The sequence below is a fragment of the Methylobacterium cerastii genome (genome assembly GCF_022179125.1).
Lineage (GTDB): Bacteria > Pseudomonadota > Alphaproteobacteria > Rhizobiales > Beijerinckiaceae > Methylobacterium > Methylobacterium cerastii.
In genome coordinates this window covers 1-44716 of the sequence record NZ_BPQG01000097.1, presented here as the reverse complement: position 1 = coordinate 44716, position 44716 = coordinate 1, and the positions used below count along the sequence as shown (strand labels likewise).

Sequence of the window (44716 nt, the reverse complement as noted above, 5' to 3'; positions counted from 1 at the left end):
CAGGCCACGGTTGACCGTGTCACAGCACATCACCGGGATCACCGACGGGTCCTGCTTGGGCTCGTACTTCCACACGATCTTGGCCTCGTGGTCGAGGTCGAGCGCGTAGACGATGTTCGGGAAGGGGGTGTGGACGTACATCATGTTGCCGACGACGAGCGGCGAGCCCTCGTGGCCGCGCAGCACGCCGGTCGAGAAGGTCCAGGCGACCTGGAGGTTCTTGACGTTTCCGGCATTGATCTGGTCGAGCTTGGAATAGCGCGTGTTGGCGTAGTCGACAGTCTGAAGAACCTGCTCGGCGGGGTTCGCCAGGTGCTTCATCAGGTCTTCGTTCGCGAACGCCGGGCTGGCAACCGCCATGCTGGCGCCCAGGGCGAGAAGATGGACCGCTCTCATGTGTGTTCCTCCGACAAGTCTTGATGCCGACGCGGCGCGACGCAGATCGCGACGTGAAGACCTGACCTGACTCTTTGCGACAGGGATCGATATGCTTCGATAGCGGGCGGGAAATCGACGCCTTTAGGGTCGTCGAGCCAGAGACCGCCATCCCTGAGGCGGCCCCCTCGAAACCGAAGCTTGAACGAACTCTAAGAGATTTTTGAGCGTCGTCAACTCGGTTGTGCCGTCGGCCATAGGGTTGTGCGCAAGTCGCCGCACCCCTCTCGTGAAGTGCTGGGCCGATGATGCAGCGCAAAATATCGTTGTGCATCGCACAATGGCGGATGCTCGTGCGAGGCTTTGCTTCGCTTTCAGAGCGAAACACATGCGCGCACTGCGGCTATCTTTTCTAGCTCCCGGTTTTTCATGCGTCCAGCGCACGGTGCGTTGCCCATTCCATCACCATCCCGTGTTGTCGCCTGCATGAGAGCCGGATGCAGCGCAAAACCCGCATCGGGTTACCGATCGAAGAACCGAGCAGTGTGGTTGACGATTTTCTGCCGTTTCTGCGCGCTCTCGCCGCATCCTCGTCGATCGGTGCGCGATCGAATGCACTTTCATGCTTCCCTCGGCTGCGAGAATCGGGTGCCGGGCTGCACCGACTCCGGCACCACCATCGCGCACCTGGCCACAACACCGGGTTAGACCCTCAAAGAGGCCCGACCGGCCCAGTACTCTCGAACTCCGCGGTGTCGCCGACGAGGTCGGTGATGGAAATCGCCAAAGACCGTCCCGTCTTCAGGCGAAGGGTGGAGTCGGGCGTCAGCCAGATCGGACGCAGGCCCGCATGGCTTCCGTGCAGGCTGCCATGCGCGGTCACCGTCGAGTCTCGCCGCTCCACGACCACTCGGTAGCGAACGCGGACGGTGCCGCAGCCCTCCGCCGAGACGGTGCCCCGCCCTGTCAGCGTCTGGAGGACTTCGTTGGGTTCGTGCATCGGATGCGACGTGCGGCCCTGGGACGTTTCGGCAAAGGCATTGCCGTTTAGTCCCGGCCTCGACCCGTGTCACGGGCTCGCCGATGACGTCGCGCTACGATGTCTCTGGAGGCTGGCCGTAAGGGCCCGGGCGCGACGAAGGTTCAGGTAAGCGTCCGGACGACGATCCGCCCGCCCTCGGCTGAAAGCGCGAGGCGGCCGTGCTTGAGGTCGAGGGCCTTGCTGCCGAACAACTCGCGACGCCAGCCCTGGAGCAGCGGCACGTCGGCGTCGTCGTCGTCGGCCACCGCCTCGAGGTCGTCCACCGTGGCGATGATCTTGGGCGCGACGCCCTCGGTCTCGCACACGGCTTTCAGAAGCACCTTGAGCAATTCGACCAGCGCGCCGTTGCCGCCGCTGCGGCCGCGCCCCCGCTCGGGCAAGGCGATCTCGGCCGTGTCGCGGGCGAAACCGCGCTCGACGGCCGCGAGGATGTCCGTGCCGGTGCGCGAGCGCTCGAAGCCGGCCGGGATCGAGCGCAGGCGGCCGAGCGCCTCGACGCTGCGGGGCGCCGAGGTGGCGACGTCGATGACCGCCTCGTCCTTCAGGATGCGCCCGCGCGGCACGTTGCGCGTCTGCGCCTCGCGCTCGCGCCAGGCGGCGACCTCCATCAGCACCGCGATCTCGCGGGGCTTGCGCATCCGGCCCGACAGGCGGCGCCAGGCCTGGGCCGGGTCGGCGCGGTAGGTGTCGGGCGAGGTCAGCACCGCCATCTCCTCGTCGAGCCACTGCCCGCGGTCGTCGCGGACGAGGTCGGCGACGAGCTTCTCGTACACCGTCACCAGATGGGTTACGTCCGACAGGGCGTAGGAAAGCTGCGCGTCGGAGAGCGGTCGCCGCGACCAGTCCGTGAAGCGCGAGGACTTGTCGATCTTGGCCTTGGCCACGACGTTGACCAGCTGCTCGTAGGACACCGAGTCGCCGTAGCCGCAGACCATCGCCGCGACCTGCGTGTCGAAGAACGGCTGCGGCAGCAGCCCGCCCATCAGCCAGATGATCTCGAGGTCCTGACGGGCGGAGTGGAACACCTTCACCACGCCTTCATCCGCCATCAGGTCGACGAAGGGCTGGAGGTCGATGCCCTCGGCCAGAGGATCGACCAGCACGCCGGTCCCGTCCGGCGCCGCCATCTGGATCAGGCAGAGCTTGGGATAATAGGTCGTCTCACGCATGAACTCCGTGTCCACGGTGACGAAGCTCTGCGCGGCGAGGCGGTCGCAGGCTTCGCGGAGCGCCTGCGTCGTACTGATCAGATCCATGCCTCCGGCTATATCGGAGGTTTTTTGCAAAGGGGAGCCGGGTGCCGGCTTATCCGTTCTCTTGCGCCCACACTCTTGCACCGACTCTCTTGATATCTTCCGCTGCCTTCGCGTGGACGCATCCGTGCCGCGAGTGCTTCGCGTCGTCGAGCCGCAGCGGACCCGCGCCCGACTGCTTGACTTCGCCCCCCTCGCGTGAATGGTGCCGCGCTTCAATCCCAAGGTTTTGCGATGCACCGTTACCGGACCCATACCTGCGGGGCGCTCCGCCCATCCGACGTCGGCGCGTCGGTCCGTCTCTCCGGCTGGTGCCACCGCATCCGCGACCACGGCGGCGTGCTCTTCATCGACCTGCGCGACCATTACGGACTGACGCAGTGCGTGGTCGATTCGGATTCGCCGGCCTTCAAGGCGGCGAACGCCGTGCGCTCGGAATGGGTCGTTCGCCTCGACGGGCGCGTCCGCACCCGGCCGGCCGGCACCGAGAACCCCGAGCTGCCGACCGGCGCGGTCGAGGTCTACATCGACGAGCTCGAGGTGCTGGGTGCGGCCGCCGAGCTGCCGCTGCCGGTCTTCGGCGACCTGGAATACCCGGAGGAGACCCGCCTCCGTTACCGCTTCCTCGACCTGCGCCGGGAGAAGCTGCACGCCAACATCATGAAGCGCGGCGCCATCGTCGATTCGCTCCGCCGGCGCATGCGCGAGGGTGGGTTCTTCGAGTTCCAGACCCCGATCCTGACGGCGTCGTCGCCGGAGGGGGCCCGCGACTACCTCGTGCCGTCGCGCGTGCACCCGGGCAAGTTCTACGCGCTGCCGCAGGCGCCGCAGCAGTTCAAGCAGCTGACGATGATCGCCGGCTTCGACCGCTACTTCCAGATCGCACCCTGTTTCCGCGACGAGGACGCCCGCGCGGACCGCTCGCCGGGCGAGTTCTACCAGCTCGACATCGAGATGAGCTTCGTCACCCAGGAGGACGTGTTCCAGGCGGTGGAGCCGGTGCTGCACGGGGTGTTCAAGGAGTTCGCCGGCGAAAAGCGCGTCACCGACGTGTTCCCGCGCATCACCTACGCCGACGCGATGCTCAAGTACGGCGTCGACAAGCCCGACCTGCGCAATCCGCTGCTGATCGCCGACGTGACGGAGGAGTTCGCCGACGACGCGGTGGAGTTCAAGGCGTTCAAGGGCGTGATCAAGTCCGGCGGCGTGGTCCGCGCGATCCCGGCCACGGGCGCCGCGACGCAGCCGCGCTCGTTCTTCGACAAGCTCAACGACTTCGCCCGCGCTGAGGGCGCGCCCGGCCTCGGCTACGTCGTGTTCGAGGAGGTCGACGGCGCCTTGGCCGGCAAGGGGCCGATCGCCAAGTTCATCCCCGCACCGATCCTGACGCGGATCGCCGAGAAGACCGGGACGAAGGCCGGCGACGCGGTGTTCTTCTCCGCCGGCACCGAGGCCAAGGCGGCGGCGCTCGCCGGCAAGGCCCGCATCCGCATCGGCGACGACCTCGGCCTGTCCGACAAGGACCAGTTCGCGTTCTGCTGGATCACCGACTTCCCGATGTTCGAGTGGAATGAGGACGAGAAGCACATCGATTTCTCCCACAACCCGTTCTCGATGCCGAACTTCGACCACGACGCCTTCCTGGCGCTGGGCGAGGGCGACGACGCCAAGATCCTCGACATCAAGGCGTTCCAGTACGACATCGTCTGCAACGGCATCGAGCTGTCGTCGGGCGCGATCCGGAACCACAAGCCCGAGATCATGGAGAAGGCCTTCGCCATCGCCGGCTACGGCAAGGATGTGCTCGAAGCCAAGTTCGGCGGCATGCTCAACGCGCTTCGCCTCGGCGCCCCGCCGCACGGCGGCATCGCACCGGGTGTCGATCGCATCGTGATGCTGCTCTGCGAGGAGCCGAACATCCGCGAGGTCGTGCTGTTCCCGATGAACCAGCGCGCCGAGGACCTGATGATGGGCGCCCCCTCCGAGGCGACGCCGAAGCAGCTCCGCGAGCTGCATATCCGTCTGAACCTGCCCGAGAAGAAGGCGTGACGCGCCGCGCGTCTTCCTCCCCCCTCCCCCATAGAGGAGGGCGGGAGACGCGCGTCCTGCATGGAGCCCGCTAGGTGGCGAGCCTCGTCGCGGTCGTCGTCGCGCATGACAGCGCCGAGGCCCTGCCGGCCTGCCTCTCGGCGCTTGCGGCCGAGCACGTCCCGGCGATCGTCGTCGACAACGCCAGCCGCGACCGCTCGGTCGAGATCGCCGAGGCTGCCGGCGCACAGGTGGTCCGCAATGGCCGCAACGAGGGCTACGGCCGCGCCAACACCCGCGGGATCCGTGCCGCCGCGCAGGCCCGCTACGTCCTGATCCTCAACCCCGACGTCACCCTGCGGCCGGGCGCGGCCGACGCCCTGCTCGCTGCCGCCGAACGCTGGCCGGAAGCCGGGCTCTTCGCCCCGCGGATCGTCGAGCCGGACGGCCGGTTCTTCTACCAGCCGCGCTCGTTGCTGGCGCCCTACCTCAACAACCCGAGTGGGCGCCGAGACCTGCCCTCGGGCGACGCCTGCGCGCCGTTCCTGTCCGGCGCCTGCCTGATGATCGAGCGCGGGTTCTTCCTGTCGCTCGGCGGCTTCGACGAACGGATCTTCCTGTTCTACGAGGACGACGACCTCTGCCGCCGCGTCGCCGACGCGGGACGAGCACTCGTCCACGTGCATGGTGCCGAGGTCCTGCACGGGCGCGGGCGCTCCTCGGCGCCCGAGCGCGGACGGGTGTTCCGCACCCGCTGGCACCAGGCGTGGTCGCGCGCCTACGTCGCCCGCAAATACGGTCTCGCCGACCCCATCCTCCCTAGCCTCGTCGCCAACGTTCTCAAGGCGTTTCTGTCCGTGCTGATCCTGCGACGCTCAGGCTTCGAGCGCTACGGCGGATCGGCCGCCGGCGCCTGGGCCGCGCTCATGGGGCACACCGCGCTGGCTCGCGAGGGCCTCGAATGAGCCGCGCGCCGACCGTCGCCGAGGCATTGGCGCGCCCGCATAACGGCTTCTCCGGGCTTCGCCTGGTGCTGGCGGTCGCGGTAGTGGTCTCGCACGCCTTCAGCGTCACCAGCGGCAACGCCCTCGACGAGCCGCTTGCGCGCGCGACCGGCTTCACCCTCGGCGAGCATGCCGTGAACGGCTTCTTCGCCGTGTCGGGTTTCCTCGTGGCGATGAGCTTCGACCGGCGCGGCCTCGTCGATTACCTGATCTCGCGGACCCTGCGCATCCTGCCCGGCCTCATCGCGGCGACGCTGGTCGTCTCCCTCGTGCTCGGCGCCGCGATGAGCACGCTGCCCCTCGTCGAGTACCTTCGCGACGGCGGCGTCTGGCGCTTCGTCCGCGGCACGCTGACGACCTTCAAAAGCAACGCGTCGCTGCCGGGCGTCTTCACCGACAACCCGTATCGCAGCCCGCTCGGCACGGTCTGGACCCTGAAATACGAAGTGCTCTGCTATCTCGGCGTCGTCGGCGCCGGGCTGCTCGGGGCGTTGCGTTCACGCTGGATCGCGCCCCTCGTCGTCGCCGGCTTCGCGCTGGCGCTGCTCGTCGCCGACGCGACGCGGCCCGACCTGCCCAAGGGCCTCGAGACGGCCCTGCGCCTGCCGCTGATCTTCGCCGTCGGCGCGGCGCTCTACACCGCGCGGGAGGTCGTTCGCCTGTCGGCGGTGCCCGTGGCGATCCTGGGCCTCGCCTGCCTCCTGGTGCGACACGGGCCGTTCTACCGGGCGCTGCTGTTCGTCGCGGAAGGCTACGGCACGATTTGGCTCGGCCTGTCGCCGTGGCTCGCCCGCAAGGTCTTCGACCCGAAGGCCGACCTGTCCTACGGAATCTACCTTTACGGCTGGCCGGTGCAGCAGAGCCTGCACGCGCTTTGGCCCGGAATCTCCGCGCTGCCGCTGCTGCTGCCGGCGCTGGCGCTCACGTTTCCCGTGGCGGCGGCCTCCTGGTACGCGATCGAGCGCCCGGCGCTGCGGCTGAAGACGCGGACCCTGGGGCGGCGGACGCTCGGCACCATCGAGCCGGCGGGCCCGTGAGCGGGCAGGCCCCGCGTCGCCTCCCGCCGCTCGCAGCGCTCGACCACGCGGCCCGACTGCTCGCCGAGCACGGGTTCCATGTCGTCGCGCGGAACGAGCGCGGCGACAGCCTGTACCTGCAGCGCGAAGGATGCGCCTTCGCCCTGCGACTGTCGAACCACGCCCGGACGGCCAAGCAGCGGCAGCGCCGCACCGACGTGCTCGCGAGCCTCGTGGTCCGCGACGCCTGCAGCCCCGAGCAGGTCGCGGCCCTGGTGGCCGGTACGTTGCGCGACTTCGACCTCGCGCGCGGCCGACGGGAGGCTCAGGCCTCGGGGGCAGCTTCGGATTCGGGCGCGGCATCCCGGAAATAGGGCTCCACCGGGCCCTTTAGCTTCACCGTCATCGGGTTTCCGGCGCGGTCGAGCGTCTTGCCGGCGCTCAGCCGAACCCAGCCCTCGCTGACGCAATATTCCTCGACGTTGGTCTTCTCGACGCCCTTGAAGCGGATGCCGATGCCGCGTTCCAGAACGGTCTCGTCGTAGAACGGGCTGTTCGGGTTCACGGCGAGGCGGTCGGGGGGCGTCTGTGACATCGGGCGGACCTTCGGCGAAGACTTGCAATGGGCGCGCTTGCGAGGACGGCCTCGCGAAGACGATCGGCCCGCGGGTAAGGGATTCAGGCAGGCGGCGCAACGGCGCGGGCGGCTTCGACAAGCTCGGGGATGCGCCCGCTCTGGAGAAGCGGCACCAGGCGCGCCACCGTGGCGTGCGGCAGGTCCCACCAGGCGCAGGCGACGAGGGCCGCGACCGTCGCCTCGTCGAAGCGGGTTCGCACCACCCGCGCCGGGTTGCCGGCGACGACCGCGTAGGGCGGCACGTCGCGGGCGACGACAGCGCGTGCCGCCACCACCGCGCCGTGGCCGACCGTGACCCCCGACAGGATCATGCAGCCTGAGCCGAGCCAGACGTCGTGCCCGATCGACACGTCCCCGCGCGAGGCGTGGTAGTCGGCCGGCGCGTCGGCCCCGGGCCAGAGCCCGCGCATCGCCGCGAATGGATAGGTCGAGGCCCAGTCGAGCCGGTGGTCGCCGCCGAGCAGGATCTCGACCTTGTCGGCGATGGAACAATAGCGGCCGATCGTCAGCCTCCGGCCGGATTCGGCGAAACGCACCTTCGGCAGCCCGTAGGAATAGGCACCGATGGAGAATCCGTAGGCGCGTACCAGCTTTTCCAGGTGGATTCGCGTCTCGTTGTTCGGGTTGCGCCCGCTGCGCAGCCGGTGCAACAGGGCCTTCATGTGGAGGGGGTCGATGCCGGAGGGCGCACCCGCCTGATCGAGGGAGAATGGGCCATGGGCGACAACATGTCCGAGGATCTCAAGTCGGGGGCTCTCGTCTACCACCGCCTTCCGCGGCCCGGAAAGCTCGAGATCCAGGCGACGAAGCCGCTGGGCAACCAGCGCGACCTGGCGCTCGCCTATTCGCCCGGCGTCGCCGCCGCCTGCGAGGCCATCGCCGCCGACCCGCAGGAGGCCGCGACCCTCACGATCCGCCAGAACCTCGTGGCGGTGCTCACCAACGGCACCGCGGTGCTCGGCCTCGGCAACATCGGCCCGCTGGCGTCCAAGCCGGTGATGGAGGGCAAGGCCGTCCTGTTCAAGAAGTTCGCCGGCATCGACGTGTTCGATATCGAGGTCGACCAGCTCGACGTGGCCAAGCTCGTCGATGTCGTGTGTTCGCTCGAGCCGACCTTCGGCGGCATCAACCTCGAGGACATCAAGGCGCCGGAGTGCTTCGAGGTCGAGGAGCAGTGCCGCGCTCGGATGAACATCCCGGTCTTCCACGACGACCAGCACGGTACAGCGATCATCGTCGCGGCCGCCGTCCTCAACGCGCTGGAACTCGCCGGCAAGCAGCTGTCGGACGTCCGCATCGTCACCTCGGGCGCGGGCGCGGCGGCTCTGGCCTGCCTCAACCTGTTGGTCTCGCTCGGCGCGACGCGGGAGAACATCACGGTCACCGACATCAAGGGCGTGGTCTACAAGGGTCGCACCGAGCTGATGGACCGGTGGAAGGACATCTACGCGCAGGAGACCGAGGCGCGGACGCTGGCCGAGGTGATCCCCGGCGCCGACGTTTTCATCGGCCTCTCGGCCGGGGGCGTGCTCAAGCCCGAGTACCTCGAGAAGATGGCCGAGAAGCCGCTGATCATGGCGCTGGCCAACCCCTATCCCGAGATCATGCCCGACCTCGCGCAGGAGAAGCGCCCCGATGCGATGATCTGCACCGGGCGCTCGGATTTCCCGAACCAGGTCAACAACGTCCTGTGCTTCCCCTACATCTTCCGCGGCGCGCTCGACGTCGGCGCGCGCTCGATCAACGAGGAGATGAAGAAGGCCGCCGTGAAGGCGATCGCGGCGCTCGCCCGCGAGACGCCCTCCGACGTGGTCGCCCGCGCCTATGGCGGCGAGGCGCGCCCGTTCGGGCCGCGCTCGCTGATCCCGAGCCCCTTCGACCCGCGGCTGATTCTGCGCATCGCGCCGGCCGTCGCGCAGGCGGCGATGGATTCCGGCGTCGCCGGCCGTCCGGTCGAGGACATCGCAGCCTACGCCGAGTCCCTCGACCGGTTCGTGCACCGCTCGGGCTTCATCATGAAGCCGCTGTTCTCGAAGGCGAAGGAAAACCCGAAGCGGGTCATCTACGCCGAGGGCGAGGACGAGCGCGTTCTGCGCGCGGTCCAGGCCATTGTCGAGGACGGCGTCGCAAAACCGATCCTCGTCGGCCGGCCGCGGGTGGTCGAGACCCGGCTCAAGCGCTTCGGCCTGTCGATCCAGGAGGGCCGCGACTTCGAGCTGATCGATCCGGAGGACGATCCGCGCTACCGCTCCTACGTCCAGACCTACCTCGACATCGCCGGCCGGCGGGGCATCACGCCGGACGCCGCCCGCACGCTGGTGCGCACCAACACCACGATCATCGGCGCCATCGCCGTGCGCCGCGGCGAGGCCGACGCGCTGATCTGCGGGCTGGAAGGCCGGTTCGAGACCCGCCTGCGCATCATCCGCGACGTCATCGGGCTCTTGCCCGGCGTGACGCAATGCGCCGCGATGAGTCTGATCGTTACCAAGAAGGGCGCCTACTTCCTCGCCGACACGCATGTGCGCCAGGACCCGAGCGCCGAGGAGATCGCCGAGCTCGCCGTCGCCTGCGCCGGGCACGTCACGCGCTTCGGCATCACCCCCAAGATCGCGCTGCTGAGCCATTCCGACTTCGGTCAGTCCGACACGCCCTCGGCGATGAAGATGCGGGCCGCCCTCGGTCTGATCCACGAGCGCGCGCCCGACCTCCAGGTCGACGGCGAGATGCAGGCGGATTCCGCCCTCTCGGAGATCGTTCGCGACCGGGTGCTGCCCGGCTCGCCGCTGAAGGGCGCGGCCAACGTGCTGATCTTCCCGAACCTGGATGCGGCCAACATCGCCTACCAGTTCGCCAAGGTGCTGGCCGACGCCCTCCCCGTCGGCCCGCTGCTGATCGGCCCGGCCAAGCCCGCCCACATCCTCACACCGTCGGTGACGGCGCGGGGTATCGTCAACGTCACCACCGCCGCGGTGGTGGAGGCGCAGGCGGGCGACGAGCAGAAGCTCGACTCGGCCGAGCCCGGCGTTGGGATGATCTCGGAGTAACCGGCGCGAGCCTGGCAATCCCCTTGCATCGTCCGGTCCCACTGAAACCGTGTGGGCCGAGACGATGTGCCAGGGTGACGATCCGAACTGCGCGGCGTTCGCCGAGCATCGCCGCCGCTTCCTCGGGGATCTCGCGCCCGAACGCCGCGCCTTCCTAAAGAGCGGGTTCGTCGCGACGGGCGGCGCGGTCGCCCTTGCCGCCGGTGGCCTGTCGCTGGTCACGCCGGCCCTCGCTCAGACCAGTGCGGGCCGCGGGCCGCGGCAGGCGACGCACCAGATGCTGCCGGCCAACGCCGACACGGTGCATTGGGGCTATTTCAGCAAGAACCTGAAACCGCAGGTCGAGATCGCGTCGGGCGATTTCGTTACGATCGAGACGCTGACGCACCAGGCCAGCGACGATTCCGAGCGGATGATCCAGGGCGATCCGGGCGCCGAGAGCGTCTACCTCTAGACCAAGGACAAGAAGGGCGTCGCGCGGCGTGGCGCAGGCCCCGACGATGCCAAGCTCGGTCCCGGCGGCGGCCTCGGCGTCCACATCTGCACCGGCCCGGTGGCGATCCGCGGCGCGGAGCCCGGCGACGTGTTGGAGGTCCGCATCCTCGACGTCACGCCGGGCCCTTGCGCCAACCCGAAGTTCAAGGGCCTCGCCTTCGGAAGCAACGCCGCCGCCTGGTGGGGCTACCACTACAAGGACCTTCTGACGGGCGAAAAGCCGCGCGAGGTCGTGACCATCTACGAGGTCGACGTGACCGGGACGCGCGATTGGGCGAAGGCCGTCTACAGCTTTCGCTGGCCGGGCGTGACCGATCCGAACGGAATCGCGCATCCGACGATCGACTATCCAGGCCTGCTGGTCGATCACACCAAGACCGACCGGAACTTCGATGTTCTGAAGGGCATCCGCGTGCCGATCCGGCCGCATTTCGGCACAATGGGTTTGGCGCCGGCGGAAGCCGACATGGTGAACTCGATTCCACCGAGCTACACCGGCGGCAACATCGACAACTGGCGCATCGGCAAGGGCGCGACGATGTACTATCCGGTCGCCGTGCCGGGTGCGCTGTTCTCAGTCGGCGACCCGCATGCGAGCCAGGGCGATTCCGAACTCTGCGGCACCGCGATCGAGTGCTCGCTGACCGGCACGTTCCAGTTCGTGCTGCACAAGAAGCAGGACCTCGCCGGCACCGCCCTCGAAAGCCTCGACTTTCCGATGATCGAGACCAGGGACGAGTGGGTCCTCTCTGGCTTCAGCTATCCGAACTATCTCAAGGACCTCGGCGCCGGTGCGCAGGAAGCCATCTTCCAGAAATCCTCGATCGACCTCGCCATGCGCGACGCCTTCCGCAAGATGCGGCAGTTCCTGATGCACGCGAAGGGGCTGACGGAGGACGAGGCGATCTCGCTGATGTCGATCGCAGTCGATTTCGGCATCACCCAGGTGGTGGACGGCAACTGGGGCGTCCACGCGATCGTCAAGAAGGCGATCTTCGCCGAGCGAACGGTTTGAACGGCTGCTCGGCGCTCACCCCGCGCATCTACCGGCGCGTCACCCGACGCGGACGCGCCCTTCGAGCCCAACGATGCGGGCGAGGCCGCGGACGCGGTTAGGCAGGCGGTCGCCATTCAAAGCGTCCCACTCGGGCGGCAGACTCAGTATGACGCGGCCGTCCTCGATCGTGAGCGGCATGCGGCGCAGGGCGCCCTCCATCCCGGCGGTCATCGGGAACGCGACCCGCAGCAGGGCGCCGATGAGGCGGGCCCGCTCGAACAGGCGCGGCCCAGCGAGCGCACGCAGCATCGGGTTGGCCTTCTCCGGGGCGACGCCCTCGTGGCGGAAGTAGATCGCCAGGGCAAGGAAGCCGCGGCCGGGATGGTCGATGCCGACGAAGGCCGCGTTCTGGATGATCGCGATGCTCTGCTCGCCGCGGTAGTCGGGATGCGCCCGCCAGCCGATGTCGGACAGGAGGCAGGCGGCATGCCGCAGCCGGCGCTCGTCGGCGGTCTCCGGTCCGTCGAGCGCCGCCACGAACCGGTCGGTCCAGGCGATCAGCTCGTCTGCGTGGCGCGGCGAGCGCGCGCGAAGCTGGTTCAGCTCGGCGCAGGAGGCGAGCAGCGGATCGAGCGCGCGGGTGTCGCGGTCGACTTGCTCGTAGAGCAGGCCCTCGCGCACCCCCGAGGCCGAAATCGCGACCTCGCGCGGCCGGCCGACGCGGATGATCTCCTCCAGCACCACGGCCCCGTAGGCGAGCAGCGGGCGGCGCGCTTCCGAAATCGCCTCGACGTCCTGCAGCGTCGCCGCGTCGGATTGCTCGACCACCTGAAGGAAGCTCAGCTCGTCAGTCGGCTCGACAGTGTAGCCATGCATCACGTGGACGGGATATTGACGCGCGGCCTGATGCAGGCGGGCGAGCGCCCGCCAGGTGCCGCCGACGGCGTAGAAGGTGCGCCCGCGGAGCGTCTCCAGCTGCGGCGCGGCCTTCTTCATGTGCTCGCGCACGATCTTGCCGGCCTTCTTCAGGGAGCCGCCCGAGAGGTCCTGCAGCGCGAGCCCGCCGAGCGGCATCGTCACGCCCTGCCCGACCACCGCGCCGCGCACGTCCACGAGTTCCAGCGAGCCGCCGCCGAGGTCGCCGACCACGCCGTCCGGCGCATGGAAGCCCGACACCACGCCGAGCGCCGACAGCTCGGCCTCGCGCCGGCCGGACAGGAGCTCGATGCGGGTGCCGCAGGCGGCTTCCGCCGCCTCGAGGAAGGCGGGGCCGTTCGAGGCGTCGCGGGCAGCCGCGGTGGCGAGCACGAAGAGGCGCCCGACCCGCATCGTCTCGCAGAGCACGCGGAAGCGCGCGAGTGCGGCCAGCGCCCGGCGCACCGCCTCGTCGTTGAGGCGGCCGGTGGTGAGGACGTTGCGGCCCAGCCCGCACAGGACCTTCTCGTTGTAGAGCGGCGTCGGCGCCCGGCTCAGGCCGTCATAGGCCACGAGGCGGACCGAGTTCGAACCGATGTCGATGATCGCGACGGGCGCGTTGACCAAGGCCGGCTCCCGATCGGCGGAATGGGCGAGCGTGAGGTTGGCGCGATGGGGACCCAAGCAACGACCTCGCTGTATGATACCGACCGGCTGCGTCGAACGCACGTCTGACCGATCCGGCGGCACGATCCGCGCCGCCCGATCCATGTATCCGTCCGGCGGCCGGACGATCAGCCCCGCTGTGCGCGACGGCTGAGGGCCCGCGGACTCGACTTCTTCGACGACTTGCCGCGGCCGGACAGGCTCGGGTTCGTCATGAAGTACTTGTGCGCGTTGAACGGTTCCTCGCCCTCGGCGGGGTGGATACGCTCGGCGCCGCCGGATGCCAGTACACGCCAGCTCTGGCGGTTGTCGAGGAGGTTGGCCAGCATGATCTGGTCGAGAACCTGTTGATGGACCGTCGGGTTGCTGATCGGCAGCAGGGACTCGACGCGGCGGTCGAGGTTGCGGCTCATCAGGTCGGCCGAGGAGATGTAGACCGTCGCTTTCGGGTGGGGCAGCCCGACGCCGTTGCCGAAGGCGTAGATGCGCCCGTGCTCCAGGAAGCGCCCGACGATCGACTTGACGCGGATCGTCTCAGAGAGGCCCGGAACGCCCGGCCGCAGGCAGCAGATGCCGCGGACGACACAGTCGATCTGCACGCCCTCCTGAGAGGCGTCGTAGAGCGCATCGATCACCTGCGCATCGACGAGCGAGTTGCACTTGATCCAGATCGCAGCCGGGCGCCCGGCCTTGGCATGCGCCGCCTCCGCCTCGATGTCGGCGAGCAGCCGCGCCTTGGCGGTGAGCGGCGAGACCGACATCCGCTCCAGCTGCGCCGGCTCGGCGTAGCCGGTGATGAAGTTGAAGATCCGCGACACGTCGCGCGCCACCGCCGGGTCGGCGGTGAAGAACGACAGGTCGGTGTAGATGCGCGCGGTGATCGGGTGATAGTTGCCGGTGCCGACGTGGCAGTAGGTAACGAGCTTGTCGCCCTCGCGCCGCACCACCATCGACAGCTTGGCGTGGGTCTTCAGCTCGACGAAGCCGAACACCACCTGCGCGCCGGCCTTCTCGAGGTTGCGCGCCCAGCGGATGTTGGCCTCTTCGTCGAAGCGCGCCTTCAGCTCGACCAAAGCCGTCACCGACTTGCCGAGCTCGGCCGCCTCCGCCAGCGCCGCGACGATCGGCGAGTTGGAGGAGGTGCGATACAGCGTCTGCTTGATCGCGACGACGTTCGGGTCGCGGGCGGCCTGCGCCAGGAACTGCACCACCGAATCGAACGACTCGTAAGGGTGGTGGACGCAGAAATCCTTCTGGCGGATCGCCGCAAACACGTCGCCGCCGCTCTCGCGGATGCGCTCCGGGAAGCGTGGGTTGTAGGGCTTGAACTTGAGGTCGGGACGGTCGATCCCGACGATCTGCGACAGTTCGTTCAGCGCCAGCATGCCCTCGACGATGAAGATCGCGTCCGCGCCGATCTCAAGCTCGTCGCAGACGAAGCTGCGCAGGTCCTCCGGCATGCCGGATTCGACCTCGAGACGGATGACGATGCCGCGGCGGCGCTGCTTCAGCGCGGTCTCGAAATGCAGGACGAGGTCCTCGGCCTCCTCCTCGATCTCGAGATCCGAATCGCGGATCACCCGGAAGGCGCCCTGCCCCTTCACGAGGTAGCCTGGGAACAGGCGGCCGGTGAACAGCACGATCACCTGCTCGATGGCGATGAAGCGCGCGACCGTGTCGTCCTCGATCGCCGGTAGGCGCACGAACCGGTCGAGCACGCCGGGCATGCGGATCAGTGCGCGCAGCACCCGCCCGTCGCGCGGCCGCGTCAGCATCAGCGCGATGGTCGTGCCGAGGTTGGGGATGAACGGGAACGGGTGGGCCGGGTCGATCGCCAGCGGCGTCAGCACCGGGAAGACGTGGTTGAGGAAGTACTCCTCCAGCCACGCCGCGTGCTCCGGCCGCAGCGCGTCGGGCTCGACGAGGGCGACGACGCCGTCGAGCTCCTCGCGCAAAGCCCGCCAGCGCGCCTGCTGGTCTTCGGCGAGCTTGGAGACGCCGGTGCCGATGCGGGCGAGCTGCTCGGACGGCGACAGGCCGTCCTGCGACGGCAGCGTCAGCCCGGCGCGGACCTGATCGATCAGGCCGGCGACGCGCACCATGAAGAACTCGTCGAGGTTGTTGGCCGAGATCGAGAGGAAGCGCAGCTTTTCTAGCAGGGGATGCGAGGTGTTGGCCGCCTCCTCCAGCACGCGCCGGTTGAACTGCAGCCAGGACAGCTCGCGGTTGACGAAGCGCTCGGGCGAGTTCCGCAGGGCACGGCCGGCTTCGAGGATGGTCTCGCGCGCCGCCTTGTCGTCGTCGGCCTTGGGCGGCTCGGGGATCTCGGCGGCTGTCGGCCACTCGTCGCCGGCGGTGTCGGAGGCTGCGGCTCGGCGCGGGGCGCGGGCGGGCGGCGCGCGCCGTACGGTGCGCTTGGGCGTCGCCTCGTCGCCGGCCTCGACGACGTCGTCCGTCCGGTCGCGATCGAGGGCGTCCACGTTCGATTCGATATCCGACAACCCTGCCACTCCTCACCTGCCGCCTGTCGCGGCGTCCCTAACATGGGTGGTCCGCCGGAATGCGACATTGCCGTGACGGTCGGCACGCGACCCTCGCATCCGAAGCGCGCCGACCGCCGCCCATGCGTCGCGCTCAGTCGTCCTCGCCGTCCTCTTCGCCGTCCTCGCCGCCTTCGGCGATGCCAAGGCGTTCGAGCACCGCCAGCGCCAGCGGCCGGGTGATGCGGCGGCCGCGGCCGAGGGCGTCGCGATCGAGTTCGGCCACCACCTCCCGCGCCCGTCCGAGCGAGCGGTCGATGCGGAGCGCCAGGGCGTCGATCACACGCAGATCCACAACCAGTTGCCGATCCACAAACAGCTTTACCATCACCGCGCGGAGCAGGGCGTCGTCGGGCTCGCGGATTGCGACACCCGGCGCGAGCCGAAGGCGCGAGCGCAGGTCCGCAACGGTCAGCCCGATCTGGTCGATCGCCGCGCCGCTGGTCAGCAGCACCGGGCATTTGCGCTCGCGGGCGAGGTTGAGCAGGTGGAACAGGGCCGCCTCGTCGCGGCCGGGGCGGTCGATGTCCTCGATCACCAGGGCGCCGTTCGAGACGCAGTGGGTCACCGCCTCCGCGGTGACGTCGGCGGCCGACACGGTCCAGGCATGGGCCCGCGTCGCCCAGATCGAGGCGAGATGACTCTTGCCGCTTCCCGGCGGCCCGGTGAGGACCAGCACGGTGTCCGGCCAATCAGGCCAGGCCTCGATCGACGCGTAGGCGGCCTCGTTGGCCGTGCCGACCAGGAAATCCTCGCGGCCGTAGCGTGGATCGAGCGGAAGGTCGAAGGCCAGCTGCTTCGGGGGGGCGTTCTCGCGCATGCGGCGTTCAGGGTGACCCTGCCGGCCCGACAGTCAAGCGTCCCGCTCAGGCCCGCGGCACCTCGATCAGCACCGGCTGCTCGGCATGGTAGAGCCGGCTCTGCAGGTAGCGCGAGAGCGCGAAGCGCACGAGGACGCCGATCGAAGCCGCCACCGGCACCGCCAGGAGCAACCCGAGGAACCCGAACAGCGAGCCGAAGGCGAGCAGCGCGAACATCAGCCAAACCGGATGCAGGCCGACCGATTCGCCGACGAGCTTGGGCGCGATCACGTTGCCCTCCAGGAACTGGCCGACCAGGAACACCCCGACCGTCAGCCCGAGATGCAGCCAGTCCGAGCCGGGCCAGAACTGAACCAGCGCGACGCCGACCGAGAGCAGGAAGCCCGTCAGCGTGCCCACGTAGGGAATGAAGGTGAGGAAGCCCGCGATCAGGCCGATCAGGACGCCGAAGTTCAGGCCGACGAGCCACAGGCCGAGCGCGTAGAAGGTGCCGAGGATCAGGCAGACCAGCGTCTGCCCGCGCACGAAGCCGATGATCGCGCGGTCGATCTGCGCCGCGAGCCGGCGCACCGTCGCGCGGTGGCGCGGCGGCACCCAGGTGTCGAGCGTGGCGATCATCCGGTCCCAGTCGACCAGGATGTAGAATGCGACCACCGGCGTCACAACCAGCAGCGAGACCAGCGAGATCACCGCCTGCGAGCCGGACCAGATCGACTTGAGGAAGGCGAGCAGCCACGCGCCGCCCTGGGTCGCGAGCGTCCCCACCGAGGCTTGCAGCTCGTTGACCACGTCGGCGCCGCCGAGCCGCTGCAGCACCGGGCCGGCGCGCTCGGCGATGATGCCCTGCAGCCGCCCGATCATGCCGGGCAGGCTGTTGACCAGGGCCGCGACCTGGTTGGCGGCGAGCGGCACCACGATCAGCAGCGAGACGATCAGGCCGGCCACGAACATCGCCAGGATCAGCAGGCTCGCCGTCAGGCGTCCGAGGCCGAGGCGTTCGAGGCGGTCGGCCAGGGGGTCGAGCAGGTAGGCCAGCGCGATCCCGGCGACGAACGGCAGCATCACCTCGCGCAGCAGGTAGACGACGATTCCGAGGGCGACGAGCACCGCCAGACCGATCACAGCCCTCGCGCGCATCGACGTCCTCCCCACCCGACAGAGCGGAGACAGTGGGAAGGCGTCTCCGCACGGTCAAGGCTGCCGGCGCCGCCGACGGGGCACGGAACCGATCCGGGTGGGTCGTTTTCTTGTGAGCCGACGGGTTCGGTCGGCGCGAAACTCGGCTAAAGCATCCGCGGACCACAGGACGGGACGCCGATGACGGCCGAGACCACGAACGGGCTGACCTACGCGCATGCAGGCGTCGACATCGACGCCGGGAACGCGATGGTCGAGACGATCAAACCGCTGGTGCGCGCGACGCGCCGGCCCGGCGCCGACGCCGAGATCGGCGGGTTCGGCGGCCTGTTCGACCTGAAAGCCGCGGGCTTCAAGGATCCGATCCTGGTCGCCGCCAACGACGGCGTCGGCACCAAGGTGAAGATCGCGATCGAGACCGGCCGGCACGACACGATCGGCATCGACCTCGTGGCGATGTGCGTCAACGACATCATCGTCCAGGGCGCCGAACCGCTGTTCTTCCTCGACTACTACGCCACCGGCAAGCTGGTGCCGGGCGTCGGCGCCGACATCGTCCGCGGCATCGCCGAGGGCTGCCGGCAGGCCGGCTGCGCGCTGATCGGCGGCGAGACGGCGGAGATGCCGGGCCTCTACGACGGCGCCGACTACGACCTCGCCGGCTTCTCGGTCGGCGCGGCCGAGCGCGGCACGCTGCTGCCGAAGCCCGGTATCCGCGCCGGCGACGTGGTGCTCGGCCTCCCCTCCTCCGGGGTGCACTCGAACGGGTTCTCGCTCGTCCGCCGCATCGTCGCGCGCACCGGCCTGGCCTGGGACGCGGCCGCGCCCTTCGCCACCGGCAAGACGCTGGGCGAGGCGTTGCTCGAGCCGACGCGGATCTACGTGAAGCCGCTGCTCGCGGTGCTGAAGGCCACGGACGGGATCAAGGCGCTCGCCCACATCACCGGCGGCGGCTTCCCGGACAACCTGCCCCGCGTGCTGCCCGACGACGTCGGCATCGCGATCGACCTCGACGCGGTGCGCCCGCCGCCGGTCTTCGGCTGGTTGGCGCGCGAGGGCGGCGTCGCCGAGTCGGAGATGCTGCGCACCTTCAACTGCGGCGTCGGCATGGTGCTCGTCGTCGCGGAAGATCGCGCCGAAGCGGTGTCGAAGGCGCTCGGCGAGGCCGGCGAGGCGCCGGTGCGGCTCGGCGCCATCACCGCCCGCGGCGCGGAGCCCGTGACCTTCACCGGCCGCCTCGCGCTCTGATGGCGACGAAGCCGAAGACCCGCGTCGCGATCCTGATCTCGGGCCGCGGCTCGAACATGGTCTCGCTGATCGAGGCGGCGAAGGCGCCGGGCTATCCGGCCGAGATCGTGCTAGTGCTCTCGAACCGGCCGGACGCCGCCGGCCTCGCTCACGCCCGGTCCGTCGGCATCACCGCGCACGCCATCGACCACAGGGCCTTCCCCGACCGGGCGACCTTCGACGCCGCCCTCGATGCGGAGCTGCGCGCTGCCGGGGTCGAGCTGGTGTGCCTAGCGGGCTTCATGCGCGTCTTCTCCGCCGGCTTCGTCGAGGCCTGGGCCGGACGAATGATCAACATCCATCCCTCCCTGCTGCCGCTGTTCAAGGGCACGCACACCCACGCGCAGGCGCTCGCCGCCGGCGTCCGCCTCCACGGCTGCACGGTGCATTACGTGGTGCCGGAACTCGATGCCGGCCCGATCGTGGCGCAGGCGGCGGTGCCGGTGCGCGCCGGCGACGACCCCGACAGCTTGGCCGCGCGGGTGATCGTGCAGGAGCACCGCCTCTACCCCGCGGCGCTCGCCCTGGTGGCAGGCGGCGGGGCGCGGCTGCAGGGCGATCGCGTGGTGATCGAGGACGACGGTGCTGCCGCCGACGCGGCCCTGTTGAGCCTCTGAACCGCTCTTCCCTCCCCGCTTCTGCGAGGGAGGCAGATCGTGCGCTCGGTCGTCAGACCGGCCGCTGCAGCTTGCACGCGTCGAGGGCGTTCAGCGCCTTGGCGCGGGCGGAATCGTTGAAGTAGCCGGTGGCGCGGTAGGCCTCGATCTCGGACTCGTCGAGCGAGCGCATGGTCTGCTTCGCGTAGCAGCCGCAGGGACGCTCCAGCGAGGCTTCCGGCGCGCTGGTGAGGCGGGCCTGCACCACGGCGCAGGCGTGGCGCACGCGGCCTTCGAGGTTCGCCTTCGGCGCCGTGCGCAGCGCCGGATCGGGCTGGTACTGCTCGAACGGCGCGGAGGAGCCGCTGGCGAGGGCGGCGGTCGCGGCGAGCGAGAGCAGGCCGGCGGCGATCAGGGACAGGCGGCGGGTCGTCATGGCAGGTCCGTTGGCGAGATCGGGAAATCCGATGCCGTTGGACTCTTTGGCCGCACGCTTCGTCAATGGCGGTGCGGCCACACCGCCCTCCATTCCGGGCGGTGTGGCATTCGACAGGGTCGAAGGCGTCGCCGGTGTGCTCCGGCGACCACCCTCGGCCGAGATGTCCGCGTGATCTTCAGCCGACGATGTCGGAATCCTGGAAGAACTGCGCGATCTCCATCTTGGCGTTGTCGGCGCTATCCGAACCGTGGACCGTGTTCTCGCCGACCGACTCCGAGAAGGTCTTGCGGATGGTGCCCTCGGCGGCCTGGGCCGGATTCGTCGCGCCCATCACCTCACGGTACTTCGCCACGGCGTTCTCGCCTTCGAGCACCTGAACGACCACCGGGCCGGAGGTCATGAAGGTCACGAGCTCGCCGAAGAACGGGCGCTCCTTGTGGATCTCGTAGAACTTCTCGGCCTGGGCCTGGCTCATCTGGATGCGGCGCTGGCCGACGATCCGCAGGCCCGCCTTCTCGATGACCGCGTTGACCGCGCCCGTGAGGTTCCGCTTGGTCGCGTCGGGCTTCAGGATGGAGAAGGTGCGCTCGGTGGCCATGGTCAGTCCGTTCGGGAGAAAAGAAAGCCGCCCTGAGGCGGCCGGGAAAATCGCTTTCGCGCCGGGCTTATAGCGGGGGCGCCCACCGCCCTCAACCCGACGCCGAATCAAGCTCGGCCATGGCGTGGCTGCAACACTGCCGAAAATTCGCCTGAATGCGAAGGCTTCAGTGTCGCCACGAACTCCACCCGCCCCGCGCCGTCAGGCGCCAGCCTTCGGAGCTTAAGCCACATGCGTCTCGCCCTCGCCTCCGCCCTCCTCCTCACCGGTCTCGCCTCGGCTCACGCCGACGCGGGCAAGGACCCCTCCGGCACCTGGCTCACGGAGGACGGCCGCGCGAAGATCCGGATCGACCGCTGCGGCGCCGGCCAGGCGCAGGTCTGCGGCAAGGTGGTCTGGCTCAAGGTGGCCACGACGGAGGCCGGCACGCCGCGCACCGACATCAAGAACCCCGATCCGAAGAAGCGCTCGCGGCCGGTGCTCGGCCTGCCGCTGATCGAGGGGCTGCAGCCCGACGAGGCGAAGTTCTCGGGCAGCATCTACAACATCGAGGAAGGCAAGATCTATCAGGTCAGCCTCGAGCGCGAGAACGCCTCGGAGCTGTCCGTCTCCGGCTGCCTGCTCAAGGTGCTGTGCGGCTCGCAGACCTGGACCAAGGTTCCGGACGTGAACCAGCAGGCCGCCAACACCGCGTCAGAGGCGGCGCCGCAGAAGCCGGCCAAGCCCGCCGCGAAATAGGCCGAAGCTGCCTCGCGCGGACCCTGCATCATGGTGGGTGCTCCGCCCGACGACGCTAGATCGCCGCCAACCCGCGCTGCACCGCCGGCCGCGCCAGCACACGGTCGAGCCACGCCTTCACGTTCGGCAGCGTGCCGAGGTCGACGCCCTGCTTTCCGGTGAACTTCGCCCAAGGCACCGTCGCCATGTCGGCGATGGAATAGTCCCCGGCGAGGTACTCGCGGTCCGCGAGCCGCCGGTCGAGCACGCCGTAGAGGCGATTGGTCTCGGCGGTGAACCGTTCGATCGCGTAGGGGATTTTCTCCTTCGCGTAGATCTTGAAATGGTGGGTCTGGCCGAGCATCGGCCCGAAGCCGGCGCATTGCCAGAACAGCCACTCGTCCACCGCGACGCGGGCGCGCTCGTCGGTCGGGTAGAAGCGGCCGGTCTTGCGCCCGAGATATTGCAGGATCGCGCCCGACTCGAAGATCGAGACCGGCTCGCCGCCGGGTCCGTCGTAATCGACGATCGCCGGGATCTTGTTGTTCGGCGAGATTTCAAGGAATGCGGGCGCCATCTGCTCGCCCTTGGCGATGTCGACCGGCACGACGCGGTACGGTAGGCCGCACTCCTCCAGCATGATCGGGATCTTCCAGCCGTTCGGCGTGCTCCACGTGTGGAGGTCGATCGGTTTGCCGGTCACGGCCGCCATCGCTTGCCTTCGCTCTCGCCGGATCGGCCAGCCGACACGACGGGCCTCGGCTGCCGACGGTAGCTACCGCGGAACTCGCCGCGTACTCAAGAGCGCCAGGCCACCACTCACGATTTCGAGAGGCGGGGCCGGCGGCTGTTGGTGCGGAGGCGCACGGCCTTGTTCCCGGGCGCGCTTGCCGCTGTGATGGTGTGAGGTTCGCCGCATCGGGATTCGATGGGCCGCCACGGAGGGTCCGCCGTCATGTTCGCCCGTTTCCTCGCGATCGCCGCCTTCTCTGTCCCGCTGGCCCTGGCCCAGCCGGCCACGGCCAAGGAGGCGCCCGCGGCCAAGCCGACCGAGACCCCGATGGCGGCGCCGGCCACGCCCGCCGCCAAGCCGGGCGCGACGCCGAGCGCCGGGCAGACGGCGGCGCGCCAGCGCCAGAAGACCTGCGGCGCCCAATGGCGTGCGCTGGCCGACGCCGAGAAGGTGTCGCAGGGGCCGAAGTGGCCGCAATACTGGAGCAAGTGCAACAAGCGCCTGAAGGGTGAGAAGGCCTGACGGATCGTCCGCCCGCTCTGCGGGTTGTGCGTCCGGGTGCCCACGCGTAACCGAACGGCATGATGACGGAACGGCAGGCGCTTCAGCGTGTGGTGGCGGTGGCGGCGATCGTGCCGGTCGCCGCCGGATTGTACGGCGTGGTCTTCGGCATCAACGGGATGGAGGGCGGCGTGCCCAACATCTCCGCGGACAGCCATTTCCGCTATCTCTCCGGCCTGCTTACCGGCGTCGGCATCCTGTTCCTCACCTGCGTCCCCGGGATCGAGGACAAGGGACGCCTGTTCCGGTTCCTGACCCTCGTCGTCGTGCTCGGTGGGCTTGCGCGGCTGCTCGGCCTGTGGCTCACGGGCGTCCCGTCGCTGACGATGCTGGCGGCGCTGGGCATGGAGCTCGGCGTCACGCCGTCGCTGTGCCTGTGGCAGGCGCGGATCGCCGGACGGGCGCGCGACGCCGAGGCGGTCCTCGGCACAGCCGCCGCGCCCGGCGCGCGCCTGCGATGAGCGCGGCCGCCACCCGGCGCGCCCCGTGGCTCGACCGCGCGATCGACCGGCTCGACGCGATCGTGCCGAAGCCGGCCGCCTGGGCTTTCGCCTTCCGGATCTGGCTGGCGATGATGCTGGCGCTCTACGCCGCGTTCTGGTTGCAGCTCGACAGCGCGTCGTCCGCCGCCACAGGCGTCGCGATCCTGGCGCAGCCCAAGCGCGGGCAGGCGATCTCGAAGGCGGCCTACCGCTTCCTCGGCACCGTCGTCGGCGGCATCGTGGCGATCGTGTTCATGGCGCTGTTCGCGCAGGACCGCGTGACGCTGCTCGTCGCCTTCTCGGTGTGGATCGGGCTCTGCGTCTTCACCGCCCAGTACCTGCAGGACACCCGCGCCTACGGTGCGATGCTCTCGGGCTATACCGTCGCGATCATCGCGCTTGCGCATATCGATGCGCCGCAGACGACCTTCGACGCGGCGGTCGGGCGGCTTGCGGCGATCACGGTGGCGATCGTCACGATCACCTTCATCAACGATGCTCTCGCCTCTCCCAGCACGTGGCGCACGCTGTTGCCGACCCTGTCGTCGGCCTACGACGGCACCAAGGCCTTCGCCCACGAGGCGTTCACGTCAGGCGATCCCGGGCCCCTACGCACCGCAGCCCTCATCCGCACGATCGCGCCGATGCGCGCCGACGCCAGCGCCATCGCCGGCGAGCTCGACGACGGCCCGTATCGCGCGGCCGGATCCCGCAGCGCGATCGCGGCGCTCTACGTGATGGCGGCAGCGAGCCGCGCCGCCGTCAACGCCGCGGCGGCGCTTCGCCATCCGAGCCCGGCGGTGGAGGAGGCGCTGGGCTTGTGCCGCGAGGTTTCCGGCGGCGGCGTCGGCGAACCGGAGGCCGCACGCCTCGACCGGATCGACGCGAGGCTGCGCGACCTCGTCGATGAGGCGGTCCGGGACGGGCGCCGCCCCCTCGACGAGCTGGTGGCGCTTCAGCGCTGCCTCGACTTCGTCAACGCCGCGACCTTCGCGGACGACGGAGTGCGCGCGCTCGCCGACGGCCACGTGCCGCTGCGCGACGTGAAGCTCCCGACGCACCGCGACTTCCCCGTGGCCTTGCGCGCGGCGTTGCGGGTGGCGATCGGCTTCGGGCTCACCGCCGCCTTCATGATCCTGTCCGGCCTGCCGCAGACCTCGTTCGCGCTGGTGCAGGTGGCTTCCACCTGCGCGCTGTCGTCCACCGCCCCGGACCCGAAGAAGTTCGCCGTCGGCGTGCTGATCGGCATGCCGCTGGCGTCGCTGTTCGCCGGCATCGTGCTGTTCGCCTTCCTCAACGGGAACCAGGGCTTCCCGCTGCTCGCCATCGCGATGATCGTGCCGGTCTTCGTCGCCTGCTTTCTGTCGCTGAACCAGTCGACCTTCGGCATCGGCTTCATCGCGCTGGTGTTTACGCCGGTGCTGATCGCCCCGGAGAATCCGCAGAGCTACGATCCGCAGACCTACCTGATGAACGTCGCGCTGGTGATCGCGGCGGCGATCATCCTGTTCCTCGCGGTGCGCCTGGTCCTGCCGATCTCGCCCTCGCAGCATCGCGCCTTCGCGCTGGATTCCGCCAAGCGCGCGCTCGCCGAAGCCCTGGCTGGCGAAGGCGGCGACGCGACCACGCGGACCAGCCTGAACGCCGACCGGCTGTTCCAGTTCGCGGGCTACACCTCCGGCAGCCGCGCGGTGCGCCGGATGGCGATGGTCCACGCCTTCGCCCTGTCGCAGCTGGAATCGGCCGCCGCCCGCGCCCACGCACAGATGCGGCTGCTAGACGGGACCGCGGGAATGCGCGATCCCGTGGCGAAGGGCCGGGACGCGCTCGCGCGCGGCGACGCCTGGCGCCTGCAGGACGCGGCCCGCGACCTCCTGCGCGCCGCGCCCGCGGACGACCGCGGCGCGCGCATGACGGTCGCGCGCGCGGCCGCCGATCTCGTGGCGGCCGCGCGCGTTATCGAGCGGCATCGGCGCTTCCTCGTGCGGCTCGACATGCCGGGTTTCTGAGGCGAAGGGTTTCGCGAGGGTCTCGAAGGCGACGATGCGTCATGAACTGCAAATCGGCGGGATCCTTGTCTCGCCCTTCGTCGCCTATGCGCTGGGCGCCTTCGCGATCCTGATCGCGCTGCGCTTCGTCTTCGCGCGCATCCGCTTCAGCCGCTACGTCGCCAACCCGCCGCTCGCCGAGGCCGGGATCTACGTCTGCGTCCTCGCCCTCCTGATCGTGTTGCTGTGATGGCCGACGAAGACGACCCCAAGGCCTCGAACGGTGACCGGGCTGGGAGCGACCATGCCGCGGCCCCCCGCGGCGATCCGCCGGCTCTGGCCGACGACCGTCCCGCCCGTGCGCGCGGCGGCCGCATCGGCAAGGTGTTTCGCCTGGCCGCCACCGGCGTGATCCTGGTGCTGGCGTTCCTCGCCGCGACCGTGGTGTGGTCGTACTACGTCACCGCGCCGTGGACGCGCGACGGCCGGGTGCGCGTCCAGGTGGCGAGCATCGCGCCGCAGGTCTCGGGGCAGATCGTCGAGCTGCGGGTGGTGGACAACCAGAGCGTGAAGCGCGGCGACGTGCTCTACGTCATCGACCCGTTCGACTTCGAGGTGAACGTCGCTTCCGGCGAAGCCGAGGTGAAGAACCGCGAGGCCGACCTCTCGGTGAAGAACGCCCAGTCGGCCCGGCGCCAGGCGCTGACCACGGTCTCGACCTCCGTCGAGGAGAAGCAGCAATATGCCGGCACGGCCAAGATCGCCGAGGCGGCCCTGGAGACCGCGAAGGCGCAGCTCTCGCAGGCCAAGACCAACCTCGGGCGCACGCAGGTGAAATCGACGGTGAACGGCCGGGTCACGAACCTGCTGCTGCGCGCCGGCGACTACGCCACCACCGGCACCTCGAACATCTCGGTCATCGACACGGATTCGTTCTGGGTCGACGGCTATTTCGAGGAGACCAAGATGGCGAACATCCATGTCGGCGACCCGGCCGAGATGGCGCTGATGGGATATTCGAACCACCTGCGCGGCACGGTCGAGAGCATCACGCAGGGCATCTCCACCGCGAACGCCGCGGCGAGCACGCAGGGGCTGCCGAACGTCGACCCGGTCTACACCTGGGTGCGGCTCGCGCAGCGGGTGCCGGTGCGCATCCGCATCGCGCACGTGCCGCCGGGGGTGCCGCTGGTGGCCGGCATGACCGCGACCGTGGTGGTGGGCGAAGGCGGCGCACCGCCGCCGGCCTGGTTCATGGACCTGCGCCGTCGCCTCGCTGGCGATCCGCCGGCCACGCGGGAGGCCGACGCCGACCGCCGGTGACAAGGCGGACCGGCTCTGGGCGCAGGCGGCTCAGTCGATCCCGAGCTTGCTCTTCAGCAGGGCGTTGACGGCGGCCGGGTTGGCCTTGCCGCCGGTGGCCTTCATGGTCTGGCCGACGAACCAGCCGAGCAGCGTCGGCTTCTCCTTCGCCTGCTGGACCTTGTCGGGGTTCTTGGCGACGATGTCGTCGATCGCCGCCTCGATCGCGCCGGTGTCGGTGACCTGCTTCATCCCGCGCGCCTCGACGACCGCACGCGGGTCGCCGCCCTCGGTCCAGACGATCTCGAACAGGTCCTTGGCGATCTTGCCGGAGATGACGCCCTCGCCGATCAGGTCGATGATCTGGCCGAGCTGGTCGGCGGAGACCGGCGTCGCCTCGATGCCGAGGCCTTCCTTGTTGAGGCGCCCGAACAGCTCGTTGATCACCCAGTTCGCGGCCGCCTTGCCGTCGCGCTTGGCGGCCACCGCCTCGTAGTAGTCGGCAGACGCCCGTTCGGCGACGAGCACGTTGGCGTCGTAAGGCGAGAGCCCGAAATCGGCGATGAGTCTCGCCTTCTTGGCATCCGGCAGCTCGGGGAGCCCTTCGGCGAGGGCGTCGACGTAGGCCTGGTCGAACTCGAGCGGGAGCAGGTCCGGGTCGGGGAAATAGCGGTAGTCGTGCGCCTCCTCCTTCGAGCGCATCGACCGGGTCTCGCCCTTGGACGGGTCGTACAGGCGCGTCTCCTGCGCGATCGTGCCGCCGTCCTCGATGATCGCGATCTGACGCCGCGCCTCCGATTCGATCGCCTGGCCGATGAAGCGGATCGAGTTGACGTTCTTGATCTCGCAGCGGGTGCCGAGCGGCTGGCCGGGCAGCCGCACCGAAACGTTCACGTCGGCGCGGAGCGAACCCTTCTCCATGTCGCCGTCGCAGGTGCCGAGGTAGCGCAGGATCGTGCGCAGCTTGGTCACGTAGGCGCGCGCCTCCTCGGAGGAGCGCAGGTCCGGCCGCGAGACAATCTCCATCAGCGCGACCCCGGAGCGGTTGAGGTCGACGAAGCTCTGGGTCGGGTTCTGGTCGTGCAGCGACTTGCCGGCATCCTGCTCCAGATGCAGCCGCTCGATCCCGACGGTGATCGACTCGCCGTCGAGCAGGTCGACCACGACCTCGCCCTCGCCGACGATCGGGTCCTTGTACTGCGAGATCTGATAGCCCTGCGGCAGGTCCGGGTAGAAGTAGTTCTTCCGGTCGAACACCGAGCGGTGGTTGATCTGCGCCTTCAGGCCGAGGCCGGTGCGCACGGCCTGCGCCACGCATTCCTCGTTGATCACCGGGAGCATGCCCGGCATCGCCGCGTCGACCAGCGAGACGTGGTCGTTCGGCTCGGCCCCGAACTCGGTGGAGGCGCCGGAGAACAGCTTCGAGCGGCTGGTGACCTGGGCGTGGATCTCCATGCCGATCACGACCTCCCAGTCGTGCTCGGCGCCCTTGATGAGCTTCTTCGGGTTCACGGGAGCCGTCATGCTCGGACTTTCATGCAACGAAGCGCCGGAGCGCCGCGGAGTGTCGTGGCGGTGCGCAGGCCGGTCAAGGCGCGTGCGGCCGCAGGATCTTTCGGGCGGTGAAGCCCAGGATCGACCACAGGATGGCCGCGCCGACCCGTACCGGGAAGAAGGTCGGCCCGTCGTGGCTCACGGGCGCCGGCCAGGGAATGCCGATCGCGGTGACCGCCCAGGAGAACAGCACCGCCGCCACGAACCCCGCGATCACCGCGACGAAGAGTTTGCCGAACTGGTCCGCCGACCAGCCGAGATAGAGGCAGACCGCGATCAGGACCGGATCGAAACCGGCCCAGATCCAGACCGTCCAGGGATAATACGGGACCGTCACCACCAGACCTTCGGCAGCACCGTGCGCCCGGCCGCGCGCTCGATGACCTCGGCGGTGGCGAACAGGGTCTCCTCGTCGAACGGCCGCCCGATGAGCTGCAGACCGAGCGGCAGGCCCTGGCCGTCGAGACCGGCCGGCACCGCGATGCCGGGAAGCCCGGCCATGTTCACGGTCACGGTGAACACGTCGTTGAGGTACATCTCGACCGGGTCGGCGGAGGCCTTCTCGCCGACGCCGAAGGCGGAGGACGGCGTCGCCGGCGTCAGGATGGCGTCGACGCCCGCCGCATAGGCCTCCTCGAAGTCGCGCTTGATCAGCGTGCGGATCTTCTGAGCGCGGACGTAGTAGGCGTCGTAGTAGCCGGCCGACAGCACGTAGGTGCCGATCATGATCCGGCGCTTCACCTCGCGGCCGAAGCCGGCCGCGCGGGTGTTCTCGTACATGGCGGCGATGTCACGTCCCGGCACGCGAAGGCCGTAGCGGACGCCGTCGTAGCGGGCGAGGTTCGAGGAAGCCTCGGCCGGCGCGACGATGTAGTAGGCCGGCAGCGCGAGCTTGGTGTGCGGCAGCGAGATCTCGCGGATCGTCGCGCCCGCGTCCTTCAGCCAGGCGGCGCCGTCGTCCCAGAGCTTCTGGATCTCGGCGGGCATGCCCTCGACCCGGTACTCCTTCGGGATGCCGATGGTGAGGCCCTTCACGCCGCGCGAGACCGCGGCCTCGAAATCCGGCACGGGGAGGTCGACACAGGTGGTGTCGCGGGCATCAGGCCCTGCCATCGAGCCGAGCAGGATCGCGCAGTCGCGCACCGTGCGGGCGATCGGCCCGGCCTGGTCGAGGGAGGAGGCGAAGGCCACCGTACCCCAGCGCGAGACGCGGCCGTAGGTCGGCTTGATCCCGACCGTGCCGGTGAAGGCGGCCGGCTGCCGGATCGAGCCGCCGGTGTCGGTGGCGGTGGCGCCCAGGCACAGATGCGCCGCGACCGCCGCGGCCGAGCCGCCCGACGAGCCGCCGGGGACGATCTTCACGTCGGACCCGGTACGCCGCCACGGCGAGATCACTCCACCGTAGGCGCTGGTCTCGTTCGAGGAGCCCATGGCGAACTCGTCGAGGTTCAGCTTGCCCAGCATCACCGCGCCGTCGCGCCAGAGGTTAGCGGAGACGGCGGATTCGTAATGCGGTTCGAAATTCTCCAGGATCTTGGAGCCCGCCGTCGTGGTCACGCCTTCGGTGCAGAACAGGTCCTTGATGCCGAGCGGCAGGCCTTCGAGCGGCCCGGCCTCGCCCTTGGCGATCTTCGCGTCGGACGCCTCGGCCATCTTGAGGGCGCGGTCGGGCGTCTCCAGCAGGTAGGCGTTGAGCACGCGCGCCTTCTCCAGGGCGTCGATGTGCGCCTGCGCGATCTCGCGGGCGGAGAAGGTCTTGGCCCTCAGGCCGTCGCGCGCCTCGGCGAGGCTGAGTTCGTTGAGTTCCGTCACGCTGTTCGTCCTCGGCCGTTCGGCCGCGATGCGGGTCAGGGGCGTTCCGGCCGGCGGAGCCGGCGGACGCGGCAGATGTCGTTCACGGGCCGGCGTTTCGCGGCCCGGCCGGCCTACTCGACGACCTTGGGAACGAGGAAGTAGTGGTCCTCGGTCTCCGGCGCGTTGGCGACCACGTCGACCGCGCGACCGCCGTCGGTGACGACGTCCTTGCGCTTCTTCATCGCCATCGGCGTCACCGAGGTCATCGCCTCGACGCCGGTCACGTCGACCGCGCTCAGCTGCTCGACGAAGGCGAGGATGGCGTTCAGCTCGCCCTGCAGCGGCGCGACCTCGTCGTCGGCCACCGCGATGCGGGCCAGATGCGCGATGCGCCGGACTGTCTTCTCGTCGACCGACATGCTGCCTGTTCGTCTTGCGCGTTCGTCTCGGAAGGTCGGGCGCCGGCAGCGGCGATTGCCGGCCCTTCCACGGTCCAGGCGCTATAGCACCGGGCTTCGCGGCGCCGCAACGCGCCGGCGATCAGGTGACGATATGGTTCGGGATCCCCGTGGTCTCGATGAGGATGCCGCTTGGGCGGATGGGGCGGAACTCCGCGAGGGCGAAGCCCAGCACCAGCACCTCGAAGGCGATCAGCAGCATCAGCTTGTGCTTGCGCGGCATGGCACGCCGGGCGGGCGCCTTGACGGGAGCTTGGGGGACGAACGAACCGATAGCCTGCACGATTGCCTCCGCAACGGGGTTAACGAAACCTTAACCATCGTTATGAGGGAAGCGCTGCGTCCTGCGCCAGGGCAAGTTCGGGACGCGGTTAACGCCTGTGGATGGAGCGGGGACGCGATGTGGAACACGGTGTTCGAGCGCCTTCATCCGGGGGCGCGGTCGAGCGAGGCGGAGATCGCGCGGGCGGAGGCCGAACTCGGGTTCGCGCTGCCCGAATCGTATCGCAGCTTCTGCCGCGCGTGCGGCGCCGGGCTCGCGAACGGCCACTTCCGGATCGCGACGCCCCTGCCCTACCCGGCGGCCGACCTGGTGACGCGGGCCGAGATCGTCGCCGACAGCATCAACGCAGCGATCCAGGCGCTTTCCGCCGCCGACACGCCGCACCGCTTCTCGATCGAGGACGGCGACCTGTCGCGGCTGGAGCGCGCCTGCTTCTTCGGCGAGGGCGACGACGGCAGCTTCCTGTTCTGGGACGTGTCGGGCGCGGGCGAGTACCCGATCTGGGTGATGGCCCCCGACCTCGAGACCGTCCGCTTCGGCGGCGACACCCTGGACGCGTTCTTCAAGCGGACGCAGGGGCTGACGATCCTCGACGTGCTCGGCGATGGCACCCCGCCGCTCGTCTCGACCTTCGAGGGCATCGAGGCGGCGGTGCTGGCGCGGGCCGGCGAGCCGGCGCAGGACGGCGCGCCGGTGTGAGCGCTTGGCGGGATGGGACACGATGGACACGGACGCGCTACGCACCTTCGCCGAGGCCTCCCGCGGCGGACCCCGGCTGATCGGCATCGATCTCGGCACCAAGACCATCGGCCTCGCGCTGTCCGACCTCGGACGGCAGATCGCCTCGCCGCTTGAGACGATCAAGCGCGTGAAGTTCACGCCCGACGTGGCGCGGCTGCGGTTCCTGTGCGAGCAGCACGCGGTCGGCGGCCTGGTGATCGGCCTGCCGCTGAACATGGACGGGAGCGAGGGCGTGCGGGTGCAGTCGACGCGCTCGTTCGTGCGCAACCTGAAGCCGCTCCTCGACCTTCCGGTCCTGTTCTACGACGAGCGCCTCTCGACCGCCGTCGTCACCCGCGCGCTGATCGCGGCCGACACCTCTCGGGCCAAGCGCAGCCAACTCGTCGACAAGCTCGCCGCCGCCTACATCCTGCAGGGCTGCCTCGACCGGATGCGCGGGATGGTCGAATCGGAGGACGACGACCTGGATTGAAGGCGTCACCCGACGAGCGACACCATCCCGCTGCCGTGCCGCTCGATCCGCCCGTCGAGCTCGAGTTCGAGCAGCGTCGTCTGCACCACGCGCACCGACAGGCCGGTCGCGCGGGCGATCTCGTCGGTGCCGACCGGCGTCGGGCTCAGCGCGGCGACGATCGTCTCGCGGTCGCCCACCGGCTCTGCCGGCTCCGGCGCCTCGAACGACGGCGCCGGCATTGATGAGGCGCCGTCATCGAGGTCGATCTCGTCCCAGAAATCCGGCTGGTCGGCCAGATCCGGTGGCGGCAAGGCCGGCGCCTGGTCGGGGTCGCCGCCGCGCTCGATCAGCGGCGCGATCGCGGCGAGGACGTGATCCACCTCGGCGACGAGCGTCGCGCCCTGGCGGATGAGGTCGTTGGTGCCCTCCGCCCGCGGATCGAGCGGCGAGCCCGGCACCGCGAACACCTCGCGCCCCTGTTCGAGGGCGAAGCGCGCGGTGATCAGCGAGCCCGACCGGCGCGCCGCCTCGACCACCACGGTGCCGTAGGCGAGCCCCGAGATGATGCGGTTGCGCCGCGGGAAGTCGCGTCCGCGGGGCACCCAGCCCATCGGCATCTCGGCGACAACCGCGCCGCCGGCCTCCAGCATCGACTCGACGAGGCCGGCGTGGTTGGCCGGATAGATCTTGTCGTGCCCGCCGGCGAGCACCGCGACGGTGCCGGTCGCGGCCGAGGCCTTGTGGGCGCGGGCGTCGATGCCGCGGGCCAGGCCCGAGACCACGACGAGGCCCGCCTCGCCCAAGCCCCGCGCCAACCGTTCGGTGAAGGCCAATCCCGAGGCCGAGGCGTTGCGCGAGCCGACGATCGCCACCGCGGGCCGGGCCAGCGCTTCGGCGGACCCGCGGATCGCGACGAGCGGCGGCGCAGAATCGGCCGCCTGGAGGATCTTCGGGTAACCGGCCTCCCCCATCGCGACGATGCGGGCACCCAGGCGCGCGGCCGCCGCGATCTCGGCCTCGGCCTCGTCGCGCGTCGGCGGCTCGATCCGTCGTCCGCGCCGGGCGGTGAGGTTCGGCAGGGCCGCGAGCGCGGCCGCGGCGCCGCCGAAGCGGTTGATCAGGCCGCGAAAGGTGCGCGGGCCGACCCCTTCGGTGCGGATCAGGCGGAGCCAGTCGACCCGCTGTGCGTCGGTGAGCTGCACGGGCCCTCCCTCGGAAGGGGTCTCAGCCCTTCTGACCGATCCGTCCCTCGGTGCCGTCGACGAGCCGGCGGATGTTGGGCGCGTGCTTCCACCATAGCAGCAGGCCGAGAACGAGGAAGAGCCCCGCGCGGCTCGGATCGCCCAACGCCCACAGGATGATAGGGGTTGCGGCCGAGGCCGCGAGCGCCGCGAGCGACGAGTAGCGCAGGGTGAAGGCGAGGCCGAGCCAGATCGCGGCGAAGGCGAGCAGCGCCAGGGGGCTCAGCGCCAGCAGCACGCCGAGGAAGGTGGCGACACCCTTGCCGCCCTTGAATCCGAGCCAGACCGGGAAGAGATGCCCGAGGAAGGCGCCGAGCCCGGCCGCGAGCGCCGGCCAAGCGCCGGAGCCTTGGCCAACCCCTTGGCCGATCCGCTGCGCGATCAGCACCGCCGCGGTGCCCTTGAGCGCGTCGCCGAGCAGCGTCGCGGCCGCGAGGCCCTTGCGGCCGGTGCGCAGCACGTTGGTCGCGCCGATGTTGCCCGAGCCGATGGCCCGCACGTCGCCGAGGCCGGCCAGCCGCGTGAAGATCAGCCCGAAGGGAATCGAGCCCAGTGCGTAGCCGAGCGCCAGGCAACCGAGGACGACCGGCCAGGCGATGTCCGACGGCGCGGTCATGCCGCCGCCGCGAGGTCGGGTGAGCGGTGGACGATTCGGCCGCCGACGAGCGTCAGCACCGCCGCGCCCTGCATCCTTGCCTCGTCGAAGGGCGAGTTCTTGGAGCGGGACTTCAATGTCCGCTTGTCGAGGACGTAGGGCACGTCGGGATCAATCAGCACGAGGTCGGCCGGGGCGCCGACGGCGAGACGCCCGGCCTCGCGGCCGAGGATCCGAGCCGGGTTCGCCGACAGGGCGGCGAGCAGGCGCGCGAGGGAGACGTCCCCCGCGCGCACGAGGCGAAGCGAGGCGCCGAGCAGGGTCTCGATCCCGAGCGCGCCGTCGGCGGCCTCGGCGAAGGGCAACCGCTTGGTCTCCACGTCCTGCGGGTTGTGGTCGGAGACGACCACGTCGATCACCCCCTCGTTCAGCGCCGCCGCCAGCGCCTGCCGGTCGGCCTCGCCGCGCAGGGGCGGCGAGAGCTTGCAGAAAGTGCGGTAGTGGCCGATGTCGCCCTCGTTCAGGACGAGGTTGTTGACCGAGGCGCCGCAGGTCACCGGCAGCCCGTCCGCCTTGGCCCGACGCACGATCTCGACTGAGTCGGCGCACGAGATCATCGCCGCGTGGTAGCGCGCGCCGGTGAGGCGGACGAGGCGGAGGTCGCGCTCCAGCATCATCGTCTCCGCTTCGCGCGGGATGCCCATCAGTCCGAGGCGCGACGCTAACTCGCCCTCGTTCATCACCCCCTCGCCGACCAGGTCGGGCTCCTCGACGTGCTGCATCAGCAGGGCGCCGAAGTCGCGGGCGTAGGTCATCGCCCGGCGCATCACCTGAGCATGCGTGACGGCTCTCAGCCCGTCGGTGAAGGCGACCGCGCCGGCTTCCTGGAGCAGGCCGAACTCGGTCATCTCCTGTCCGGCGAGTCCCTTGGTGATGGCAGCGGCCGGCAGGACGTTGACGCAGGCGGTGTCGCGGGCGCGCCGCAGCACGAAGTCGACGATCGCCGGCCCGTCGATCACCGGGTTGGTGTCCGGCATGCAGACCAGCGTCGTGACGCCTCCCGCCGCCGCCGCCGCGCTCGCGCTCGCCAGGGTCTCGCGGTGCTCGGCGCCGGGTTCCCCGACGAAGGCACGCATGTCGATCAGGCCCGGCGCCAGCACGTGCCCGCCGCAATCGATCGCCTTCGCGCCCTCCGGGGTGCCGGGCTCGGCGCCCCAGGCGACGTCGGCGATGCGGCCGTCGCGGATCAGGACATGGCCCGGCCCTTCGCGGCCGGAGGCCGGGTCGAGGAGGGCGGCGTTGGTGAGGAGCAGCATCTGGGGGGGATCAAACCGCGATCTGATTGAGGACCATCTCGCGAACGAGATCACGCCGGGAAAGGCCGCGGCGCTCGGCAGCCGAATCGATCGCTCTGATCGCCGTCTCGTCGAGTCCGAGCTCGTCGAAGGGGGGACGGATGACGACGGCGGCGTGGCCGGCGGCAAGTGCCTGCGAGACGTCCACGTCCTGACGGAGGACCTCGATGGTCCGCGCAGGCGGCAGGGTCCGTCCGTCCTCCTCGATCAGCGCCATCCACTGCACAAGCGCCTCGGCCGCCTGGATCACGGTCGCGTCGGCCGTCTCGGCGGCGGCGATGCAGCCGGGCAGGTCGGGGAACCATACGCCCCAGAGGCTGGTCGGGTCCTTCTCGAGAATGCCGACATACGCCGTCACGATTCCTGCCTCCCCTTCGTCCAGCCGGCCGCCCGGGCGATGCTTCGCGCGGTCCCGGCCGGAAGGTCGCCGCGGCCGCGCGGCACCGCGACGGTCCCCGCCCGCTCGGGATGCGCGTAGATGTCGTGCGGTCCCTTGAACGGTCGCGTCATCCAACCCTCCCGTTCCAGGCGCCGCCGAATGGCCTGGATATCAAGGTCGAAGTCGCGCGGAGGCATGTCAAGCGTTCGGCAGGTGCGAGGCCAGCGCTTCCATCACCGCCATCCGCACGGCGACGCCCATCTCGACCTGCTCGCGGATCAGCGATTGCGCGCCGTCGGCGATGTCCGAGGCGATCTCGACGCCGCGGTTCATCGGGCCGGGATGCATCACCAGGGCGTCGGGGGCGGCGAGCGCGAGCTTGTCGGCGTCGAGACCATAATAGCGGAAGTACTCCTTCACCGACGGCACGAAGGAGCCGTTCATGCGCTCGCGCTGCAGGCGCAGCATCATCACGATGTCGCAGCCGTCGAGGCCCTTACGCATGTCGGTGAACACCTCGACGCCGAAGCGCTCGATGCCAGCGGGCAGGAGCGAGGACGGCGCGATCACGCGGACGCGCGCGCCCATCGCCTGAAGCAGGATCAGGTTCGAGCGGGCGACGCGGCTGTGCAGCACGTCGCCGCAGATCGCGACTCGAAGCCCCTCGATCCGCCCCTTGTTGCGCCGGATGGTCAGCGCGTCGAGCAGCGCCTGGGTCGGGTGCTCGTGGGCGCCGTCGCCGGCGTTCACGACCGAGCAGTCCACCTTGCGGGCGAGCAGGTGCACGGCGCCGGCCGAATGGTGGCGCACCACGATGATGTCGGGGCGCATCGCGTTCAGGGTCGCCGCAGTGTCGATCAGCGTCTCGCCCTTCTTCACCGAGGAAGACGCCACCGACATGTTCATCACGTCGGCGCCGAGGCGCTTACCGGCGAGCTCGAACGAGGATTGCGTCCGCGTCGAGGGCTCGAAGAACAGATTGATCTGGGTGCGGCCCCGCAGCGTCGAGAGCTTCTTCTCGACCTGGCGGGAGATCGCCACCGCGGCATCCGCCCGGTCGAGCAACCCCTCGATGTCGGGGCGCGACAGGCCCTCTATCCCGAGGAGATGCCGGTGGGGATAGTTCGGGTGCGTCGGCTGGCTCATCGGCTCGCGTGATAGGTCGCGGCCGGTGCGACGGCAAGCGCGGGCCGCGATCCGGAGGCTGGCAACTTTCCGCGGCGGTTGTACGTAACCGGCTGGGACCACGCGGCGAATGGGTCGCAGTTCCTCCCATCCTTTTCCTGCAATCAGGCGAACTTCCCTTGGCAGCTTCCCCGGCGATTCCCTCCGGCGCCGCGTCCCCCCGCCGCGAGACGATCTACCGGCATCCGCTGGTGATCCGCCTCGCGCATTGGCTCAACGCCGCCTCCCTGCTGATCCTGCTGATGAGCGGGCTGCAAATCTTCAATGCGCACCCGGCCCTGTACTGGGGCGCGAAGTCGACCTTCGACACCCCGGCGCTCGCGATCACCAGCGACACCGACGCCAAGGGCAACGCCCGCGGCGTCGTCACGGTCGGCGGCTACACCTTCGACACGACCGGCGTGCTCGGCCTCTCCAAGGACCAGGGCCAGATAGCCGACCGGGCGTTCCCTTCGTGGAGCACGATCCCCTCGGGGCAGGACCTCGCCACCGCCCGGCGCTGGCACTTCCTGTTTGCCTGGGCGCTGGTGATCAACGGCGCGATCTACCTGTTCTACGGGCTGGTGTCGGGGCAGCTGCGCCGCCGGGTGATCCCGGACGGCGACCAGGTGCGCGACATCGGCGGCTCGGTGCGCGAGCACCTCACCCTGCACTTCCCCAAGGGCGAGGAGGCCAAGCGCTACAACGTGCTGCAGAAGCTGACCTACCTCGCCGTCATCGCGGGTCTGCTGCCGGCGATGGTGTTGGCCGGCCTTGCGATGTCGCCCGGCATGGACGCCGCCTGGCCCTGGCTCGTCGATGCGTTCGGCGGCCGGCAATCGGCCCGCACGGTCCACTTCATCGTGGCCAACCTCCTGGTGCTGTTCGTGATCGTGCACGTGGTGCTGGTGCTGGTCTCAGGGTTTTGGAACAACATGCGCGGCATGGTCACCGGCTGGTTCGCGATCGAGCAGGATGGAGCGACCCGCCGATGAGCACCCTCGACCGCCGCCGCTTCCTCACCACCGTCGCCGCGCTCGGTGGCACCGCGATGCTCGCCGGCTGCGACCGCTTCGCCGGCTCCGCCTACGGCCCGCGGACCCTGAAGGCCGGGGAGGACGCCAACCTGTTCGTGCAGCGCCTGCTGCTCTCGAACGCCTCGCTCGCCAGGGAATTCCCCGAGTCCGAGATTTCGGCCGTGTTCAAGCCGAACGGGACGATCGACCCGCCGGACAAGGCCTACAAGGCGCTGGCGGCCTCGAACTTCTCCACCTTCAAGCTCGAGGTCGGCGGCCTGGTCGAGCGCCCGCAGAGCTTCAGCCTCGCGGACCTGCGCGGGTTGCCGTCGCGGACGCAGACCACGCGGCACGATTGCGTCGAGGGCTGGAGCTGCATCGGCAAGTGGGCCGGCGTGCCCCTGTCCGAGGTGCTGAACCGCGCCGGGTTGAAGCCGCAGGCGCGCTACGTCGTGTTCCACTGCGCCGACACGCTGGAATATGCCGGCGGCGGGTTGGAGGGCGGCAAGGACGGCACCAAGGACGGGGCCTTCATACAACCAGAGAACCCGAGCGCGGTGCGCCACGTCCAGGTCGCTGCGGCGGGCAACGATGCCGACGCCTGGGGCGGCACGCCGCCCGAGGAGCCGGAGGAGACGCGCACGCCGATCCGCTACTACGAGAGCATCGACCTCACCGACGCCTTCCATCCGCAGACGATCCTCGCCTACGACCTCAACGGAAAGCCGCTCCCGGTCTCGAACGGCGCCCCCTTGCGCCTTCGGATCGAGCGCCAGCTCGGCTACAAGCAGGCCAAGTACGTGATGCGGATCGAGGTGGTCGATTCCCTCGCCAAGATCGGCGACGGCCAGGGCGGCTACTGGGAAGACCGCGGCTACGAGTGGTACGCGGGGATCTGAGGCTCGCGCTTCCGAATCCTGGCGATTTGCCGCGCTCGACCGGGTGTTTGGTCGAGCGCGGGTCCCTTCTCCCATGGGAGGGGGAGTCGCGTAGCGTTTCCGGAGTCCTCACCCTCCGTCGGAGCGCCGCTGCGGCGAGACTGTACTGGCGCGTTCGCGCCACGCTTTGGACAGCCCCCATTTGACAACCCGCGGGGCATGAACCACTTCATGCCCGGCGCAGGTCCGGCCCGGCCGCGGCGCGAAACCCCACAATTGGTGCGTTCCTGCCGCTGCTCGGGCTTTGACGAGAGGCTGTTTCGTCCATGAAAGTCGTCGTCGTCGAGTCGCCGGCCAAAGCCAAGACCATCAACAAGTATCTTGGCCGGGACTATGAAGTCATCGCCTCGTTCGGGCACATCCGGGACCTTCCTGCCAAGGACGGCTCGGTCGACCCGGAGGCCGACTTCAACATGATCTGGGAGCTCGACGCCCGCGGATCGAAGCAGGTGTCCGAGATCGCCCGCGCCGTGAAGGGCGCCGACAAGCTGATCCTGGCGACCGACCCGGATCGCGAGGGCGAGGCGATCTCCTGGCACGTGCTGGAGGCGCTGAATGCCCGCAAGGTGCTGAAGGGCATCCCCGTCGAGCGCGTCACCTTCAACGCGATCACCAAGGCGTCGGTCGAGACGGCGATGCGCCAGCCGCGCCAGATCGACCAGGCGCTGGTCGACGCCTACCTCGCCCGCCGGGCGCTCGACTACCTCGTCGGCTTCAACCTCTCGCCTGTGCTGTGGCGCAAGCTCCCCGGCGCCCGCTCGGCCGGGCGCGTGCAGTCGGTGGCGCTGCGGCTCGTCTGCGAGCGCGAGGTCGAGATTGAGCGCTTCAAGCCGCGCGAGTACTGGTCGCTGGTGGCGACGCTCTCGACCGCCGACGGCGGCGTGTTCGAGGCCCGGCTCGTCGGCGCCGACGGGAAGCGGATCCAGCGCCTCGACGTCGGCAACGGCGAGGACGCGGCCGCGTTCAAGCGCGACCTCGAGCTCGCGACCTTCCAGGTGGCGAGCGTGGAGGCCAAGCCCGCCAAGCGCCACCCGCAGCCGCCTTTCACCACGTCGACCCTGCAGCAGGAAGCATCGCGAAAACTCGGGATGGCGCCGGCGCAGACTATGCGCGTCGCGCAGAAACTCTACGAGGGCGTCGACATCGGCGGCGAGACCGTGGGCCTCATCACCTACATGCGGACCGACGGCGTCGACATGGCGCCCGAAGCCATCGCCGACGCGCGCCGCGTGATCGGCCGCGAGTTCGGCGACACGTACGTGCCGGGCGTGCCGCGCAAGTACAGCGTCAAGGCCAAGAACGCGCAGGAGGCCCACGAGGCCGTGCGCCCGACCGAGATGGGCCGGCTGCCGAAGCAGGTCGCGCGCATGCTCGATCCCGAGCAGGCCAAGCTCTACGACCTGATCTGGACGCGCACCGTCGCGAGCCAGATGGAGTCGGCCGAACTGGAGCGCACGACCGTGGACGTGACGGCCAGCGTCGGCCCGCGCAAGATCGACCTGCGCGCCACCGGCCAGGTCGTGAAGTTCGACGGCTTCCTCACCCTCTACCAAGAGGGCAAGGACGACGAGGAGGACGAGGACGGCAAGCGCCTGCCGCCGATGAAGGCCGGCGAGGCGCTGAAGCGCGAGCGCATCGCCTCGACCCAGCATTTCACCGAGCCGCCGCCGCGCTTCTCCGAGGCGAGCCTGGTCAAGCGCATGGAGGAACTCGGCATCGGCCGGCCCTCGACCTACGCCGCCGTGCTTCAGACCCTGCGCGACCGCGAATACGTGAAAATCGAGAAGAAGCGCCTTCAGCCCGAGGACAAGGGCCGGCTGGTGACCGGCTTCTTGGAGAGCTTCTTCAAGCGCTACGTCGAGTACGACTTCACAGCCGACCTCGAAGGCCAGCTCGACCGGGTGTCGAACGCCGAGATCGACTGGCGCGACGTGCTGCGCGACTTCTGGCGCGACTTCTCGGCCGCCGTCGGCGGCACCAAGGAGCTGCGCGTCACCGAGGTGCTGGAAGCGCTGAACACGCTGCTCGGCGACCACATCTTTCCGCAGAAGGCGGACGGCTCGAACCCGCGCACATGCCCGACCTGCGGCTCGGGCCAGCTCTCGCTGAAGCTCGGCAAGTTCGGCTCCTTCGTCGGCTGCTCGAACTATCCCGAGTGCAAGTTCACCCGCCAGCTCTCGGCCGCGGGCGTCGACGGCGAGGGCGACGGGTCTTCGCCGGACGGCAGCCCGCCCGGGACGCGGCTGCTCGGCAACGACCCGGTCTCGGGCCTGCCGGTGACGATCCGCGACGGCCGCTTCGGTCCGTTCGTCCAGCTCGGCGAGGCATCGACAGAGAAGGATGCGGCCAAGCCCAAGCGCTCGTCGCTGCCGAAGGGCGTGACGCCCTCGATGGTCGACCTGGAGAAGGCGCTGCGTCTGCTATCGCTGCCGCGCGAGGTCGCCAAGCACCCTGAGACCGGCGAGCCGATCCTGGCCAACCTCGGCCGCTTCGGGCCCTACGTGCAGCACGGCAAGACCTACGCGAACCTCGGCAAGGACGACGACGTGCTCGAGGTCGGCGCCAACCGGGCGATCGACCTGATCGTCGCCAAGGAACAGGGTGGCGGGCGCGGTCGCCCCTCCTCCGATCCCGGCCGTCCGATCGGCAAGGACGAGGCGACGGGGCGCGAGCTCGTGGTGAAGGCCGGCAAGTACGGCCCCTACGTCACCGACGGCGAGGTCAACGCGACCCTGCCGAAGTCGACGGCCGCCGAGGCGCTGACGCTCGCAGAGGGCATCGACCTGGTCAACGCCAAGCGCGCGGCCGGCGGCGGCAAGCCGAGCCGGGGCCGCAAGGCCGCGCCGGCCCGTGGCGCCAAGACGGCGGCGCGGAAGCCCGCGAAGGCCACCAAGGATGTGGACGCACCTGCCAAATCCGCTGCCAAGCCGGCTGCGAAGAAGCGCACGGCCCCGAAGGCCGCGGCGGCCAAGACGCCCGCATCCAAGACGACCGCATCCAAGACGACCGTTGCGAAGCCGGCTGCGACGAAGAAGGCGAGCGGCTAGACCGTTCGCCGCCGGCTCGGTGATCCGGTCCAATCACGAAGCATCGTCTTCATGCGAGCCGGTGACCGCTTCGCGTGAAGACGCTCGGACGTCTCAGATCAGATAGCTGATCGTCGCCGCAAGCGCCGTCGCGAAGGTCGCCAGGGCGATGGTGGTCGGGCCGACGAGCGTGAGGCGGGACGCGGACGCACCCTCCTGCTCGCAGCCGAAGGCCTGTCCGGCGGCGCGCTCCAGGCGAGCGAGGGTGAGGGTCCGGGCCTCGATCGAAGCGGTCGTCATCGGTGGCGTTCCCTGCCCTAAGCGCGGCGGAGCTTTTGCGGTATAATGCAGGATGCCCTCCCCAGTTCCGCGCGAAACTGCAACGTGAGGCGATCTTAACCAGAGCTGCGCATCACTCCGATGACGGTTGCATCGCAGCGTTTGGTGGGCGCGCGCCGCACATGCGAAGCTGCGCCACGGAATCGCGGGCAGATCGCCTTTAATGTTTCCGTTTTGTTCCGATATCGTGAGCGGATGAAAGCCCATGCGAGACGTGACCCTAAGCCTGGAGCCCGTCGCGTGAGCGACCCCGCTCGCGACCTGTTCGGACCGGGCGCCAAAGGCGCTGCCAAGGGCGCCGCCGACCTTCCGCCCGCATCCGACCGCCGGCGCAAGCCCGCGGCGCCGATGGCGGCGCTCGACCCGCTCGTCGGTTCTGAGGCCGGCTACACCGCGTCCGACATCGAGGTGCTGGAGGGATTGGAGCCGGTGCGGCGCCGGCCCGGCATGTATATCGGCGGCACCGACGAGCGGGCGCTGCACCACCTCTTCTCCGAGGTGATCGACAACTCGATGGACGAGGCGGTAGCGGGCCATGCCAGCTTCATCGAGGTCGAGCTCGAGGCGTCGGGCGCGCTCGTGGTCACCGACAACGGCCGCGGCATCCCGGTCGACCCGCACCCGAAGTTTCCGGGCAAGTCCGCCCTCGAAGTCATCATGACGACGCTGCATGCGGGCGGGAAGTTCGACTCCAAGGTCTACGAGACCAGCGGCGGCCTGCACGGCGTCGGCATCTCCGTCGTCAACGCGCTGTCCGACGTGCTGGAGGTCGAGGTCGCGCGCAACCAGACCCTTTACCGCCAGAGTTTTTCGCGCGGGCATGCCCAGGGTGGGCTGGAGACGGTCGGGCGGGTGCAGAACCGCCGGGGCACGCGCATCCGCTTCCATCCCGACGCGCAGATCTTCGGCTCGCTGGCATTCGACCCGCGCCGCCTGTTCAAGATGGCGCGCTCGAAAGCCTACCTGTTCGGCGGCGTCGAGATCCGCTGGCGCTGCGCGCCGTCTCTGATCGAGGGCACCGACGTGCCGGCCGAGGCAGTGCACCGCTTCCCCGGCGGCCTGCGCGACTACCTCGCCCGCGACATCGAGGGCAAGGAGCTCGTCACCGACGCGATCTTCTCCGGCAAGATCACCAAACCCGGCTCGCACGGCTCCCTCGAATGGGCCGTCGCCTGGATGGTGCACGACGACGGCGTCTCGGCTTCCTACTGCAACACCATTCCGACGCCGGAGGGCGGCACCCACGAATCGGGCCTGCGCGTCGCGCTTTTGCGGGCCTTGCGCGAGCATGCCGAGCGGGTGAACCAGGCCAAGCGCATGACGGCCGTCACCACCGACGACGTGATGGCCACCTGCGCCTCGATGCTGTCGGTGTTCATCCGCGAGCCCGAGTTCCAGGGCCAGACCAAGGACAAGCTCGCCACCGTCGAGGCGTCGCGCATCGTCGAGACGGCGATCCGCGACGCCTTCGACCATTGGCTCGCCGCCTCGCCGGCCCAGGCCAACAAGGTGCTCGACTGGGTGATCGACCGGGCCGAGGAGCGCCTGCGCCGGCGCCAGGAGAAGGAGGTCGCGCGCAAGACCGCGACGCGCAAGCTGCGGCTCCCCGGCAAGCTCGCCGACTGCTCGGCCGCCGGCACCGCGGGCTCCGAAATCTTCATCGTCGAGGGCGACTCGGCCGGCGGCTCGGCCAAGCAGGCGCGCGACCGGGCCACGCAGGCGATCCTCCCGCTGCGCGGCAAGATCCTGAACGTCGCCTCGGCGAGCCGCGACAAGCTCGGCGCCAACCAGCTGATCGGCGACCTGACCCTGGCGTTAGGGTGCGGCACGGGCGGACAGTACCGCGGGGAGGACCTGCGCTACGACAAGGTGATCATCATGACGGACGCCGACGTCGACGGCGCCCACATCGCTTCGCTGCTGATCACCTTCTTCTACCGACAGATGCCCAAGCTGATCGACAAGGGACACCTCTACCTCGCGATGCCGCCGCTCTACCGGCTGCAGCAGGGCACCAAGACGGCCTATGCCCGCGACGACGCCCACAAGGAGCAGCTGATCAAGTCGGTGTTCAAGGGCGGCAAGGTCGAGATCAGCCGGTTCAAGGGGCTGGGCGAGATGATGCCGGCGCAGCTGAAGGAAACCACGATGGACCCGAAGAAGCGCATCCTGCTGCGCGTCGCGGTTCTCGACGAAGCCCGCGAATCGACGGGCGACGCGGTCGAGCGCCTGATGGGCAACAAGCCCGAGGCGCGCTTCGCCTTCATCTCCGAGCGCGCCGTCTTCGCCGAGAAGACCGACCTCGACATCTGAGGCGACCCCATTGGCGGTGCGACACGAAGCCCGGCCCTGCGGCCGGGCTTTTTCGTGCGTAGCTCCGTGCGAGTAACGGGTCTGCAAAACGCAAGAAGCCCGGCCTTTCGGCCGGGCTTCTCTGTATCGGGTCGAGGATCGGGTTCGGCTGCGGCCCGGGGTGCGGGCCGCGTCCGGTCCCGAAGGTCCTAGTACGAGCCGAACTTGTAGTTCAGGCCGGCGCGCACGACAGCGAACTCGGTGCTGTTGTTGCGGTTCAGGCCGCTCTGCACGACGGTCACGCCCGGCGAGGTCAGGGTCACGGTGCCGGTCGAGTTGGTGGCGAACGCGCCGTTGTTGCGGCCGTTCTGGTCGAGGTTCACGTACAGGCCTTCCACCTTCAGCGTCACG

At 69.6% G+C, this 44716-nt stretch carries 42 protein-coding genes and 3 pseudogenes; 20 read left to right on the top strand and 25 right to left on the bottom strand.

The window, feature by feature from the left end; all coding sequences use genetic code 11:
- The 3 genes and pseudogenes from MFF13_RS24010 to rnd all read right to left on the bottom strand — a co-directional run.
- Positions 1-396: pseudogene (locus MFF13_RS24010) on the bottom strand (PQQ-dependent dehydrogenase, methanol/ethanol family); the annotation flags it as partial.
- 691 nt (positions 397-1087) lie between these two features.
- A complete protein-coding gene (locus MFF13_RS24005; protein ID WP_238273121.1) occupies positions 1088-1375 on the bottom strand; it encodes a hypothetical protein in 288 nt (95 codons plus the stop codon).
- A gap of 143 nt (positions 1376-1518) precedes the next feature.
- Positions 1519-2673 carry a ribonuclease D gene (gene rnd, locus MFF13_RS24000; protein ID WP_238273120.1) on the bottom strand — a complete coding sequence of 385 codons (1155 nt, stop codon included), beginning with the start codon at positions 2671-2673 and terminating at the stop codon, positions 1519-1521.
- Between the two features lie 231 nt (positions 2674-2904).
- Here rnd and aspS point away from each other — a divergent pair, with 231 nt between their 5' ends.
- The 4 genes from aspS (at position 2905) to MFF13_RS23980 (ending at position 7092) form a co-directional block, all read left to right on the top strand.
- On the top strand, positions 2905-4719 hold the full coding sequence (gene aspS, locus MFF13_RS23995) for an aspartate--tRNA ligase (protein WP_147751211.1): 1815 nt from the start codon (positions 2905-2907) through the stop codon (positions 4717-4719).
- Positions 4720-4793: 74 nt separating this feature from the next.
- Positions 4794-5663 carry a glycosyltransferase family 2 protein gene (locus tag MFF13_RS23990; protein ID WP_238273119.1) on the top strand — a complete coding sequence of 290 codons (870 nt, stop codon included), beginning with the start codon at positions 4794-4796 and terminating at the stop codon, positions 5661-5663.
- Positions 5660-6739 (top strand): acyltransferase family protein, encoded by a 1080-nt coding sequence (locus MFF13_RS23985; RefSeq protein ID WP_147830247.1) that lies wholly within the window; start codon positions 5660-5662, stop codon positions 6737-6739. The genes MFF13_RS23990 and MFF13_RS23985 overlap by 4 nt, the downstream gene beginning before the upstream one ends.
- Positions 6736-7092 (top strand): hypothetical protein, encoded by a 357-nt coding sequence (locus MFF13_RS23980; RefSeq protein WP_147830250.1) that lies wholly within the window; start codon positions 6736-6738, stop codon positions 7090-7092. Before MFF13_RS23985 ends, MFF13_RS23980 begins: the two co-directional genes overlap by 4 nt.
- Here the strand turns inward: MFF13_RS23980 and MFF13_RS23975 are convergent.
- Positions 7044-7313, bottom strand: a complete 270-nt coding sequence (locus MFF13_RS23975; protein WP_147751207.1) for a DUF3297 family protein — start codon at positions 7311-7313, stop codon at positions 7044-7046. The two genes, MFF13_RS23980 and MFF13_RS23975, sit on opposite strands and share 49 nt — an antisense overlap.
- A gap of 83 nt (positions 7314-7396) precedes the next feature.
- Positions 7397-8017, bottom strand: coding sequence for a CatB-related O-acetyltransferase (locus tag MFF13_RS23970; RefSeq protein ID WP_187273700.1), 621 nt, complete (start codon positions 8015-8017; stop codon positions 7397-7399).
- Between the two features lie 54 nt (positions 8018-8071).
- Between MFF13_RS23970 and MFF13_RS23965 the strand changes: the two genes are divergently transcribed.
- Positions 8072-10402, top strand: a complete 2331-nt coding sequence (locus MFF13_RS23965) for an NADP-dependent malic enzyme (protein ID WP_147830252.1) — start codon at positions 8072-8074, stop codon at positions 10400-10402.
- Between the two features lie 64 nt (positions 10403-10466).
- Positions 10467-11912, top strand: a pseudogene (locus MFF13_RS23960) (acetamidase/formamidase family protein).
- A gap of 39 nt (positions 11913-11951) precedes the next feature.
- Here the strand turns inward: MFF13_RS23960 and ppx are convergent.
- From ppx to MFF13_RS23940, 4 genes are all read right to left on the bottom strand, one after another.
- Positions 11952-13493 (bottom strand): exopolyphosphatase, encoded by a 1542-nt coding sequence (gene ppx / locus MFF13_RS23955; RefSeq protein WP_238273118.1) that lies wholly within the window; start codon positions 13491-13493, stop codon positions 11952-11954.
- Between the two features lie 110 nt (positions 13494-13603).
- Positions 13604-15967, bottom strand: coding sequence for an RNA degradosome polyphosphate kinase (locus tag MFF13_RS23950; RefSeq protein ID WP_373322603.1), 2364 nt, complete (start codon positions 15965-15967; stop codon positions 13604-13606).
- 142 nt (positions 15968-16109) lie between these two features.
- The gene (locus MFF13_RS23945; protein WP_147830258.1) at positions 16110-16835 is read right to left on the bottom strand and encodes a P-loop NTPase family protein; all 726 of its coding nucleotides are present in this window, start codon (positions 16833-16835) and stop codon (positions 16110-16112) included.
- A 46-nt stretch (positions 16836-16881) separates the two neighbouring features.
- Positions 16882-17973 carry an AI-2E family transporter gene (locus MFF13_RS23940; RefSeq protein WP_147830260.1) on the bottom strand — a complete coding sequence of 364 codons (1092 nt, stop codon included), beginning with the start codon at positions 17971-17973 and terminating at the stop codon, positions 16882-16884.
- A 180-nt stretch (positions 17974-18153) separates the two neighbouring features.
- Between MFF13_RS23940 and purM the strand changes: the two genes are divergently transcribed.
- Together purM and purN are read left to right on the top strand one after the other, a co-directional pair.
- Entirely contained in the window at positions 18154-19221 is a 1068-nt protein-coding gene (purM, locus tag MFF13_RS23935) for a phosphoribosylformylglycinamidine cyclo-ligase (RefSeq protein ID WP_147830262.1), read from the top strand.
- Entirely contained in the window at positions 19221-19877 is a 657-nt protein-coding gene (gene purN / locus MFF13_RS23930; RefSeq protein WP_147830264.1) for a phosphoribosylglycinamide formyltransferase, read from the top strand. Before purM ends, purN begins: the two co-directional genes overlap by 1 nt.
- A 52-nt stretch (positions 19878-19929) precedes the next feature.
- On the opposite strand, the gene MFF13_RS23925 is transcribed toward purN, so the two are convergent.
- Positions 19930-20292: a hypothetical protein gene (locus MFF13_RS23925; RefSeq protein WP_147830266.1), complete on the bottom strand. Its 363-nt coding sequence runs from the start codon at positions 20290-20292 to the stop codon at positions 19930-19932.
- Between the two features lie 178 nt (positions 20293-20470).
- Entirely contained in the window at positions 20471-20893 is a 423-nt protein-coding gene (gene ndk / locus MFF13_RS23920; RefSeq protein ID WP_147726086.1) for a nucleoside-diphosphate kinase, read from the bottom strand.
- Positions 20894-21124: 231 nt separating this feature from the next.
- On the opposite strand from ndk, the gene MFF13_RS23915 reads away from it, so the two are divergent.
- On the top strand, positions 21125-21631 hold the full coding sequence (locus tag MFF13_RS23915) for a DUF2147 domain-containing protein (RefSeq protein WP_147830268.1): 507 nt from the start codon (positions 21125-21127) through the stop codon (positions 21629-21631).
- Between the two features lie 55 nt (positions 21632-21686).
- Here MFF13_RS23915 and MFF13_RS23910 read toward each other — a convergent pair whose 3' ends face one another.
- On the bottom strand, positions 21687-22322 hold the full coding sequence (locus MFF13_RS23910) for a glutathione S-transferase N-terminal domain-containing protein (RefSeq protein WP_147751196.1): 636 nt from the start codon (positions 22320-22322) through the stop codon (positions 21687-21689).
- 243 nt (positions 22323-22565) lie between these two features.
- Here MFF13_RS23910 and MFF13_RS23905 point away from each other — a divergent pair, with 243 nt between their 5' ends.
- The 5 genes from MFF13_RS23905 to MFF13_RS23885 are packed head-to-tail and all read left to right on the top strand — an operon-like array spanning position 22566 to position 26697.
- Positions 22566-22865, top strand: a complete 300-nt coding sequence (locus tag MFF13_RS23905) for a hypothetical protein (protein ID WP_147762014.1) — start codon at positions 22566-22568, stop codon at positions 22863-22865.
- A gap of 59 nt (positions 22866-22924) precedes the next feature.
- Positions 22925-23365, top strand: coding sequence for a DUF4345 domain-containing protein (locus MFF13_RS23900; protein WP_147830271.1), 441 nt, complete (start codon positions 22925-22927; stop codon positions 23363-23365).
- Positions 23362-25395: an FUSC family protein gene (locus MFF13_RS23895; RefSeq protein ID WP_238273117.1), complete on the top strand. Its 2034-nt coding sequence runs from the start codon at positions 23362-23364 to the stop codon at positions 25393-25395. The genes MFF13_RS23900 and MFF13_RS23895 overlap by 4 nt, the downstream gene beginning before the upstream one ends.
- A 34-nt stretch (positions 25396-25429) precedes the next feature.
- Complete coding sequence (locus MFF13_RS23890; protein WP_147729829.1) at positions 25430-25624, top strand: DUF1656 domain-containing protein; 195 nt, start codon at positions 25430-25432, stop codon at positions 25622-25624.
- Positions 25621-26697, top strand: a complete 1077-nt coding sequence (locus tag MFF13_RS23885) for an HlyD family secretion protein (protein WP_373322602.1) — start codon at positions 25621-25623, stop codon at positions 26695-26697. Before MFF13_RS23890 ends, MFF13_RS23885 begins: the two co-directional genes overlap by 4 nt.
- Before the next feature lie 30 nt (positions 26698-26727).
- On the opposite strand, the gene gatB is transcribed toward MFF13_RS23885, so the two are convergent.
- The 5 genes from gatB to MFF13_RS23860 all read right to left on the bottom strand — a co-directional run bounded on the left by gatB (position 26728) and on the right by MFF13_RS23860 (position 30765).
- Positions 26728-28200, bottom strand: a complete 1473-nt coding sequence (gene gatB, locus MFF13_RS23880) for an Asp-tRNA(Asn)/Glu-tRNA(Gln) amidotransferase subunit GatB (protein WP_147751191.1) — start codon at positions 28198-28200, stop codon at positions 26728-26730.
- Between the two features lie 64 nt (positions 28201-28264).
- On the bottom strand, positions 28265-28567 hold the full coding sequence (locus tag MFF13_RS23875) for a hypothetical protein (protein ID WP_147830276.1): 303 nt from the start codon (positions 28565-28567) through the stop codon (positions 28265-28267).
- A complete protein-coding gene (gene gatA / locus MFF13_RS23870; RefSeq protein WP_238273116.1) occupies positions 28564-30042 on the bottom strand; it encodes an Asp-tRNA(Asn)/Glu-tRNA(Gln) amidotransferase subunit GatA in 1479 nt (492 codons plus the stop codon). The genes MFF13_RS23875 and gatA overlap by 4 nt, the downstream gene beginning before the upstream one ends.
- Positions 30043-30155: 113 nt before the next feature.
- Positions 30156-30443 carry an Asp-tRNA(Asn)/Glu-tRNA(Gln) amidotransferase subunit GatC gene (gene gatC / locus MFF13_RS23865; RefSeq protein ID WP_147830278.1) on the bottom strand — a complete coding sequence of 96 codons (288 nt, stop codon included), beginning with the start codon at positions 30441-30443 and terminating at the stop codon, positions 30156-30158.
- A 121-nt stretch (positions 30444-30564) separates the two neighbouring features.
- Complete coding sequence (locus MFF13_RS23860) at positions 30565-30765, bottom strand: hypothetical protein (protein ID WP_147751188.1); 201 nt, start codon at positions 30763-30765, stop codon at positions 30565-30567.
- 117 nt (positions 30766-30882) lie between these two features.
- On the opposite strand from MFF13_RS23860, the gene MFF13_RS23855 reads away from it, so the two are divergent.
- Together MFF13_RS23855 and ruvX are read left to right on the top strand one after the other, a co-directional pair.
- Complete coding sequence (locus tag MFF13_RS23855) at positions 30883-31464, top strand: SMI1/KNR4 family protein (protein WP_147830280.1); 582 nt, start codon at positions 30883-30885, stop codon at positions 31462-31464.
- A 22-nt stretch (positions 31465-31486) separates the two neighbouring features.
- Positions 31487-31978 (top strand): Holliday junction resolvase RuvX, encoded by a 492-nt coding sequence (gene ruvX, locus MFF13_RS23850; RefSeq protein ID WP_147762023.1) that lies wholly within the window; start codon positions 31487-31489, stop codon positions 31976-31978.
- A gap of 5 nt (positions 31979-31983) precedes the next feature.
- Here ruvX and dprA read toward each other — a convergent pair whose 3' ends face one another.
- The 6 genes from dprA to MFF13_RS23820 are packed head-to-tail and all read right to left on the bottom strand — an operon-like array spanning position 31984 to position 36676.
- Positions 31984-33162: a DNA-processing protein DprA gene (gene dprA, locus MFF13_RS23845; protein WP_238273115.1), complete on the bottom strand. Its 1179-nt coding sequence runs from the start codon at positions 33160-33162 to the stop codon at positions 31984-31986.
- Between the two features lie 22 nt (positions 33163-33184).
- Positions 33185-33817: a glycerol-3-phosphate 1-O-acyltransferase PlsY gene (gene plsY / locus MFF13_RS23840; RefSeq protein WP_147830284.1), complete on the bottom strand. Its 633-nt coding sequence runs from the start codon at positions 33815-33817 to the stop codon at positions 33185-33187.
- Positions 33814-35112 carry a dihydroorotase gene (locus MFF13_RS23835; RefSeq protein ID WP_147830286.1) on the bottom strand — a complete coding sequence of 433 codons (1299 nt, stop codon included), beginning with the start codon at positions 35110-35112 and terminating at the stop codon, positions 33814-33816. Before MFF13_RS23835 ends, plsY begins: the two co-directional genes overlap by 4 nt.
- A 10-nt stretch (positions 35113-35122) precedes the next feature.
- Positions 35123-35509, bottom strand: a complete 387-nt coding sequence (locus MFF13_RS23830) for a type II toxin-antitoxin system HicB family antitoxin (RefSeq protein WP_187273701.1) — start codon at positions 35507-35509, stop codon at positions 35123-35125.
- Positions 35506-35727 (bottom strand): type II toxin-antitoxin system HicA family toxin, encoded by a 222-nt coding sequence (locus tag MFF13_RS23825; protein WP_147751181.1) that lies wholly within the window; start codon positions 35725-35727, stop codon positions 35506-35508. The genes MFF13_RS23830 and MFF13_RS23825 overlap by 4 nt, the downstream gene beginning before the upstream one ends.
- 1 nt (position 35728) lies before the next feature.
- Positions 35729-36676: an aspartate carbamoyltransferase catalytic subunit gene (locus MFF13_RS23820; RefSeq protein WP_147751180.1), complete on the bottom strand. Its 948-nt coding sequence runs from the start codon at positions 36674-36676 to the stop codon at positions 35729-35731.
- A 158-nt stretch (positions 36677-36834) separates the two neighbouring features.
- Here MFF13_RS23820 and MFF13_RS23815 point away from each other — a divergent pair, with 158 nt between their 5' ends.
- The 3 genes from MFF13_RS23815 (at position 36835) to topA (ending at position 41695) form a co-directional block, all read left to right on the top strand.
- Positions 36835-37689, top strand: coding sequence for a cytochrome b/b6 domain-containing protein (locus MFF13_RS23815; protein ID WP_238273113.1), 855 nt, complete (start codon positions 36835-36837; stop codon positions 37687-37689).
- Positions 37686-38609 carry a molybdopterin-binding protein gene (locus tag MFF13_RS23810; RefSeq protein WP_147830288.1) on the top strand — a complete coding sequence of 308 codons (924 nt, stop codon included), beginning with the start codon at positions 37686-37688 and terminating at the stop codon, positions 38607-38609. Before MFF13_RS23815 ends, MFF13_RS23810 begins: the two co-directional genes overlap by 4 nt.
- Before the next feature lie 305 nt (positions 38610-38914).
- Positions 38915-41695, top strand: coding sequence for a type I DNA topoisomerase (topA, locus tag MFF13_RS23805; RefSeq protein ID WP_238273112.1), 2781 nt, complete (start codon positions 38915-38917; stop codon positions 41693-41695).
- A 93-nt stretch (positions 41696-41788) separates the two neighbouring features.
- Here the strand turns inward: topA and MFF13_RS23800 are convergent, their stop codons facing one another.
- Positions 41789-41974 carry a hypothetical protein gene (locus MFF13_RS23800; protein ID WP_147751177.1) on the bottom strand — a complete coding sequence of 62 codons (186 nt, stop codon included), beginning with the start codon at positions 41972-41974 and terminating at the stop codon, positions 41789-41791.
- 279 nt (positions 41975-42253) lie between these two features.
- Here MFF13_RS23800 and parE point away from each other — a divergent pair, with 279 nt between their 5' ends.
- Positions 42254-44326: a DNA topoisomerase IV subunit B gene (parE, locus tag MFF13_RS23795; protein WP_238273111.1), complete on the top strand. Its 2073-nt coding sequence runs from the start codon at positions 42254-42256 to the stop codon at positions 44324-44326.
- A 188-nt stretch (positions 44327-44514) separates the two neighbouring features.
- On the opposite strand, the pseudogene MFF13_RS23790 reads toward parE, so the two are convergent.
- Positions 44515-44716: pseudogene (locus tag MFF13_RS23790) on the bottom strand (porin family protein); the annotation flags it as partial.

What these genes read in the sequence shown, in the direction of transcription:
- purN (WP_147830264.1), top strand. Translation starts at nt 19,221, where the DNA reads ATGGCGACGAAGCCGAAGACCCGCGTCGCGATCCTGATCTCGGGCCGC.
- MFF13_RS23975 (WP_147751207.1), bottom strand. Translation starts at nt 7,313, where the DNA reads ATGTCACAGACGCCCCCCGACCGCCTCGCCGTGAACCCGAACAGCCCG.
- MFF13_RS23915 (WP_147830268.1), top strand. Translation starts at nt 21,125, where the DNA reads ATGCGTCTCGCCCTCGCCTCCGCCCTCCTCCTCACCGGTCTCGCCTCG.
- MFF13_RS23895 (WP_238273117.1), top strand. Translation starts at nt 23,362, where the DNA reads ATGAGCGCGGCCGCCACCCGGCGCGCCCCGTGGCTCGACCGCGCGATC.
- MFF13_RS23900 (WP_147830271.1), top strand. Translation starts at nt 22,925, where the DNA reads ATGATGACGGAACGGCAGGCGCTTCAGCGTGTGGTGGCGGTGGCGGCG.
- MFF13_RS24005 (WP_238273121.1), bottom strand. Translation starts at nt 1,375, where the DNA reads ATGCACGAACCCAACGAAGTCCTCCAGACGCTGACAGGGCGGGGCACC.
- MFF13_RS23835 (WP_147830286.1), bottom strand. Translation starts at nt 35,112, where the DNA reads ATGCTGCTCCTCACCAACGCCGCCCTCCTCGACCCGGCCTCCGGCCGC.
- gatC (WP_147830278.1), bottom strand. Translation starts at nt 30,443, where the DNA reads ATGTCGGTCGACGAGAAGACAGTCCGGCGCATCGCGCATCTGGCCCGC.
- MFF13_RS23825 (WP_147751181.1), bottom strand. Translation starts at nt 35,727, where the DNA reads ATGCCTCCGCGCGACTTCGACCTTGATATCCAGGCCATTCGGCGGCGC.
- MFF13_RS23910 (WP_147751196.1), bottom strand. Translation starts at nt 22,322, where the DNA reads ATGGCGGCCGTGACCGGCAAACCGATCGACCTCCACACGTGGAGCACG.
- aspS (WP_147751211.1), top strand. Translation starts at nt 2,905, where the DNA reads ATGCACCGTTACCGGACCCATACCTGCGGGGCGCTCCGCCCATCCGAC.
- MFF13_RS23945 (WP_147830258.1), bottom strand. Translation starts at nt 16,835, where the DNA reads ATGCGCGAGAACGCCCCCCCGAAGCAGCTGGCCTTCGACCTTCCGCTC.
- ndk (WP_147726086.1), bottom strand. Translation starts at nt 20,893, where the DNA reads ATGGCCACCGAGCGCACCTTCTCCATCCTGAAGCCCGACGCGACCAAG.
- MFF13_RS23800 (WP_147751177.1), bottom strand. Translation starts at nt 41,974, where the DNA reads ATGACGACCGCTTCGATCGAGGCCCGGACCCTCACCCTCGCTCGCCTG.
- MFF13_RS23965 (WP_147830252.1), top strand. Translation starts at nt 8,072, where the DNA reads ATGGGCGACAACATGTCCGAGGATCTCAAGTCGGGGGCTCTCGTCTAC.
- MFF13_RS23820 (WP_147751180.1), bottom strand. Translation starts at nt 36,676, where the DNA reads ATGAGCCAGCCGACGCACCCGAACTATCCCCACCGGCATCTCCTCGGG.
- MFF13_RS23940 (WP_147830260.1), bottom strand. Translation starts at nt 17,973, where the DNA reads ATGCGCGCGAGGGCTGTGATCGGTCTGGCGGTGCTCGTCGCCCTCGGA.
- purM (WP_147830262.1), top strand. Translation starts at nt 18,154, where the DNA reads ATGACGGCCGAGACCACGAACGGGCTGACCTACGCGCATGCAGGCGTC.
- ruvX (WP_147762023.1), top strand. Translation starts at nt 31,487, where the DNA reads ATGGACACGGACGCGCTACGCACCTTCGCCGAGGCCTCCCGCGGCGGA.
- MFF13_RS23890 (WP_147729829.1), top strand. Translation starts at nt 25,430, where the DNA reads ATGCGTCATGAACTGCAAATCGGCGGGATCCTTGTCTCGCCCTTCGTC.
- MFF13_RS23810 (WP_147830288.1), top strand. Translation starts at nt 37,686, where the DNA reads ATGAGCACCCTCGACCGCCGCCGCTTCCTCACCACCGTCGCCGCGCTC.
- MFF13_RS23985 (WP_147830247.1), top strand. Translation starts at nt 5,660, where the DNA reads ATGAGCCGCGCGCCGACCGTCGCCGAGGCATTGGCGCGCCCGCATAAC.
- MFF13_RS23905 (WP_147762014.1), top strand. Translation starts at nt 22,566, where the DNA reads ATGTTCGCCCGTTTCCTCGCGATCGCCGCCTTCTCTGTCCCGCTGGCC.
- MFF13_RS23855 (WP_147830280.1), top strand. Translation starts at nt 30,883, where the DNA reads ATGTGGAACACGGTGTTCGAGCGCCTTCATCCGGGGGCGCGGTCGAGC.
- topA (WP_238273112.1), top strand. Translation starts at nt 38,915, where the DNA reads ATGAAAGTCGTCGTCGTCGAGTCGCCGGCCAAAGCCAAGACCATCAAC.
- rnd (WP_238273120.1), bottom strand. Translation starts at nt 2,673, where the DNA reads ATGGATCTGATCAGTACGACGCAGGCGCTCCGCGAAGCCTGCGACCGC.
- plsY (WP_147830284.1), bottom strand. Translation starts at nt 33,817, where the DNA reads ATGACCGCGCCGTCGGACATCGCCTGGCCGGTCGTCCTCGGTTGCCTG.
- gatB (WP_147751191.1), bottom strand. Translation starts at nt 28,200, where the DNA reads ATGACGGCTCCCGTGAACCCGAAGAAGCTCATCAAGGGCGCCGAGCAC.
- MFF13_RS23970 (WP_187273700.1), bottom strand. Translation starts at nt 8,017, where the DNA reads ATGAAGGCCCTGTTGCACCGGCTGCGCAGCGGGCGCAACCCGAACAAC.
- MFF13_RS23925 (WP_147830266.1), bottom strand. Translation starts at nt 20,292, where the DNA reads ATGACGACCCGCCGCCTGTCCCTGATCGCCGCCGGCCTGCTCTCGCTC.